This is a genomic window from Rhodococcus sp. DMU2021, from assembly GCF_019641445.1.
GTDB lineage: Bacteria > Actinomycetota > Actinomycetes > Mycobacteriales > Mycobacteriaceae > Rhodococcus > Rhodococcus pyridinivorans.
Genome location: NZ_JAIFKB010000002.1, coordinates 459,363 through 515,546 on the forward strand (window position 1 = coordinate 459,363; position 56,184 = coordinate 515,546).

The window sequence follows — 56,184 nt, forward strand, 5'->3', positions numbered from 1 at the left end:
GACGTCCTTCACCCGGCCGCACACCACGACGAGACCTTCCTCGGTGAAGTAACCCACGTCGCCGGTGTCGAGCCAGCCGTCGGCGTCCTGCGCGGGTACGGGTCCGTCCACGGTGAGATAGCCGTGCGTGACGGCCTCGCCGCGCAACTGGATGATGCCCACGCCGCGGGGTGGCAGCACCTGTCCGTCACGGCCGACGACCCGGCCCTCGAGACCGGCCACGAGACGGCCGAGGGTGGGCATGCGGCGCGTGTGGGTGCGGTTGGTCGGCACGGCCATCCCGCCGGCCTCGAGCAGGTCGGGGTCCACCAAGTCGAGCACCATCCCGCGTCCCGGATCGGGGACCGACACCGCGAGCGTGGTCTCGGCCATCCCGTAGGAGGGCGCGAGGGCGGACGGGTCGAGACCGAAGCGCTCCCCGGCCTCCGCGAGGGCCTCCATCGTGTCGGGATCGACCGGCTCGGCGCCGTTCCACATCCAGCGCATCGACGACAGGTCGAGCGCGCCGTCCGGCGCCTGCGACAACTTCCGGGCCAGCAACGAGTACGCGAAATTCGGTGCTGCGGTGAGCGTTCCGTGATACTTGCTGATCAGCTCCGCCCACAGGATCGGAGAGCGCAGGAAGTCCAGCGGCGTGACCGAGACGACCTCGGCGCCCACCTGCATGGGGACGCTGAGGAAGGCCACCATGCCCATGTCGTGGAACAGCGGCAGCCAGCTGATCATGACGTCGTCGTCGAGCGAGAACTTGACGCGGTCCATCATCGCCGTCGCGTTGGCGTAGAAGTTGCCGTGCGTGATCCGCACCGCCTTCGGCGAGCCGGTGGACCCGGACGTCAGCTGCTGGAGCACGATGTCGGACTCCGCCGTGTCGACGGGATCGACGGGCCTCCCCTCCCGCATCCGCTCCACGGTGACGACGGAGATGCCCCGCTCGCGAAGCAGCGGCTCCGCGATCTCGAAGGGTGCGCCGAGCACGACGGCGCGGGCGTCGATCATCCGCAGGACCACCTCGGTGTCGCGCGACCACATCTGCAGGTCGGTGCGCGGCGTGGGCTGGTGCAGCATCGTCACGCTTCCGCCGCGCATCCACACGGCCTGGCAGACCGGTGCGATGTCCACCGGTTGTCCTGCGAGGACACCCACCGCGTCGCCGGGTCCGATACCCGCCGCGGCCAGTGCGCCGGCCATGCGGCGGGCCTGCCGGTGGATCTCTCCCCAGTTCTGCCGCAACGGCGTATCCGGTTCGCCGGTGACCAGAGCCCCGGTGTCCGACTCCGCCGTCGCGTACATCTCCTCGGTGAACCTGCTCACGACCCGCTCCTCGTCCGGTGGTGCACGACCTCGATCAAGATCCGGTAGTTGCACATCAGCGTGCGCCGTCGAGTGGTCGGTATGGGGCGGCCTCGGGGAAACGTGATCGAATCTGGCGGAAATCGACACCGAATCGCCGAGTAACATGGACGAGTTGGCGGCGATAGCGCCCCTACTCCCTGCCCCCTTCGAGAGGTTTTTCCCGTTGAGCACCCCGCACGCTTCGGCCGACAGTCAATCCACCGGCACGACGGAGCCTGCGCAGTCCTCCGGCACAGCGAAGCCCGGGGCCGCGAAGGAGGTCAGAGCCGAAGCCGAGCGCAGACGCACCTTCGCCGTCATCTCCCACCCCGACGCCGGTAAGTCGACGCTCACCGAGGCGCTCGCCCTGCACGCGAAGGTCATCTCCGAGGCCGGCGCGGTCCACGGCAAGGCCGGCCGCAAGTCGACGGTCTCCGACTGGATGGAGATGGAGAAGGCCCGCGGCATCTCCGTCAGCTCCACGGCCCTGCAGTTCAACTACACCCGCTCGGACGTCGCGGGCACCGACGACGAGGTCGTCAACGTCGTCAATCTCGTCGACACCCCCGGTCACTCCGACTTCTCGGAGGACACCTACCGCGTCCTCACCGCCGTCGACGCCGCCGTCATGCTCATCGACGCGGCGAAGGGTCTCGAGCCGCAGACCCTGAAGCTGTTCCAGGTGTGCCGCCACCGAGGCATCCCCGTGGTCACCGTCATCAACAAGTGGGACCGACCGGGCCGGACGCCGCTGGAACTGCTCGACGAGATCGACGAGCGCATCGGCCTGATGCCGACTCCCCTGTTCTGGCCCGTGGGCATCGCCGGCGACTTCCGCGGTCTGCTGCGTCGCGGCGAGGACGGAGACGCGGCCGAGTACATCAAGTTCACCCGCACGGCCGGTGGCGCCAAGATCGCGCCCGAGGAGCATCTGTCCCCCGCCGAGGCGCTCGCCCTCGAGGGCGACACCTGGGTCGAGGCCGCCGAGGAGTCCGAACTGCTGTCGTCCAACGGCCAGGATCACGATCAGGAATTGTTCCTCGCCGGGCAGACCTCGCCGGTGATCTTCGCGTCGGCGATGCTCAACTTCGGTGTGCGGCAGATCCTCGACACCTTGGTCACGCTCGCACCGCCACCGCGTGCCCGTCTCGCCATCGACGAGACCGCTCGCGAGGTCGACGATCCGTTCAGCGCCGTCGTGTTCAAGGTGCAGGCCGGCATGGACACCGCCCACCGCGACCGGCTCGCGTTCATGCGTGTCGTCTCGGGTGTGTTCGAGCGCGGCATGGTCGTCACGCACGCGCAGACCGGTAAGCCCTTCGCCACCAAGTACGCGCTGACGGTCTTCGGCCGCGAACGTTCCACGGTGGAGAACGCCTATCCCGGCGACGTCGTCGGCCTGGTCAACGCCACCGCGCTGGCGCCGGGCCATACCCTCTACGTCGACAAGAAGGTGGAGTTCCCGCCCATTCCGTCGTTCGCGCCCGAGCACTTCGCGATCCTGCGGGCCGAGAGCGCCTCGAAGTACAAGCAGTTCCGCAAGGCCGTGGACCAGCTCGATTCCGAGGGCGTCGTGCAGATCCTCCGCAACGACGTCCGCGGCGACGCGTCGCCGGTGATGGCGGCCGTGGGTCCGATGCAGTTCGAGGTGGTCGCGGCGCGGATGAAGGCCGAGTACAACGTCGACCCGAAGATCGAGCATCTCGGCTACTCGCTCGCGCGTCGCACCGATGCGGCTTCGGCCGACGAACTGAACCGCCAGCGCGGCGTGGAGGTGTTCACCCGGTCGGACGGCGTGCTCCTCGCTCTCGTCAGCGACAAGTGGCGGCTGCAGTACATCCTCAAGGAGTTGCCGGAGCTGACTCTCGAACCGTTGGTCGCGGCGACCGACTGAGCGTCCCGGCGACGCCGGACGGGTAGTGCGTCCAGCGGATTTTACTGATACTTTCCCTTTCGTCGATCCGACGTATTCGGGTGGAATCAGGAGTTGTGTCGATGAACGACGACGTACCGGCCGCAGCCGGTGAGGACCTGTCGTCCGGTGGGACGGCGGATACGAGCAGGCGATCCGGACGCGCGAAGCGCTCGGGCACCTTCGTCTACCCGCTGCCGAGCACTCCTCTTCCGAGCAGTACCCCGCTGACGAGCACGCCGGATCCCGGAACACACCGCATGAGCGTGGGGGATGCATCGTCGCTCGAAGGTGACCCGGCCGGCGGGGTGGGCGCCGGCAATTCCGAGGAAGGAACGACCCTGGTGAGCAGCACCGGCACGAACGGCTCCGCGAGTGGGCCCGCCACCACCACGACGACCCCGACGGCCACCGAGAGCCTGGGCACGATCACCGCACCGGGCCCGGTCCCGTCACGACGCAATTCGATGGGCGTGGCGTCGGTGCGTATCGCCGCGCGACTCGCACAGAACGAACTGACCTCCCGCGACTCCCGCAGCACCGGAGCGCACGGCGACCCGCGTAGCACCGGAGCGCACGGCGACCCGCGTAGCACCGGATCGCACGGCGACCCGATAGCGGACAACGATGAACTGCTCACGCTGCTCGGCGAGTACCTGCTGGCCGGTGGACTCGAGAAGCCCGAGATCCACGCGACCCTCGGTGGGCAGCCGATCGTCGTCGACCTGCAGGTACCGCAGCGTCACGCCCGGTAGAGGTCACGCCCGGTAGAGACGGGCAGGTCGCGGGTTATCCGTCGCCGAACAGTGCGGCGATCGCCGCCGGATCGACGTCCTCGAGCGTCGCGGGCGACCACTGCGGGTCGCGGGTCTTGTCGACGAGCACGGCGCGTACACCTTCGATGAAGTCCGGCGTCGCAGCGACGCGCACGGCGACGTCGAGTTCGCGGGCGAAGCATTCTTCGAGCGTGCTCTCGGCACCGCGTCGCATCAGTTCGGCCGTGGCCCACACGCTCGTCGGCGACAACGACCGCAGGGCCGTGCGAGTCTGCTCGGCCCACTCGGCGTCGATGTCGGCGAGGCTGTCGAGGCGGGTCACCATGTCGAGCACCGTACCGTCGCCGAACACCGTCTCGATGTCGGGGAAACGCTGCGCCAGGGAGGATTCGGGGGTCGGTTCGACGAACTCGTCGAGGGCGTCGCGCCACTGCCCGGCGCGGATGCGGTCGGCGAAGTCGTCGATGCGGGCACTGGGCACGTAATGCGTGGCCAGGCCGACGGCCAGCGCGTCGCCGGCATCGATGCGGGCGCCGGTGAGTCCGAGATACATCCCCACCGCATCGCACCGCGCGGTGGTGCCGCGCAGGCGCGGGAGGAAGTGGCTCGACCCGATGTCGGGAACGAACCCGATGGCCGTCTCGGGCATGGCCATCGTGGTCTTCTCGGTGGTGACGCGCACCGCGCCGTGCACCGAGATACCGAGCCCGCCGCCCATCGTGACGCCGTTGAGGACCGCGAGATACGGCTTCGGGTAGGTGGCGACCAGCTCGTCGAGGCGGTACTCGTCGGCGAAGTACTCGCGGACGGTGTCGAAGCACCCCTCGAGGGCCAGCTCGCGCACCGGCTTGACGTCGCCACCGGCGCAGAACGCGCGGTCGGACGTGCTGGTGACGAGCACGGCCGTGACGGCCGGGTCGTCGCGCCAGGCGAGAAGCGACGAGCGGATGTCGCGGATCATCGACCGGTCGAGCGCGTTGAGCGCACCGGGACGGTCGAGTTGCACTTCGCCGACTCCGTTGGCGACGCGTGTGCGGATGAAGGACTCGTTCACGGGCGGGAGCCTACCGGTCGCGGGCGACTCGTCCCGGCCACGCGACACGTCACGGATGAAGTTCCTCGGTGACCCACCGGTCCCCCGCACGCCGGTAGCGATACCGCAGGTGCCGCCGGCCGGGATCCGCCTGCCAGAACTCCACGGCCTCAGCGGCGACGCACCACGCCGTCCAGTGCGGCGAGACGAGGTCCGGATCGTGTTCGAGCGCGGTCAGGCGTTCCCGTACGAGGTCGTCGTACTCGGCGGAATCGGTGAGGACCTCGCTCTGGTGTCCCGTGGATGCGACGGCACGGGCGAAGACCGACCGTTCCCGGAAGTCGCGGGCACACACCTCGGGTGGGCCGGCCAGGACGGGTCCGCGCACGCGTACCTGCCGGCCGAGTTCGCGCCAGTACACGGTGAGCGCGGCGGCCGGTGTCGCGTCGAGCTGGCGGCCCTTCGGGGAACGGTCGTCGCCGGAGAACCACCAGCCGTCGTCGGTGACGTCCTTGATCAGCAGCATGCGCGCGTCGGGCGTCCCGGACGGGTCGACGGTCGACAGGGTCGCTGCGTGCGGCTCGGCGACGCCGGCCTCGGCCGCCTCGGTGAGCCAGCGGAGGAAGGTCTCCTGCGGCGTCGCGGCCGGTGCGAACGGCGGCGCGGACGCCGTGAGGGTGGGCAGGGCCCGGATCCAGCCGCGGGTATCGGGAAACTCACTGCGACGCGCGATCTCACTCATCGCCGCATGGTACCGATTCGGGAGCTCACTCCCGAGGTGGCGGCAGCTTGCCGGTCAGCGGGCCGACGAGCATCCAGCGATGCCCGAAGGGGTCGAGCAGGGTGGCGTTGCGATGACCGTGGGCCTCGTTGATCCACCTCTCGACCGAACCGCCGGCCAGACGGGCGCGGGTGAGCACGGTGTCGGTGTCGGCCACCTCGAGCATCAGGCTCACCGAGACCGCCCCTTCCTGCGGCGCCGTGAGTCCGAGTTCGGGGAATTCGTCTGCGAGATAGATCATTCCGCTGGGGAACCGCAGTTCGGCGTGCCCGACGCGACCGTCGTCCATGACGACCGGTTCGGCGGTCAGCGAGGCTCCGAAGACCCGGGTGTACCACTCGATCGCCTCGTGGGCCCGCGGCACCGTCAGATAGGGCAGCGCCCCCGGACGGGGAAAATCGCCGGAACCCTCCGAGACCATCTCGTCGTTCCCGCTCAGGACGCTTTCGGTTGCTGCAGCAGCGCCCATCGATTGGTCGTCAACCGGACCGAAGGCGAGTCGCCCATGCATGTGACCGTCTCCCAGTTGCGTTGATATCCGGTGCGGCTGATCCGCCAGCATCCGTCGTCGCCGAGGCTGTACCGATCGTGATAGTAGGCCGAGCCGCGCAACATCATCCCGTCCTCCGGGATGATCACGGTGTCGGACAGCAACCACACCCCGGTGGCGCTGCGGCCGTCGTCGGCGATGTCGATCTCGGGATGGGAACAGGTGTGCTCCGTGATCAAGCGCGTTCCCAGCGTGTTCTCGAGGAAACCTATGAAGGCGTCGCGTGAGTCGAAAACGAGATGCTCCCCGTAGACGGCGTGTGCGTCGGGGGTGAGGGTGTTCGCCAGCTCGTCCCAGTCCTTCGTATCGAGCGCTCGCGCATAACGGTATTTGAGCCGCGTGATCTCCGCTACCGCCTGCACATCCATCGTCGGCCTCCCATTGGCGCCCCCCTGCGAGTATTCGCATTCCAGGCTAGCCCGGACGACCGGCGCAGACGGCCGGAATCACACTGTTACCAGGCAGCATTCGATCGCGATTCGGTCACGGGAGGGCGTGCCGGTCACGACTCGGGACGACGCAGCGCGCGGATGGTCGCGTCGACGACGAGTTCGGCGTAGTCGTCGTCTACGTTCTGGTCCGGGGTGGCCAACGCGAAGAGGGCATGACTGAGCACGGTGCCGGTGACCATTTCGAGCAGCAGCGTCGCCGAGGTGTCGGCGGGGAGTTCGCCGCGCTCGACGGCGCGGTGCACGATCGTGCGCGCCGCGAGCACGCGGCTGCGGTTGAGGGTGTGGATCAGCCGGGCGAGCAGTTCGGGGTTGGCACGGGCGTCGAGCGCGACGCGCAGGCTCACCAGGCCGGGGGTGGTCCGGTAACCGCGCAACAGCTGCCGGGCGAGTTCGACGAGATCGGATCGGAGCGCGCCGGTGTCGATGGGCACGGGCAGCGGGCTGCGCGCTTCGAGGGCCTGGACCAGCAGGTCGTCCTTGCTCGACCACCGGCGGTAGAGGGCGGCGCGCCCCACCCGCGCGCGTCGTCCGACCGCGTCGAGCGTGAAACCACGCCAGCTCGTCTCGGAGTACACCTCGAGCACGGCGTCGAACACGCGGTCCTCCAGGTCGGCGTCGCGGGGGCGTCCGCGGCGGCGCGGTGCGGGTGCTTCGGTCACGTCGGGAAAGTGTGCCAGACCACTCCTCGATTTACAGACTGAAATCGTCCGCATTAAGCTGGCGGCGTCCTCCTCCCCCAAGAGCAGACCGAAGGAACGCCATGACCGACCCCACTCGGGTTCCCGTCGTGATCGGCGTCGGCGACCTGCGCTCCGGCCGTGCCGGTGCGCCCGCCGACCCGCGTGAACCGCTCGACCTCATCCACGAGGCCACCCTCGCCGCGATCGCCGACTCCGGCGCCGATCTCGCCACGCGGATCGACACCATCCACGCGATCAAGACCGCGAGCTGGAACTACGACGACCTGCCGGGCCTGCTCGCAGAACGTCTCGGCGCGACGCCCGAGCACACGTCGACCACGCCGATCGGCGGCCACTGGCCGGCGGCCCTGCTCGATCGCATCGGCCACGACATCGCCGCGGGCACCAGCACCGTCGCGCTGCTCGTCGGCGGCGAGGCGCAGGCCTCGGCGACCAACTCGTACAAGGCCGGAACGGATCCGGTCACGCTGGGATGGACCACCGCCCCGGGCGGCCCCGCGCCTATCAGCAACAAGGACCTCGGCAGCCCCGCGATGCAGCACGCCGGGATGATCGTCCCCACGCGGGTCTACCCGCTGTTCGAGAACCGGCTCAGCCACGATCTCGGGCACTCGCGCGAGAAGTCGCTCGACTGGTCGGCGACGCTGTACGCCGCCTTCTCCGAGTTCGCCGCCGAGAACCCGGCGTCCTGGAACCCCGAGCGCCGCACCGCCGACGACATCCGCACCATCGCCGGCAAGAACCGCCTCGTCACCGACCCGTACCCGCTGATGGTCAACGCGATGCCGTTCGTCGACCAGGCCGCTGCCGTGGTCGTCACCTCGCTCGCCGTGGCCCGCGAATTCGGTGTCCCCGACGACCACCTGCTCTACGTGTGGGGCGGCGCCGGCGCGACCGAGCCCTCGGACGTGCTCGCCCGCGGCGACTTCGGACGCTCCGCCGCACTCGACGATGCGCTGCGGCGCACGCTGTCGGCGAGCGACCTGCGTCCCGGCGACTTCGACATCATCGACGCCTACAGCTGCTTCCCCGTGGTACCGAAGCTGCTCATCGAGCAGCTCGGCCTCCCCCGCGACACCGTCCCGTCGGTGACCGGCGGCCACTCCTTCTTCGGCGGCCCGCTCAACAGCTACACGCTGCACTCGGTGGTGTCGGTGGCCAAGCGGCTGCGCCAGGACGGCGAGCTCGCCCTCGTGCACGGCAACGGTGGCTACCTGACCTACCAGCACGTCGTGGTCCTCGGCTGCGCGCCGCACACCGACGGTTACGTCGGCGACCCCGAGCACGTGCTGCTCGAGCCGTCCGCGCCGGAGACAGCCACCGATTACAGCGGCGAGGTCCAGATTGTCACCGCCACGGCCGAATTCGGTCGCGACGGCAACCCGTCGATCGGTTTCCTCGTCGGCCTCACCCCCGACGGCCGGCGTGTCTCCGGCCAGACCGACGCCACCGGCGCCGCAGTCCTCGCCGCCGGAGCCGACATCGTCGGCGAGACCGTCCACGTCACCGACGACGGCGGCATTCTCACCGTCACCCGCATCGAACACCTGTGCCCCGAGGAGTACCGGTCGTGAGCGAACCCGTCGTTCACGTCGAGAAGCGCGAGCACGTCCTGCTCGTCACCATCAACCGCCCCAAGGCGGCCAACAGCATCAACGCCGACGTGCACCAGGCACTCGGTGAGGCCTGGGACCGCGCCGAAGAGGACCGCGACGTGCGCGTCGTGGTGCTCACCGGCGCAGGCGGCGCCGTCTTCTGCGGCGGCGCCGACCTCGAGGCCCTCGGCACCAAAGGACCGGACGGCGTCACCCCGCCCGAAACCGCCCACTGGGGCTTCGCCGGTGTCGTCAAGCACCACATCTCCAAGCCCGTCATCGCCGCGGTCAACGGCGCCGCGCTCGGTGGTGGCACCGAACTCGCCCTCGCGAGCGATCTCGTCGTCGCATCCGAAACCGCCGAATTCGGTCTGCCCGAGGTGCACCGCGGCCTGATCGCCGGTGCCGGCGGCGTGTTCCGCATCGGCCAGGCCATCCCCCGCGCCGTCGCGATGGAACTCGTCCTGACGGGCAAGCCGATGTCGTCCGCCGACGCGCTGCGCTGGGGCCTCGTCAACCGGGTCGTCCCACAGGACGAGCTCCTCGACACCGCTCTCGCTCTCGCCGCCGACATCGCGAAGGGCGCCCCGCTCGCCGTGCAGGCCAGCAAGACCGTCGCCCGCGGCATCATCGACGGCAACGTCCCCGCCGAGGACCTGCCCTGGGAACTCACCGACAAAGCCCTCGCACGTCTCACCACCAGCGCCGACACCCTCGAAGGCGTCATGGCCTTCATACAGAAGCGCGAACCCGTCTGGAAGGGCGAATAGGCATGACCACCACCGAAGTGATCCGCTGGGACACCGACGAGCAGAAGGCACTTCGTCAACTCGCTGCCGACTTCACCCGCAAGGAGATCGTCCCCCACCTCGACGAATGGGAGCGCGCCGGCGAGATCCCGCGCGAACTGCATCGCAAGACCGCCGACGCGGGCCTGATCGGCGCCTCCGTCGCAGAGGAGCACGGCGGGTCGGGCGGCACCGCCCTCGACATGCTCGCGATCCTCGAAGAGATCATCCTCGCCGGTGGTTCGTCGGGCCTGATCTCGGCGCTGTTCAGCCACGGCATCGCCACCCCGCACATCGTCTCGTCGGGCAACACGACCTGATCGAGCGGTTCGCGCGTCCCGCGCTCAGCGCTGCTTCGACCTGACCGTAGGCCTCTGCCCGAATCAGGGGGAGGAAATGTGCGACTTTCCTTGCGGAAGCGCATATTTCCTCCCCCTACTCGTGTCAGTCACGCGCACGGAGCATCTCCAGGGCGACGACGACCACCACGGCGGAACGCGCGAGCCGGGACTGCGGGAGATGCGTAGAGGTACCGGATGTTTCGGTGACGGACATGGATCCTCCTGATGGGCGTTCCTTCTGACGACGCCCATCCTGCGACCTCGAGCCGACTCGAGATCAAGAGGATTCAGTCGAGATCTTCGGCGAGCTCCATCCATTGCTCCTCGGCCGCTTCCTTCTCCGCGACCACCTCACGCAACTGCGCGTCGAGTTTCTGCAGCCGGTCAGGATCGGTCGCCGCCTCCGCGAGGTCGTGGTGCAGCTTCTCCTCCTTCTCGGTCAGCTTCGCGACGAGACGCTCCAGGCGCGACAGTTCCTTGCGCGCGGTGCGTTCGGCGGCACCGTCGCGCTTCTTCGGCTGCTCGGCGGCGTCACCGGTCTTCGAGACGGTCGACGCCACCGACGGCACGTCGCCGTCGCCCATGGCCGCGCGCCGGCGCAGGTACTCCTCGATGCCACCGGGAAGGTTCGTCAGGCGGCCGTCGCCGAACAGGGCCCACGTCGAATCACAGATGCGTTCGACGAGATACCGGTCGTGGCTGATGACCACGAGGGTTCCGGCCCAGCCGTCGAGCAGGTCCTCGAGCTGCTGGAGGGTGTCGATGTCGAGGTCGTTGGTGGGCTCGTCGAGGAGCAGCACGTTCGGTTCGGCCATGAGCACGCGCGTGAGCTGCAACCGGCGACGCTCACCACCGGACAGGTCGCCGACGGGGGTGCGCTGCCGCGCCGGTGTGAAGCCCAGACGTTCGGCGAGCTGACCGGCGGAAATCTCCTTGTCGCCCAGTGTGATCCGCTCGGCGACGTCCTTGACGGCGTCGAGCACCCGCATGTCGGTGGGCAGGTCGTCGAGTTCCTGCCGCAGCCAGCCGATCTCGACGGTCTGCCCCTGGACGCGACGTCCCTGCGCCGGTTCGAGTTCGCCCGCGAGCGTGCGCAGCAGGGTCGTCTTGCCCGAACCGTTGACGCCGACGAGACCGATCCGCTCGCCCGGACCGAGACGCCAGGTGAGGTCGCGGACCAGTTCGCGCCCGTCCGGGGTGGTGAGGGTGGCGTCCTCGAGTTCGATGACGACGCGGCCCAGGCGGCGCTTCGCGAACGATGCCAGCGCCACCGAGTCGCGCGGCGGCGGCACGTTCGCGATCAGCGCTTCGGCGGCCTCGATGCGGTACTTCGGCTTGGACGTGCGGGCCGGAGCTCCGCGACGCAGCCACGCGAGTTCCTTGCGCGCAAGATTGCGGCGGCGTTCTTCCATCGCGTCGGCCTGGCGGGCACGCTCGGCGCGCGCGAAGATCCAGTCGTTGTAGCCGCCCTCGTAGCTCTCGACCCGGCCGTTCACGACCTCCCAGGTGCGCGTCGCGACGGTATCGAGGAACCAGCGGTCGTGGGTGACGACGACGAGCGCGCTGCGCCGCGACAGCAGGTGCTCGGCGAGCCACTGCACGCCTTCGACGTCGAGATGGTTCGTGGGCTCGTCGAGGACGAGCAGGTCGAGATCCTGCACGAGGGCTGCGGCGAGGGCGACCCGGCGACGCTCACCACCGGACAGACCGTCGACGACCGCGTCGAGACCGAGATTGTCGATGCCGATACCGGTGAGCACCGAGCGGATGCGCGCATCACCGGCCCACTCGTGCTCGGCCACATCGAGCGGCCCGAGGACCACCTCGCCGACGGTCGAGCCCTCCGGCAGACCGCCGCGCTGCGTCACGACGGCCATGCGCAGACCGTTCACGCGGCTCACCCGGCCCGAATCGGGCTCCTCGATGCCGGCGAGCACCTCGAGCATCGTCGTCTTGCCGCCGCCGTTGAGGCCGACGACACCGATCCGCTCCCCCTCGTTCACGCCGAGGGACACCGAGTCGAGTAACGGCTTGATGCCGAACGACTTCGAGACCTGTTCGAGGTTGATCAGATTCGCCACGTGGAGGAACGCCTTCCGAGAATTGCGGGGATGTACTACAGGATCAGGAGTGTGCGGGATCGGCGTCGCCGACGACACGGGCTCCGGGCACCGGACCGGAGGCGACCCGCACCGTACGGCACACACCGGCACCGGCGAGTTCGGCACTCACGGTGACGGCGGCGTGCTGGTCCTCGACGAGGAACGCGCAGGTGGGGCCGGAACCGGAGACGATGCCCGCCAGGGCCCCGGCCTCGACACCCGCCCGGAGCGTGCGTCGCAGCATCGGGTCGAGGGACAGGGCCGCGGCCTGCAGGTCGTTGCCGAGCAGCGGCGCGAGCTGGTGGGCGTCGCCGGAGCCGAGCGCGGAGAGCACGGCATCCGCGCTGCCGATGCGCTGAGGTTCTCCCTCGGCACGCAGCCGGTCGAGTTCACGGAAGACGACCGGTGTGGACAGGCCCCCCTTCGCGAGGGCCAGTACCCAGTGGAAGGTGCCGCGGGTGAGGACGGGGACGAGGCGCTCGCCCCGCCCTGTTCCGATCGCCGTTCCGCCGTGGAGGCAGAACGGCACGTCGCTGCCGAGGCGGACGGCGAGATCCGCGAGGTCCTCCCGGGGCGCCCCGATGCCCCACAGTGTGTCGAGCGCGACCAGCGTCGCGGCAGCGTCGGCGCTGCCACCGGCCATTCCGCCGGCCACGGGGATGCCCTTGTCGATCGTGATCGCCACGTCGGGTGTACGTGCGGCCCGTTCCGCCATCATCTCGGCGGCGCGCCACGCCAGGTTCGTCGAATCGGTAGGTACCGACTCGGCGCCCGCGCCGCGCACCGTCACGCTCAGGGTGTCGGCCGGGACCACCGACACCTCGTCGTACAGGGACAGAGCCTGGAAGACGGTGTGCAGGTCGTGGTAGCCGTCAGGACGGAGGTCACCCACCGCGAGATGCAGGTTGACCTTGGACGGGACCCTCACTGTCACGGGGGTCGGCACGACGGAAAGCACGAGTACAGAGCTTACTCGGGATACGGATGCTTCCCGACCGCCGCGGCCACGCTCTACGATCGATCGACTCTGAACACTCTGGAGGAAATGTGACTCGTTCCGTACGTAATGCGGTCGCCGTCTGCGCCGTCGCCGTGGCGGCCACCATGGGAACCGCCGGCGTCGCCTCGGCCGAACCGGCTCCGCCGCGCGTCTGCTCGCTCGGCGACCTGGTCCTGCGCTCGCTGAATCTCGTGGACTGCGTGACCCCTCCCACGGGCTCCGCCGGAATGGCGACCGGCTCCGCCGACTCGGCGGGCTCGTCGACCGGTTCGTCGAACTTGGGCATCACCGGTTACGGGGCAATGATCGGCTGACCGGACGAACGAATCCGGGCCGGCACCCTGAGGTGCCGGCCCGGATTCGGAGAGTTATCGGTATCAGCCGATGACGTTCACGCCGGTGGCCTGCGGGCCCTTCTGGCCCTGGCCGATCTCGAAGCTCACGCGCTGGTTCTCCTCGAGGGTGCGGAAGCCGCGGCCCTGGATCTCGGAGAAGTGCACGAAGACGTCAGCGGAGCCGTCCGAGGGAGCGATGAAGCCGAAGCCCTTTTCGCCGTTGAACCACTTCACAGTACCTTCAGCCATGTTGCTGTCCTTCACTTGCAGGCAGAACGGATGTAGACGTTCTGTCTCGTCGGGAGTCGGTTTCGGCCCCCGGGTCTGTCACTACACGGCTGAAACGATTCCATCGTGGCTATCGCATCCGCTCGCAACCAGAAATGTGCGAGGGGTAAACCACGAACACACTACCTAACGACCGAGGACAACTTAACCACACATCGCATCCGACCGCCAGGAAGAGTGACCGGGATCACTCCACCCCTGCGAGCCGCACGAAGGCTGCGGCGTCGAGCTTCTCCCCGCGGGTCGACGGCTCGATACCGGCCGCCAGCAGGCGCCTCTCGGCCTCCGCGGGCGAACCTGCCCATCCACTCAACGCTGCGCGCAACGTCTTTCGCCGTTGAGCGAAGGCCGCGTCGACGACGGCGAAGACCCGGGCACGTGTCCGGGCGTCGGTGGGCCACGGTGGCTCCGCATAGCGGTCGACACGCACGAGGCCCGATTCCACCTGGGGAACGGGCCAGAAGACCGCACGCCCGACGGCGCCGGCCCTGCGGACGTCGCCGAAGAACCGCGCCTTCACGCTGGGTACGCCGTAGATCTTACCGCCCGGTTCTGCTGCGAGCCGATCGGCGACCTCGGCCTGCACCATCACGAGAGCGGTTCGCAGAGTAGGGAATTCAGAGAAAAGGTGCAGCAGCACCGGCACCGCGACGTTGTAGGGCAGGTTCGCGACCAGCGCGGTGGGCGTGACGGGAAGATCCTTCGGCAGCACCTTCATCGCGTCCATGTGCACGACGTCGAAGCGGTCGGCGAGCTGCGGGGCCCGCTCCCGCACGGTAACGGGAATACGCTGCGCGAGAACGGGATCGAGCTCGACAGCGACCACACGGTCGACGACGTCGAGCAGGGCGAGGGTGAGCGAACCCAGGCCCGGCCCGACCTCGAGCACGACATCCTCAGGGCCGACCCCGGCGACGTTGACGATGCGGCGCACCGTGTTCGCGTCGTGCACGAAGTTCTGGCCGAGCTGCTTCGTCGGGCGCACCCCGAACTCCTCCGCGAGTGCGCGGACCTCGGCGGGCCCGAGCAGCGCGGCGAGGCCGCGCGGAGAAGCCGGAGTGGCCCTCGGAGTGGTTTCGGGATCGTCTGCTGACACGTGGTGAACCTAGCGCACTCGGGAGCAGGTCACACCGCGCACACCCGCGCCGGTCAGCGCAGACCGAGCTTGCTGGTGCAGGATGGCCAGGCGCCCCAGCCCTGGGCCGCCTGGACCTTCTCCGCGACGGCGATCTGCTGCTCGCGCGTCGCGAGATCGGCACGCGGCGCGTACTGGGTGCCGCCGAAGCCGGCCCACGTCTGCTGCGTGAACTGCAGGCCACCGTAGAAACCGTTGCCGGTGTTGATCGCCCAGTTGCCGGTCGCTTCGCACTGCGCGAGAGCGTCCCAGGTGGAGCCGCGACCGGAGGCCGGCACGGCGGGCTTCGGCTTGGTGCCGACGCGGACCACGACGGGCCGCGGCTCGACGAGGACCTTCGAAGCGGTCTCGGCGCGTCCGACCTCGACACCGTTGACGGTGTGAACGTCGAAGGTCACCGACCGCTCGCCCGGAGCACCCGGGTCGCTCACGGCGGCCTCACCCTCGAGCATGTTCGGATCGTCCACGCGGTTCTCCGGCGGGGCGATCGGCAGGTTCTCGGTCCGCGACTCGGTCCGGTCGCGGGTGACCACGACCTCCATGCCCTCCGCGAGTTCCGCGTCGAGGGCAGGGGTGACGCTGTCGGCCTGCTCGAGCTTCGCGCCCTGGGCCTCGAGGAACTCGGCGACCGTCGGCGCTGCGACGCGCACCTCGGCGGCGGGCGCGCCGTTGTCGGCGAAGCGCACCGTCTTGGGGTTGACGACCTCGAGATCGGCACCGTCGAGCGGGAGGCGGTGCGAACGGGAGGCGGAGACGTAGGCGTCGTCGGAGAGGCGGAACTGGTCGAGCGCCTCGTCGACGGTCAGCGCGGTGGTCCACACCGAGCGCTCCTCACCGTCGACGGTGAGGCGCAGCTCGCGAGCCTGTCGCAGGACGATGGTGTCGCCGTCGGAGACGGACGAGTCCACGGCCGGGGCCACGACGTCGTTCTCGTCGACGGTGTAGCCGGCTGCGGCCAGGATGTCGCCGACGTTGGAGTTCATCGTGCCGAAGGCACGCTGCTCACCGTCGACGTCGAGGACGACGTCCTTGTGCTGAACCACAGCAGTGGCGCCACCGGCACCGAGGGTGACGAAGACGGCGGCGACCACCGAGTAGAACACCGGCGACTTGAGGCGATTGATCTTGGTGAAAGGTGACACGATTATTTCCAGACGGACGACAACTGTGATCACAGCACGGTAACGAGACGGCATTGTTATCGCAACTTCATCGCCTTTACCTGCACAGATCATGATTTCTGTCAGATCACGGCGCACGTCACAGATATCGGATCGATATTAGCTCGATCATTTTCCAGTGTCCGAAATCGCCATTTTCGATCGACACTCGGAAGAAGAACTTCCTCGCGATTCGGGCGGCAAGGACATGGACTCCGTGAGGTAGCCGAGGATCGCGCGCAGCTGTGCCCTGCCCCATGCGGGGGCGTTCGAGGTGCCGATGCCCACAGGCTCGGACGGAGCGGCCGGCTTCGCGGGCGCAGCGGTTTCCGGGACCGCCTACCGATGGTCGCGGTTGCCGGTGATCGGCTTCGTCAGCGTCCGGCCGACCCGCTGGGAATCGGGAGATCGGCGGATCCGCTCGGTACGGGGAACTGCGGAATCGTCACAGCCGGGGTGGTGCCCGTGCGGGCCATCACGTCCATCAGGACGGCGTGCATGGTCGCGACCTGCACCGGGTCGAAGTTCGCGAGATCGAGCGGGTTCGCGCGGTTGCGCGTCTCGAGCGGATCGTCGTGCAGGTCGTAGAGCTCGAACTGCGGCAGCGCGCGTCCCGACGGATCGAAGTACATCGCGTACTTCCACCTGTCCTGCCGGACAGCACGAATGTGGTTGGGCTGCTTCACCGTCGTCTGCCCGTTGGCCGCGGCGGCATTCTCGTCGTCGAAGGTGAACAGGACGGTGTCCTGCACCTGTGGCGGCGTGCCACCGGACGACGCGCCCTCGATGACGGGCGTGAGGTCGACGCCCTTGAACGTCCACGCCGAACGGTCGGGCACGGCGGCCATCGTCGCGAGGGTGGGCATGACGTCGATCAGCGACGCGAGCGCGTCGGTGGAGACCGGCCTCGGGAACATCACCGGATTGCTCACCACGAGAGGGACATTGAGCGTCTCCTCGTAGGCGTTGAAGGCCTTCTGGCGGAGTCCGCCGTGGGAGAGCCCCATCTCACCGTGGTCGGCCACCCGGAAGACGACGGTGCGTTCGCGCATGCCCGAAACCGATTCCAGCGCATTGAGAACCGTCCCGATGTGCTGGTCGACGACCTTGTGCATGTAGGCGTACAGGTTGACGTACTGCCGTGCCGCTTCGGGACCGACGAGCGGACCGAGCGCACCTGCGAGCAGCAGGAGCAGTTCGGCCTGGGCGGTGGGCTTGAAGTTGCGGAGCAGGTCCTCGTCGATGGTGGGCGGCAGGTCGATTCCCTGCTCGAAGGCTTCGGGTGCGAAGGCCCCGTAGTTGTTGCAGTCACCGTCGACCTGATCCCAAGTCTTCGGGTACGAGAGGATGTCGTGAGGATTGGCGAACGACACGATGAGCGCGAACGGCCTGTCGTCGGAGGCGCTGCGCGACCGCAGGAATTCGGCGGCGTCGGAGGCGATCTTGCCGTCGCGGTCGGCGCAGCCACCCCCGAAGTTCTCGGGTGCTGTGTCCTGCCCCGCCTCCGGGGGCTCCCACCCCGCGAAGCCGTACCGCGCGATGTCGTCGGGCGACGGGTCGCCGCCGTCGGCGCCCTTGCTCATGTGCCATTTGCCGCGGTAGTGGACGTCGTATCCGGCGGAGAGCAGCATCTTCGCCATGTTCTGGCCGTCCACCGGCAGCACGGGTTCGGTGGGCGAGAGCGTGCCACCCTCGGTGAGGGTGCTCACCACCCCGTGCTGGGCGGGATAGAGGCCGGTGAAGAACGTGCTGCGACTGGGCGAGCACATCGCGGCGTTGCAGAACGACCGCGTGAAGGTCAGCCCGGTGTCGGCCAGACGCTGCCGGTTGGGCAGGTTGTTGCGCGCCCAGTCGGCCGGCCAGTGCATCGGCTGGCGCTCCTGGTCGGTCATGATGATGAGGATGTTGGGACGCTGCGGTGTCCGAGGCTGTGCCGCAGATGATCCGGCGCCCACGAGGCCGGCAGCGAGGAGCGCACCCGCGCCCACGAGGAAGGTCCGTCGATTGACATTCCACGTGGTGTCGCGACGCGGAACAGCCTGCTGCACGGTCATATCGGTCCTGTCGGAGAGATCCGTGAACGCGTATGTCGTGCAGGAGAATAACAAGACATATGCGTTAAGCGCGCGTCATCGGACGGAAGAGGCGCTGAGGACGATCGGGGGAAATCGTCCACAGCGCCGCGGAACCGCAGGTCAGGCCGTGCGCAGGAGCGGAACCTTCCGCGCGAGGAATCGGTCGACGCTGAACGCTCCCGCACCGACCGCGGCGAGTAGGAGGGCCCCTGCGCCGAGCGCGGCCACGAGTTCGAAACCACCGTCGCCGACGTAGATTCCGTTCTCCACGTGCACGATGAAGAACGCGCCGAGCATGAGCAGGAACAGCAGGACGCCGAAGACGGGGACGAGCACACCGAGGATGAGCGCGAGACCGCCGAGGATCTCGATCCAGGTGGCGACGAACGCCGAGACGGCCGGGGCGGGCACGCCCATTCCTTCGAAGCCGGCCTTGGTGCCTTCGTATCCCCACGAATTGAACTTCTGCAGTCCGTGCGCGAGGAAGATGACGCCGAGTACGAGTCGGGCCACGAGGATGCCGAGGTCGCGGACGAGAGGGGTCTTCATGTCGAGCCTTTCGGGTAGGAGGCCGGAGAGCCCCACTTAGTTGAAGCGACAACTAAAGTAGCAGCCCTTGGTTGTAGCTTCAACCAGACTTCTGCGCCGGTTCCGGACGGGTACCGGCGAACGCCTCCCCCAGCAACCGTCGCACGCCCACCTCCGTGACCTCCCGGGGATTCGGATACGGCTTCGCCGTCGCCAGTCGTGCCGCCTCGTCCAGATCGGACTCCCGGAACCCCAGTTCCTCGAGACTCGTCGGCCCACCGGCCGCCGTCACGAGATCGTAGACGCCCGCGGACGCCGAATCCGTGCCGAGCGCCTGCGCGACCCGCACCATGACGTGCGGTACCGACGGTTCGTTGTAGGCGAGCGCGTGGGGCAGCACGACGGTATGCGTGGCGGCATGCGGCAGGTCGAACGAGCCGCCCAGCACGTGACAGAGCTTGTGGTGCAGCCCCATTCCCGCCGAGGCGAGACAGGTTCCGGAGAGCCACGCCGCGAGCAGCAGATCCGAACGCCCCTCGGGATCGGCCGAATCCGCACCGAGCGCCGGGATACCCCGGGCGATCGCGGCCACGGCCTCGAGCGCGAGGGCGTCGACGATCGGATTGGCCTGTTCGGAGTAGAGGGCCTCGACCGCGTGGGCCATCGCGTTGATCGCGCTGGTCACCGCCAACGGAATGGGCATCGAGGTGGTGAACTCGACGTCGTAGATCACGGTCTCGGGAAGGATGTCGGGCGACGAACGCGTGGTTTTCACCCCGTCGGCGGTCTCACCGAGAACGGGCGTCACCTCCGACCCGGCGTAGGTCGTCGGCAGGATCACCTGATCGATCCCCGTGCGGAGTGCCAGTGCCTTGGCCAGTCCTGTGGTCGAGCCGCCACCCACCGCGACGACCGCATCGACGTCGTGCTCGGTGACCCGGCCGAGGACCCGTTCGGTCACCTCGACCGGCGTGTGCATCACCGCGCCGTCGAAACGCGCGACCTGCAGATCGCCGAGATACTTCTCGACCAGTTCCGCCTGGTGCCGCACGTGCTCGCCGGCGAGCAGCAAAACGCGGGAACGATCGAGTCGACGTACTTCGTCCGCGACCCGCGAGGCGGTACCGGGGCCGAAGATCACACGTACCGGATGAGAGTTGTAGACGAAGGAGCGCATGCCCGTATTCTCACGACGGGAGTGGGGACGCGCGTGCCCTTTACGAAAGTCCGTACACCCGCTCGGCGTTCGCGGTGGTGGCCGCCGCCAGTTCCTCGGCGTCCTCGCCCCGCACCTCGGCGAGCGCGCGCACGGTGTACGGCAGGCAGTACGACTCGTTCGGCGCGCCCCGGAAGGGATGCGGGGTCAGGAACGGCGCGTCGGTCTCCACCAGCACCAGCTCGCGGGGCACGAGCGGCGCCGCTTCACGCAGGGCCTTCGCGTTCTTGAAACTCACGGTGCCCGAGAAGCTCAGCAGGTATCCGGCGTCGACGCAGCGGCGGGCCATGTCGGCATCCGACGAGAAGCAGTGGAAGATCACCTTCTCGGGTGCGCCCTCGTCGTGCAGGACACGCAGCAGGTCGGCGTCGGCCTCGCGGTTGTGGATCATCAGCGGCTTGCCGAGTCGCTTCGCGAGGTCGATGTGCCAGCGGAAGCCCTCCTCCTGCTCGGCCGGTTCGGCGCACCCGTCGAGCTTGCCGGGCCAGTAGAGGTCGAGGCCGGTCTCCCCCACCGCGACGCAGCGCGGGTCGGCGGCGAGTTTCTCGATCTCGGCGCGGGTAGCGTCGTCGAGACTGTTCGCGCGGGTGGGATGGATGGCGACGGCCGCGTGGACGCGGTCGTCCCAGTGCGCAGCCCGCACGGCGAAACGCGCCGCCTCGAGATCGTCGGCGACGGTGACGATGCGTCCGACCCCCACCGCGGCGGCACGATCGACGATCGCGGAGGTCGTCGCGGCGTCCTCGGCACCGCACGCGTCGAGGTGCGTGTGGGCGTCGACGAGGGGACTCAACGGCTGCGGGGCTTCGGGGGCGGGACGGGCTGCGCTCACGCCCTATAAACTACTGGCCACCATGACTGCGCCTGATTCCTCCCGCCCGGCTGCCGGCGATCCCACCCGCCCGCCGTTCTACGTCACGACCGCGATCGCGTACCCGAACGGCGCCCCGCACATCGGGCACGCCTACGAGTACATCTCGACCGACGCGATCGCGCGGTTCAAGCGTCTCGACGGCTTCGACGTGCGCTTCCTGACCGGCACCGACGAGCACGGCCTGAAGATGCAGCAGACCGCCGCGAAGGAAGGCATCCCGGTCACCGAACTCGCGTCCCGCAACTCGGACGTGTTCGAGGCCATGGACAAGCGGCTGAACATCTCGTACGACCGGTTCATCCGCACCACGGACGCCGATCACCTCGAGGCGAGCAAGGCGATCTGGCAGCGCATGGTCGACTCGGGCGACATCTACCTCGACACCTACGCGGGGTGGTACTCGGTCCGCGACGAGGCGTTCTACACCGACGGCGAGACCACCCTGCTCGAAGACGGCTCGCGGATCTCCACCGACACCGGCACCCCCGTGGAGTGGACCGAGGAGTCCACCTACTTCTTCCGGCTGTCGGCTTATCAGGACAAGCTGCTCGAGCTCTACGAGAAGCAGCCCGACTTCATCGCCCCGGCCACCCGCCGCAACGAGATCGTCAGCTTCGTCTCCGGCGGCCTGAAGGACCTGTCGATCTCCCGCACCACCTTCGACTGGGGTGTGCCGGTCCCCGATCACCCCGATCACGTCATGTACGTGTGGGTCGACGCGCTGACCAACTACCTCACCGGCGCCGGCTTCCCCGACACCGAATCGGAGTCCTACCGCCGCTACTGGCCCGCCGACCTGCACATCATCGGCAAGGACATCACGCGGTTCCACACCGTCTACTGGCCGGCCTTCCTCATGTCGGCGGGGCTCGAACTGCCGAAGCGGGTCTTCGTCCACGGCTTCCTGTTCAACAAGGGCGAGAAGATGTCGAAGTCGGTCGGCAACGTCGTCGACCCGCTCGAGATGGTCGACCGGTACGGCCTCGACCAGCTGCGCTTCTTCCTGCTCCGCGAGATCTCCTACGGCCAGGACGGCAGCTACAGCCACGAGGCGATCGTCACCCGCATCAACGCCGATCTCGCCAACGACCTCGGCAACCTCGCGCAGCGCTCCCTGACGATGGTCGCGAAGAATCTCGAGGGCACCGTGCCCACGCCGGGCGAGTTCACCGCCGACGACGAGGCGATGCTCGCCCAGGCCGACGCGCTGCTCGCGAAGGTGCGCGCCGAGTTCGACGCGCAGGCCCTGCACCTCGGTCTCGAAGCGATCTGGCACGTCCTCGGCGAGACCAACCGTTACTTCTCGGCGCAGCAGCCGTGGGTGCTGCGCAAGACCGATCCCGAGCGGATGGCGACGGTCCTGTACGTCACGCTCGAGGTCGTTCGGATCGTGGGTCTGCTCGTCCAGCCGGTGATGCCCGATGCCGCCGCGAACATCCTCGATCTCCTCGGTCAGACACCCGAGGCACGGCAGTTCGACGCCGTCGCGACCCGCCTGGCTCCGGGCACGACCCTGCCCGCCCCGGCACCGGTGTTCCCGCGCTACGTCGACGAGGACTGAGCGTCCGATCCGGCGACGGAGAGCTTCACCTGCGTGTTCTCCGTCGCCGCGCAAACCTGTCGGTGCCGTGCGCAACACTGCGGCGCATGCGCAGCGATAGAACACATGTTCGATCCGATGGCCTGAACGAGCACTCCCTGCTCGCCGAGCTGGGCGGTGCCTACGAGCGGGGATGGCAGCCCGCCGACGTGCTCCACGTGACGGCCCGCTCGGGTGGTCCCTCCGATGTCGCACTGACGGCGGCCACGATGCTGTTCGACGCGCAGATCCGGCGCGCGGCCGAACGCGCCCCCGTCGAGTGGGTACGGCAGCTCGACGAGATCACCCGCCGGCACCCGCGTCCGGCCCACGCCGCCGGAGCCCCGACCCTGGCCGACGGTCTGTTCCGCGCGTTCCCCGACGTCACCCGCTTCGAGATCGAAGGGCTCGCCTTCACCTGGAAGTACCTGCCGTCCTTCGCGATCCTCACACCCCCGCCGTCGCGATGGCCGTCCGTCCGGTCCGGCGACCCGTCTGCGCCCGCCCCGCCCGACACCCGGATCCTCGAACGCATCCGGGCACTGCTGTCGAAGGCCGAGTCCACCGACTTCCCCGACGAGGCCGAAGCGCTCACCGCGAAGGCGCAGGAACTCGTCTCGCGTCACGCCGTGGGTGCGGCGCTGCTGGCCGGACCCGACTCCGGCACAGACCCGGTCGTCGGCCGGCGCATCCACCTCGACAGCCCGTACATCCGCGAGAAGGTCCTGCTCCTCACCGCCATCGGCGACGCGAACCGCGTGCGCACGGTGTGGTTCACCCGGGTGCAGATCGCGACGATCGTCGGTACCGCCACCGACCTGCAGCAGGCCGAGATGCTGTACACCTCGCTGCTCGTGCAGGCCGGACGGGCCGTGCAGGCGGCCGGAACGGCGGGGCGGCGCGGATCGTCCGCGACCTCCTTCCGCCGCGCCTTCCTCACCGGCTACGCGCACCGGATCGGCGAACGTCTCCGCGAGGCGGACGTCCGGGCCACCGCCCACGCCGCCGCCGACGCGCAGATGCCCATCACGAAACTCGCACCCATCCTCGCCAGACGCTCCGACGCCGTCGACACCGAGTTCCGGCGGTTGTTCCCCGTCACCCGCGACTCGCGTAGCCGCGGGGTCGACGCCGACGGCTTCCACGCCGGTCGGGATGCGGCCGAGACCGCCTCGCTGACAACGGAATTCCGCACGGTCGGTCGCTGACCGGATCGATCACCGACGAGGTCGACAGCAGGAGACGGGCGTCACAGGAATTGGCGGTGGCGCCGTGTCACATCCCTGCCACGAGCGGTGTCCTATCGGTGACACCACTTCCGACAAGCGAAGGGAACAGAGCGATGACGACGCAATTCCATGTGGTGGTCGTAGGGGCGGGCTACGCCGGAGTGATGGCTGCGAACCGCTTGCTCGCCGAACACCCCGAGGTGGCGGTCACCGTCGTGAACCCGCGACCGGTCTTCGTCGAACGCGTCCGGCTCCACCAGGTGGCGGCCGGATCCGGAACCGCCACACACGAACTGTCCGATCTCCTGCACCCGCGGGTGACGCTGCACGTCGGCACGGCCGTACGGATCGAGCCCTACGCGGTGTCCCTCGCCGACGGCACGGTCCTGCCATGCGACGCGGTGGTCTACGCCGTCGGCAGCACCACGGGCTCCGGCGCGATCCCCGGTGCGGAGAAGGCGTTCTCCGTCGCCGACCTCGACTCCGCCACTGCCCTGCGCGACGCGCTCCTCGAGGCGGACGATCACGCCTCCGTCGTCGTGATCGGTGGCGGGCTCACCGGTCTCGAGACCGTCACCGAACTCGCACAGTCGCATCCGCGGCACACCCTCGTCCTCGTCGGCGATCCGGGAGCGGCCCTTCCTGTGAACACGCAGCGTTACATCCGCCACCGGCTCGACGAACTGGGCGTTCAGGTCCGGTCGGGAACGCGGGTCGCCCACATCGACGACGGCTCGGTCGTCCTCGACGACGGCTCCGAAATCCCCGCGACCCTCGTGGTCCGCACGGCCGGTTTCTCCGTGCCCGACCTGGCCCGTCGCAGCGGCCTGCCGGTCGACGACGACGGTCGTCTCCGGGTGCGCGACACCCTGCAGGCGGTCGACGGCTCGCCGATCGTCGGCGTGGGCGACGCAGTGGTGGTGGACGGCAATGACCACCTGCGCATGAGCTGCCAGGCGGCGATGCCGCTCGGCATCCACGGCGCCGACACGGTGTGGCAGTTGTTGCAGGGACGCGAGCCGGCACCGCTCTCGCTCGGTTTCGTCACGACCTGCATCTCTCTCGGCCGCGATCGCGGCGTCGTGCAGTTGTCGGCACGCGACGACACCCCGTCGAGGTGGGCCCTGCGCGGTCGGCTCGCAGCACCGGTGAAGGAAGCCGTCGTTCGTGGGACCATCCACACCATGCAACTCCAGGCGCGCGGACGTGCCCTGCCGTCCCGACGCGGACCGGACACCGCCGCACGCGAGAAGGCTCACGTATGACCGGCGACGACGTCTTCACCGAGCATCGGGGACTGCTGTTCTCGATCGCCTACGAGATCACCGGCAGTGTCGCCGACAGCGAGGACGTCCTGCAGGAGAGTTACATCCGCTGGGCCCGCACCGACACCGGCAGCGTCGACAATCCGCGGGCCTACGCGGCGCAGATCGTGACGCGTCAGGCGCTGAACTCGCTGCGCTCGGCGCAACGCCGCCGGGAGGACTACGTCGGGCCGTGGTTGCCCGAGCCGATGCTCACCGCCCCCGACGCAGCCGCCGAGGTCGAACTCGCCGAGTCGGTGTCGACCGCGATGCTGTTGGTGCTCGAGACATTGACGCCCGTCGAACGCGCGGTTTTCGTGATGCGCGAGGTGTTCGGTTTCGAGTACGGGCGCATCGCCGAGACGGTCGACCGTACCGAGAGTGCCGTCCGGCAGATCGCGCACCGCGCCCGCGAGCACGTCCATGCCCGGCAGCGACGCTTCACTCCCGCGGGCGACGAGACCGACCGGGTGGTCGCGGCGTTCCTCACCGCGGCCACCACCGGCGACCTCGACGGACTGCTGTCGCTGCTGGCTCCCGACGTGCGGTACCTCGCCGACGGTGGCGGCAAGGTCACTGCGGCCCGAGTTCCGGTCTTCGGCTCCGCGAAGGTCGCCGGCCTGTTCCTCGGACTGGTCCGGCATCCGCTGCCCGACATGACCATCGAGCCGGCCGTGGTGAACTCGATGCCCGGTTTCCTCGTCTACTCGGCAGGTGTCCTCGACATGGTGCTGCACCTCGAGATCGACGACCACCTGATCACCGGCGTCTACGTGGTCCGCAATCCCGACAAGCTCACGCATCTCCGGGCTCGTCCCGATGCTTCCGACCAGACATGACAAGCTGACGCCATGCGGATGGAACGACTCGGCCGCGGCGGCACCGTCGATCGCGTGCTCGGTGCACTCGCAGAACGCGCCAGGATCCTCGCGATCCCCGCCCCGGCGGCACTGTCGGGTGAATGGTTCGGGGCGGCGGCCGTGCTCGTCCCGTCCGTGTCCGTCGAATCCGTCCCACCGGCAGAGGTCTTCTCCCTCCCCGCGGACGCTCCCGGGCCCGGCGGTGCCGATCGGCGCTTCCAGCGGAGTGACGACCGGCCGCTCATCGGAGGCGGGCGCATCGGTTATCTCGCCTACCCGGATCGCATCCCGGACCGACCCGCGCTGCCCCTCGCCGCGAGCGGGTGGACCGACACTGTCCTGCGTCTCGACGCCGACGGGTGCTGGTGGTACGAGACCCTCGGTACCGCACCCTGCCCCGACGATCTCGCCGCGGCAGTCCTCGATTCACCGTCGACCGCCGCCCCGCCGACGAACGCCACAGAGTCGACGAACGCCACGGACTGGCACATCGACTGGACACCACCGCCTCGCGACGAGCACCGCCGCGGCGTCGAACACTGTCTCGACGCGATCCGCGCCGGCGAGGTGTACCAGGCGTGCGTGTGCACGCGGTTCACGGGCAGATGGGACGGCGATCCGCTGGCGTTCTTCGCCGACGGGATCTCCCGGACTGACCCTCCGCGCGCCGCCTACCTGCAGGGATCGTGGGGTGCGGTCGCGTCGCTCTCGCCCGAACTGTTCGTCTCCCTCCACGGCGACACGCTGCGGTCGAGTCCGATCAAGGGCACCCTCCCCCTCTCCGCCGACCCCGCCGGGCTACGGGCATCGGTCAAGGACGTCGCCGAGAACGTGATGATCGTCGATCTCGTCCGCAACGATCTCGGCCGCGTCGCCGAGACCGGTTCGGTGCGGGTCGAGGATCTTCTGACGGTGCGTCCCGCACCCGGCGTGTGGCATCTGGTGTCCACCGTCGCGGCGGAGCGGCGACCGGGTGTGACGGTCGCCGATGTGCTCGACGCGGCGTTCCCGCCCGCATCGGTGACGGGCTGCCCGAAACTCCGCGCCCGGACGCTGCTCACCAGGTGGGAGGGTTCCGCGCGAGGTGTCTACTGCGGCACCGTCGGCATGTCGAGTCCGATCGCCGGCACCGAACTGAACGTCGCGATCCGCACCGTCGAGTTCGGGCACGACGACAGCGGCAACGGCGTGTGCGCGCTCGGTGTGGGAGGCGGCATCACCATCGACTCCGATCCCGACGCGGAATGGCAGGAATGCCTCGACAAGGCCGCCAGCATCCTCGCGCTCGGCGACGCGCGGGCAGCCGTTCAGCACACCTCGTCGGGAGGCGACGGCAACTCGTAACGGTCGAGGACCTCCTCGAGTCGCACCGAGGTGGAACGGCAGATGCGGGCTACGACGGCATCGGCGTCGAGCCCCCATGTGCGGAGCAGACCGTCGCCACCGGCGGCGACGATGGTGCTGTCGGGCGCGAAGGTCACCTGCCATCGTCCCGTTCCCATGTCGGTGACCGGGCCACCGATCTCGTGCATGCCGCCCGGGTCGGCGACGTCCCACAGACGGACAGTGCCGTCGTCGCTGCCGCTGACCGCGCGGGTGCCGTCGAGGGTGATGGAGACGGAGTAGACCGTGCCGGTGTGGCCGCTCAACCGGGTCTCGCGGGCGACGAAGTCACCGGACTCGGTGCGGTCCCAGACCACCACGTCGTGGTCGTCCCCGCCGGTCACCAGCACGTCGCTCGACCCGTCGAAGGCCACGGTGTTCACGCCGGTTGCGTGCCCGTCCGAGACGTTCACCCGTGTCGGGGAGCGCGGATCGGTCACGTTCCAGGCGTAGATCTCGCTGTCGGCGCTCGTGACCACGAGACTTCGGCCGTCGGGGCTGATGGCAGCACTGCGCACGAGATTCTTCGGTCCCGTCAGCGGCTGGCCCCACGGCACCGGTTCGGCGGGATCCGCGATGTCCCACAACTGCACCGTGGAGTCGTCGGCGCCGGTCACGAGGGTCGTGCCGTCGGGTCCGAACGCCAGGGCGGAGGTGAACCTCGTGTCGAGCGGCACCGGATCGCCGAACGGCTTCGGTGTTGCCGGATCGCGCACGTCCCACAATTGCACGCTGCCGCCGGAGGTCGGTGCCGTGGCCAGGATCGTGCCCGAGGGCGAGAGCGCGCACACGTACGCACCGCCGAGCGGGCGCGGCAACGCGATCCCACCGGCGCGGTTCCAGTCGCCGCCCTGACCGACCCGCCAGAGCGTGACATCCGGTCCGTAGCTGCCGGTCGCGACGAGGGCTCCGGCACGATCGATCGCCGGCCTGGTCAGCGCTCCGTCGGCGACCGCCATCCGGGTCTGCGGCATCGTCCACACCCGGACGTTGGAATCCTGTCCGCCGGTGACGACGGTGGTCCCGGTCGGGCTCACCGCGAGCGTCGGGACACCGCCTCCGTGCCCGGTCAGCGGCGGGCCGATCTCGTCGAGGGTTCGTGTCGACGGGTCGACGTCCCACAGTTTCGCGGTGCCGTCCCAGGACGCGCTCGCCAGTGTGCGTCCGTCGGGGAGGAACGCGATGTTCCAGACACCGCCGGTGTGGGCGTTCGTCGGCACCCCCAGCGGGCGGGCCGCGCGCGGATCGGTGGTGTCGAACAGGTGCAGCACACCGTCGTCGCTGCTCGCCGCGAGGATCGTGCCGTCGCCGTTGAAGCTCACCGAATGGGCCACGTCGCCGAAACCGGTGAGCGGCTCACCGAGCGGCACCGGCCGCGAGGGCGTGCTCACGTCCCATAGCCGGACGGTGCGGTCGTCGCTCGACGTGGCGAGGACCTGCCCACCGGGACGGAAGGCCACCGTCCGCACACCACCGTCGTGCTCGTCGACCAAGGTGACGGGGAACCGGCCCGATCCGGGATCCGAGGTGTCGACGAGTGCGACGTGCCCGTCGTCGTAGGGCACGGCGAGCACCCGCCCGTTGGGTGAGTACCGCACGTTGTGCACGGCGCCGTCGGCGTAGACCTGCCGGTCGAGCACCACGTGCGGCGCGGCACGATCGGACGCGTCGTAGATCCACACACCACCGTCACCTGCCCCGATCGCGAGGAAACGGCCGTCGGGGCTGAACGAGACGGACGCCATGTACTTCGACGACAACCGCAACGGCTCGCCCACGGCGGACGGTTCGTCGCCGTCGAGTGCCCACAGGCGGACGGTGCCGTCATCGCTCGCCGACGCGAGGGTGGCCCCGTCGGGGGAGACGACGACGCCGTAGACCGGCCCGGTGTGTCCGCTCAGTGTGTAGGCGAGGGGCACGGCCTGGCTGGCGATGAGCCTCGAGTACGCGACCGGGCTGTCGGGCTGGAGTTCGGCCGCGACGAGCGCCAGGTTCGCCGAGATCGTGGAGTCCTTGTCCCGCAGGGAGTCGGACAGCGCGACGATCTGCTGGAACTGCGCGGTGCTCCGTGCCGTCTCGGCCCGGCTCTTCGCGTCCCAGGCCAGTCCGGTCATGACGAACGCGATGATCGTGGACAGCGCCATCGCGGTGATGCCGACCCGCCGGGTCCGGGTCTCGCGGGCGATCTGCCGGCGGGAGGCGTCGAGGAAGGCCACCGCGGTGGGGCTGAGCGCGACCGGCCCGCGCCGGCCCTCGGGAGTGCCCGCCATGGCGAGGTGCGGATTCTGCTCGGACACGACGTCCATGCGTCCGCGCTGGTAGAGCAGCTCGCGGTTGCGTCCGGAGCCGAGCCAGGTCGACGCGTCGGCCTCGATCTGCTGTCGCAGGGCGGCACCGGCGCGGTCCTGCTGGATCCAGGACTTGAGTCGGGGCCACGCGTCGATCACCGCATCGTGGATGAGTTCGACATAGTCGGCGTCGACGACGAGCACACGTGCCGACACGAAATGGTCGAGGACGCGCTTCGACGCGTCGCGATCCTCCCCGCCGACCGCGAGCAGTTCGTTCAGCGACCGCGCGATCTTGACGTCCGTGCCGGTCGTGGTGACGTACACCAGGTGGACGAGCATCGAGCGGGCACGGGCACGGTCGGAATCGTCGGCGAGACTCTCCCACGCTCGTTCGGCGCCGGCGGCGACGGATCCGCGGACCCCGCCGGTCGCGCGGTAGGCGGCGACGGTGAGCGTGCCCCCGCTGCGCTTGTCCCACAGGGAGTCGAGCAGGTGGGACAGCAGGGGAAGCTCGGTGCCGCTGATCTCACCGTCGGCCAGTCCGGTGAGGTCGTGGAGGATGAGGTCGACGAGACCTGGTTCGAGGCGGACACCCACGAGTTTGGCGGGCGCGGTGATGACCTCGACGAGATCGTCGCGGTCGAGGGGCTGGACGGTCTTGGTCCGCCGTTCGAGGGCCCGGGCGAGCACGGGAGTGCCCACTGCCTGGTCGTAGAAGTCCGACCTCATCGTCGCGACGACGAGTGCGGGCGCGTCGCCGTCCGAACCGGTCGACGCCGTCTCGATCAGGGTGAGGAACTCGGTGCGCAGAGCGACGTCGCTGCACTGGGTGAACAGTTCCTCGATCTGGTCGACCACGATCAGCAGCAAGGACGACGACGTACGGGAGGTCGCGGCACGCAGGGCCGCGTGGACGGCGGTGTGGTCGGCGGGGTCGCCGACGTCGGTCAGTTCGGGGAGCGCGTCGACGAGTCGTGCCACCGGGTCGGTGCCGGGGGTGAGGACCACCGGGTGGCAGTCCGGCGCGGAACACAGCTGGGGAATGAGACCGGCCTGTACGAGCGAGGACTTGCCGACGCCGGAGGCACCGGTCACCACGACCGGGCCCTGCCCGTGGGAGGCCGTCACCACGTCGGCGAGGGTCCGCACACTCTGGGCGCGCCCGAAGAACAACCGGGCGTCGTTCTGACGGTAGGAGGCGAGTCCCTTGTAAGGGCGGATCCCGGGCGGCACCGATACCGATGCCGATTCCTTGGTGCGCGGAGCGTTCGCCTGGCCGCGCGCGGCCTTCCACCAGTTCTCCCACTGCTTCAGGGAGTACAGACCGGGGGCCGGCGGTTCGGCGTTGAGCTCCCGCGCCGCGCGGATGAGGACCACGAGCACCGGATGCACCGACTCGAAGTTGGCCGGCATCCGGTTGCCGCTGCGCCAGTCGCTGACCCGCTGTACGGAGACGGTCCGGTCGCTGCCCACCGCCCGGGCGACGGTCGCGGCATCCGAGACGACCTTCTTGAGGGCGGGACGACCGGCTGCGGCGAACAGCATGCGCAACTGGTCGGCGAAGAACTGACGCTGCGCCGAACCAGGCTTTCCGCCGGTCTCTGACATCCGTTCCGCGCCCTTCGTGCTCCCGTTCCCCGCCTGCAAACATCCGCTGCGGAAAAATTCCTCACCACGTCTGAGCAGGGATGATACCGGTTCCGCGCCGGTCGGTATTCTTCGTCCCCATCAAACACGGGGAAGAGTGGTGACCACGCAAGGTTCGGCCTTGCAGTGTGGGGCGGGGGCCTCCACGCCGATAGGGACTGACGAGGGGTAGTTCCGGGTCGGCGTGGAGGCATGCTCCACATACGTTCGGCCCCGCATCACGCGGGGCCCTTCGCGTATCCCCGGCCTACTTCACGACGTCGGGATCGTCCGTCGCGACGGGGCCGTTCAACAGATACGGATCGCGATCCAGGTAGGCCTTCGTCTCCCGCGCGATCAGACCCGACAGCACCAGCAGGCCGATCAGGTTCGGCAGGGCCATGAGGCCGTTCATCACGTCCGAGAAGTTCCAGACCACCTCGAGCTGGGTGGTGGCACCGATGAACACCACGATCACGAAGATCGCGCGGTAGGGCACCACGCCGCGGCGACCGACGAGACGCTCGACGCACCGCTCGCCGTAGTACGACCAGCCGAGGATCGTCGAGAAGGCGAAGAAGACGACCGAGATGGCAACGATCCAGTGACCCCAGTCCCCACCGAGGCCGTCGGCGAAGCCGGCCGATGTCATCGCGGCGCCCTGCTCGCCGGACTCCCAGGCTCCGGTCGTGACGATGACCAGACCGGTGAAGGTGACGACGATGATCGTGTCGATGAACGTCTGGGTCATCGACACCAGGCCCTGACGCACCGGGTGGGTGGTCTGGGCGGCCGCGGCGGCGATCGCCGCGCTGCCCATGCCCGACTCGTTCGAGAAGATGCCGCGCGCCACGCCGTAACGCAGAGCGATCATGAAGACCGATCCGATGAAGCCACCGGTGGCCGCCGTGCCGGTGAAGGCATCGGTGAAGATGAGCGCGAAGGCATCGGGGATCTGCGTGAAGTTGACCGCGAGGACGATGATGCCGGCGCCGACGTAGAGGAGGATCATCGCGGGCACGAAGCCGGCGGTGACCCTGCCGATGGACTTGATGCCGCCGAGCAGGACTGCCGCGGCGAGCACGGTCATCACGATGCCACTGAGCCAGGTCGGCACACCGAAGGTGCCGTCGAGCTGGGTAGCGACGGTGTTGGCCTGGGTCATGTTGCCGATGCCGAAGCTGGCGAGCACGGCGAACACCGCGAACAGCAGACTCAGGACGAGACCGGCCTTGTTGGGGATGGCGCGGGCGAGGTAGTACTGCGGACCACCGCTCTGCTCACCCTTGGCGTCGGTCGTGCGGTACTTCACGCCGAGGAACGCCTCGGAGTACTTGCTGGCCATGCCGACCAGGCCGGTGACCCACATCCAGAACAGCGCGCCGGGCCCGCCGAAGTAGATCGCGGTGCCGACACCGGCGATGTTGCCCACGCCCACCGTCGCGGCGAGCGCGGTGGTCAGTGCCTGGTACTGGGAGATGTCGCCTTCGGTGGCGCCTTCGTCGTGGCGGGTGATCAGACCCAGCCGCAGTGCGGGCCACAGCTTGCGGAACTGGATGCCCTTCAGCCGAATCGTGAGCACGAGGCCCGTGCCCAACAGCAGCGGGATGAGCAGGTACGGCCCCCACACCACCCCGCCCACCTCGACGAGGAAATCGTTCACCGAATCCATCCGCGTCCTCCTGATCGTCCGAAGCCCCCGACAGCGTCCGACCGGCCGGTGCCGGTGACGTCTGCGCTCGGGACCCGGCAGAGTCTAAGCTTCCGTGGCACGCAGTGTCCCCGGACCCCGCGGCGCGTCCGATATGCGTTCTTCTCGATCGGTGGGCGGCAGGCCGCGTCAGTCGCGACGCGATTCCAGCACCGCGTCAGTCGCGACGCGATTCCAGCACCGCGTCACTCGCGACGCGATTCCAGCACCGCGTCAGTCGCGACGCGCTTCCAGCACCGCGTCGTACAGTTCGCGCTTCGAGACCGTCGCACCGGACGAGGTCGACGCCGCTTCGGCGACGACGGCGCAGGCGTCCTTCAGCCGCATCCCGTCCTCGACCTTCCGTTCCACCTCGTCGACGAGGTCGACGGGGTCGGTGGCCACGGCAACCGCCCCTTCGAGCACCACGGTGATCTCACCGCGCGCGCCCTCGACGGCCCACTCGGCGAGTTCGGCGAGCGTGCCGCGGCGCACTTCCTCGTAGGTCTTGGTGAGTTCGCGGCAGACGGCGGCGCGACGGTCACCGCCGAGCACGTCGACGGCGTCGGCCAGACAGGCCGCGAGCCGGTGCGGTGCCTCGAAGAACACCACGGCGCGAGGCTCCTGGACGAGCGTGCCGAAATACGCGCGTCGCTGGCCCGGCTTGCGGGGTGGGAACCCGTCGAAGCAGAACCGCTCGACCGGCAGGCCCGACAGGGCGAGGGCGGTGGTCACGGCGGACGGACCGGGCAGGCAGGTCACCGGCAGACCGGCCTCGACGCACGCCGCGACGAGCCGATAGCCGGGATCGCTCACCGACGGCATGCCCGCGTCGGTGACGAGCAGGACGGTGCGGCCCTCCTCGATGTCGGTGACCAGGCCCGGCAGTCGCGACACCTCGACCTGATCGTAGAAGCTCACGACCCGCCCGGTGATGGTGACGCCGAGCGCCGCGGCGAGTGCCTTGGTGCGCCGGGTGTCCTCGGCGGCGATGACGTCGGCGGTGCCGAGAGCGTCGCGGAGACGCGCCGAGGCGTCACCGATATCTCCCATCGGAGTGGCGGCCAGCACGAGCCGGCCCTCTCCCGGATTCGCGCCGTGGACCGGTTTGGCTGCCTGCATACGGCTCAGCCTACGATCGGAACGTGACCGTGACGGACCGCAGCCCTTCACAGGCCCCCGGCCGTGGTCCGTCGGCAGCGCAGGATCGTCGCCTCATCGGTCCCGGCCCGTTGGTGCCCGGACCCGAGCCCCTTCCGGGAGATCGGGCGCGCGGCTGGATCGTCACCGCCTTCGTCACGGCGCTCGCCGCGATCACGCGGTTCACGATGCTCAACTACCCCACCGATGCGAAGACGCCGGTGTTCGACGAGAAGCACTACGCCCCGCAGGGCTGGCAGGTGCTCACCGGCGGCTGGATCGAGGACAATCCCGGCTACGGGCTCGTCGTGCATCCGCCCGTCGGCAAACAGATGATCGCGCTCGGCGAGGCACTGTTCGGATACACCGCGTGGGGTTGGCGTTTCTCGGCCGCTGCGGCCGGCGTCGTGCTCGTCCTGCTGGTCGTGCGGATCGTGCGGCGGCTGACCCGCTCGACGATGCTCGGCGCGATCGCCGGTCTGCTGCTCGTCGTCGACGGGGTGACCTTCGTGTCGTCCCGCCTCGGCATGCTCGACATCTTCCAGGCGGTCTTCGTCGTCGGCGCCTTCGGTTGCCTGATCGTCGACCGCGACGACGTGCGTGCCCGGATGGCCCGGGTCCATGCCGAGGGCCGTGTTCTCGACAGTGTGTGGGGTCCGCGCTTCGGTGTGCGCTGGTGGCGCTTCGGTGCGGGCATCCTGCTGGGTCTCGCGGTGGGCACCAAGTGGTCGGGCCTGTACTTCATCGCGTTCTTCGGGCTGATGTCCGTGGCCTTCGACCTCGCGACGCGTCGCGCGTACCGGGTGCAGCGCCCCTGGGTGGGGACGGCGCTGCGCGACATCGGTCCGGCGCTGTATGCCCTCGTGCTCGTCCCGCTCGGGGTGTACCTGTCGACCTACTGGGCGTGGTTCGCGAGCGAGACCGGCGTCTACCGTCACGCGGTCGGCTCGCGGATCGGCCACGACGGGATGTTCTCGTTCGTGCCCGACGCGCTGCGGTCACTCTGGTACTACAGCGCGAGCGTCCTGGAGTTCCACTCCGGCCTGACGAACTCGGCCGGCAACCAGCATCCCTGGGAGTCGAAGCCGTGGACGTGGCCGATGGGCCTGCGTCCGATGCTGTACTACTTCGCCGACGGCGAGCGGATCAGCGGATGCGACGCCGAGCAGTGCGTCAAGGCCGTGATGCTGATCGGAACGCCGGCGCTGTGGTGGGTGTCGGTGCCGGTGCTCGGATGGGGACTGTGGCAGCTGCTCGTCCGCCGCGACTGGCGGTGGGCCGCGGTGCTCACCGGATACGGCGCGGGGATCCTCCCGTGGTTCGCGAGCCTCGACCGGCAGATGTACTACTTCTACGCGGTGCCGATGGCGCCGTTCCTGGTGATGGGTGTCGCGCTGGTGCTCGGCGACATCCTCGGGTCGCCGCACGCCTCGACGGAACGACGGACGACCGGGCTGCTCGTGGTGTGCCTGTATGTCGGGCTCGTCATCGCGAACTTCGTGTGGTTGTGGCCGATTCTCACGGCGCTGCCGATCACCCCGGAGCACTGGAACGACCAGCTGTGGCTCCCCAGCTGGCGCTGAGCGGAGCGCAGTCGCTCGTCCCGAGGAGAGCTCAGTTGGGTTCGTCGAGCACGCTGCCCTCGGCCAGCTCGACGTCGCGGTCCCTGTCGGAGCCGTAGCGGATGCCGTCGAAGCGGCGCGCGAATCGCTCGTCGACGACCGTGAGGAAGCCCTTGAGTCGTTGGAGCAGCTCGGACAGGTGGCGGGGCACGAACGGATCGCCGAGCAGGTCGACGGTGGCGACAAGCCGGTCCTCGACGAGCACCACCTTGATGTGCGGCCACGTCCGGTTCAGTTCGGTGAGCTCGGCGAGCGCGTGGGTGCGACCGCCGGTGGGCGTGGCTCCCGGGGTGTCGTCCTCGGGGATCGCGTGCAGCAGCGGTGCCCACAGCCGGATGCTGCCGTCGTCGTCGATCACGACGAAGACCACATGGGAGTCGAGGACGACGACGAAGTCGCCGTCGGCGTCGACCGGCACAGGGCGGCCGAGGGCGTGCGCGAGCGCATCGCTCACGCGTTCGCGGAGGTCGCCGAGGGCTGAGGGCGGGTGTGCCTGCAAGAAGGCCGGATGCGGCACCTTCCCGCGACCGCGCAGCACCGACACGATGTGCCGGGCGAGCGTGTCGGCCTCGGACACGGGCCTGGTGACCGGCTCGGATCCGGTGACCTCGATCGTGGCGTATCCCCCGGCGCTCGCGAGCACCCGCACGCAGGCCGCGGGCCCCGAGGCGGTCTCGGCGTGCAGTTCGAAGGCGTCGGGTCCGGCGAGTTCGGAGATGCGCCGGGCCAGTTGCGAGGCGTAACGGGACCAATCGCGGTCGAGGGCCTCGTCGAATCGGTCGGTGTCGGTCACGCGCACTCCTCTCGAAGAGCAACTGCCGGGCAGGCGACACCGTACTCGGGGTGGGCGACAACTCACCGCAGGCACGCGGCGTCGTGTGTCACCCGTGATGCCGTCGTCCGGCCGCCGCCCACACCGCGACTCGCGATCCGCGTTCGAGGATGTCGACGATCGCGAATCCTACCCGTGCGAGAACGGTGCTCACGGTCATCGAGACGGTTCCGGTGTCCTCCCCCGGTCCTGCCCCGTCGATCACCCACAGTTGTCCGTCGTCGGTCAGCAGCGGCGCGAGGGCGGCCGCGGCGGCGGTGTCCTCGCGGAGGTCGGGGATGTCGAGTGCGTAGATGCGGTCGAACTTCTCCCGCTGCGCGAACTCGTGGGCGCGGGTCACCGAGGGTGCCACGCGCACGCGGCCGTGGGGACCGACGTTCTCGGCGACCACGGCGGAGGCGGGCCCGGCGTCGATCGCGAGGACGGACGTGCCCGGACGCGCATCGAGGACGTCGAGCAGGAACTCGACGTCCTCGATGTGGGACCGCTCGGTCATTCGACCTTGCGCAGTGTCCGTTTCCTGCGCCCGCCCGTGATCAGGGGGTCGCGCTGCAGATCCCGGTACAGCGACACGCACAGACCGATCATCACGAGGAGGAAGGGAGCTGCCGCGATGATCGTCATCGTCTGCAGGGCGTTGAGGGCTTCCTCGCCGCCGCTCCACAGCAGCAGGGCCGCGACACCGCCGGTGAGTCCGCCCCAGAAGACCACGACGCCGCGATTCGGCGCGAGGGTGCCGCGTTGACTGAGGCTGCCCATCACCATCGACGCGGAGTCCGCTCCGGAGATGAAGAAGATGGCGATGAGGAGCATCGCGACGACCGTGGCGATGCCGGTGAGCGGGAGGTTGCCGAGCACCCCGAACAGCTGTCCTTCGACGCTGTCGGCACCCGCGATGTCCAGGCCGTCCAGCTGCTGTCCGATACCGGCGCCGCCGAACACCGAGAACCAGATGAGGCTGACGAGGCTCGGGACGAGGATGACACCGACGATGAACTCGCGGATGGTGCGGCCGCGGCTGATGCGGGCGAGGAACATGCCGACGAAGGGCGCCCACGAGACCCACCACGCCCAGTAGAAGATCGTCCAGCTCGACAGCCACTCACCTGCGGCCTCGTTGGAGGCGGCCGTGCGCGCCGACATGCGGGCGAACTCCGCGGCGTAGGCACCGAGGGTGGTGGGCACGAGGTTGAGGATGAAGACGGTGGGTCCGAGCACGAACACGAAGATCGCCAGGATCGCGGCGAGCACCATGTTGATGTTCGACAGATATTGGATGCCCTTGGCGACACCCGTGACCGCGGAGGCGATGAACGCGAGCGTGAGCAGTGCGACGATCGCGACGAGCAGCATCACCCCGGCCGTCTCGAGCCAGCCGGTGACCTCGAAGCCCGAGCCGATCTGCAGCGCGCCCAGGCCGAGCGACGCCGCGGTGCCGAACAGGGTCGCGAACAGGGCGAGGATGTCGATGACCTTGCCGAGCGGACCTTCGGCCCGGCGTCCCAGCAGCGGGATGAACGCCGAGCTGATGAGCTGCTTGCGACCCCTGCGGAAGGTGCCGTAGGCGATGGCCAGACCCACCACGGCGTAGATCGCCCAGGGATGCAGGCTCCAGTGGAACATCGAGGTCGCCATCGCGACGCCGGTGCCGCCGGTGCTGCCCGGTGGCGGCTCGACGAAGTGCGAGAGCGGTTCGGCGACACCGAAGAACATCAAGCCGATGCCCATGCCGGCGGCGAACATCATCGAGATCCAGCTGACTGTGCGGAACTCCGGCTTCTCGTCGTCCTTGCCGAGCGGAATGCGGCCGTATCGGCTCACCGCCAGCCAGAGCGCGAAGAACACGAATCCGCTCGCCGTGAGCACGAACAACCAACCGAACTCGACGACGATCCAGTCGAGGATGTTCCCGGTAACGGTCCCGAAATTGTCGGTGGCGGCCAGGCCCCACACCACGATCGCCGCGACCAGCGCGGCAGCGACTCCGAAGACCACTTTGTCGGTCTGCGGCGGATGCGCCGCGGACGCGGCTACTTCAGAAGCACGGGCGCCCGAGACCTCGTCGATCTCCTCGCACCCGGGCCGATCACCAGGGACATTCATGCGAACAAACCTTGCAAGTTTCGGGCGCCTGCGGAGCGGAATCGTCGAACCCGAGAAAATCATCACATTCCGGACGCGCCGTGCATTCTCTGCACGAACCGGAAGATCGGCAGGTCAACCCGCGCGCAGGGCGGCCGAGACGAACTCGAGGATCTCCTCGTCGGACATCCCGAGTGCTCTCACCTCGGTTACGTACTCGTTGGTGGATCGCTGGGCCCGCGTGCGGGTGGGATCGCCCGTGTCGGCGACGAACGTCCCCGCCCGCCCCCGGGCCTCGAGCACACCCACCTTCTCGAGTTCCCGGTAGGTCTTGGCGACCGTGTTCGGAGCGATGCCGAGGGTGTCGGCGAGGCCCCGGACGGTGGGCAGCTTGGTACCAGCGATCAGCTCACCATCGTGGACCAGGTCGACGATGCGTCGCCGCAGTTGCTCGAACGGCGGGACAGGCGAGTCTGGATCGATGGCGAGGTCGAACATTCTCGCAGGTTATCAGCGCTCGGTGACCTTGACGGGCGCTTCGGCCGAGGGCACCTCGGCAGGGGCGTGGTTGTAACTCCCGGTCTCGAGCAGGTCGCGGATCTGGATGAGCAGATCGGTCTCGCTCAGCGGCTCGTCCTCGGGCTCCTTCTCCGGCGCGAAGCGGGCCTTGGCCGCGTTGACCGGCACGATGAGCACGAAGTAGACGACGGCCGCGATGATCAAGAAGTTGATCGCCGCGGAGATGACGGCGCCCAGGTTGACAAAGGTCGCGTCGTTCGACGAGAGCAGGCGGAAGCCGAAGCCCATCTCATTGTCGCCACCCACAGCAGCGACCAGCGGGTTCACGATGTGATCGGTGAACGCCGTGACGATGGACGTGAACGCCGCGCCGACGACCACTGCGACGGCGAGTTCGACGACATTTCCGCGCAGCAGGAAATCCTTGAAACCTTTGAGCATCGTGCTCCGTACCTTTTCTGGTGAGAATTCGAAAAACTTCAGTGCGCGGAGATCGTAGTAACGCTGCCCACCGGCTTCAACAGGGACGAATCGGGCAACACGGCGGCGGGTGGCAGCGGGTTACGGATTGCGCCGGGGCAGAATCGGGCCATGGCAACCACGGCGACGATCTATCACAACCCGCGCTGCAGCACGTCACGCAACACTCTGGCGTTGCTGAAGGAGAACGGACTCGAACCCACGGTCATCAAATATCTCGAGACTCCGCCCTCCCGAGACGAACTGCAGGCGCTGCTCGATGCGGCAGGTCTCACACCGAGTCGAGCGATCCGGAAGAAGGAATCGCTCTACAAGGAGCTGAACCTGGCCGAGGCGTCCGAGGACGAACTGCTCGATGCGATGGTCGCGAATCCGATCCTCATCGAGCGTCCGCTGGTCGTCACCGACAAGGGCACCGTGCTCGCGCGTCCGGTCGACAAGGTGCGCGAGATCCTCTGACGAGGAGTTACAGGACCGCCCGCGAGAGCGGGCACGACATGCATCGTGGACCGCCGCGGCCGGAACCGAGTTCCGACCCGGCGATCCGCAGTACCTCGATCCCCGAATCCTCGAGGCGGGTGTTCGTCTCGACATTGCGTTCGTAGGCGACGACGACGCCGGGCGCCACGGCCAGCGTGTTGTTCCCGTCGTCCCACTGCTCACGCTCGGCGACAACGGAATCCAGACCGGTGTCGATGACACGCAGTTTCTCGATCCCCATCGCGTCGGCGGCGGCCTCGAGGAAGGGGCGCGGCCCCGAGATCTGCACCGCGCCGTTCTCGCGGTGGATGGCGAACGCCTGGAGGCTGTCCCGGATCGCCGGGTACATCACCACCGCGTCGACGTCGACCATCGTGCACACGGTGTCGAGGTGCATCGACGCCCGGCGCTGCTCGATCGGGACCGCCAACACGGTGTGCGCGAGCTCGTCGTCGAAGACACTGCGCGCCAACGCTTCCGCACCGGCGGGACTCGTCCTCTCCCCCACCCCCACGGCGACGACGCCGGGCGCGAGGAGCAACACGTCGCCACCCTCGACGGGCGCGGTGTGCGATTCGTACGCGCGTCGCACGTGGAGGAATTGCGGGTGAAAGGCGTAGATGAGGTCGGTGAGGCTGGTCTCGCGCCGGCGCGCGGGCAGCGCAAGATTGGGGATCGCCACGCGCGAGCCGATCCAGAAGGACGAATCGCGCGTGAAGAGCAGGTTCGGCAGCGGTGCGATCGCGAAATCGGAACCGTGGTGCATCAGCCGCACGAGGGACGGGGCAGCGCCGTTGCCCACCGCGGGCAGTTCGTCGAAGGTCATGCCCGCGATGAGGATCCGGGCGAGCTCGGCAGCGGGCAGGGCACGCAGATGGCCCGTCAACTCCTCCGCGAGGGCATAACCGAGACGCTGTGCGTCGACGGCCGACGACACGCTTTGCACCCGCGCGGCGCCACTGGCCTCGAGTGTCTCGGTGAGCAGGTCGGCCAGCAGGAACACCTCCACCCCGCGGCTGCGCAGCAGCTCGACGAAGGCGTCGTGTTCCTCCTGGGCGCGCGCCACCCACGGCAGGGCGTCGAAGAGCAGCTGGTCGTTGTTGCGGGGCGTGAGGCGTTCGAGTTCGGCACCGGGCCGGTGCAGCATCACGGCGCGGAGTTCACCGACTTCGGACTCGACACCCCAGCGATGACTCATATGCTCACGGTATCGCGCAGGACGGCGGCATCCGGGTCAGGCGCGTCGAGTACGGCGGCAACGATTGCGAAGAACACACCGAGAACACGAGGGAGATTTCATGGCCGACGACCCGCTCGGGTGCCTGGCACCGTTCGCCGGGCGCTGGACCGGAGGTGGCGACGGCCACTACCGCACGATCGACGACTTCGCGTACGACGAGACGATCGAGTTCGCCACCATTCCCGGAAAGCCCTTCCTGATGTACGTCAGCCGTACGCGGCACCGCACGGAGGGACGCCCGTTGCACACCGAGAACGGCTACCTGCGCCGCAGCGGCGACGACGTCGAACTGCTCGTCTCGCAGCCCACCGGGTTCGTCGAGATCCAGCGGGCCCGGCCGGAGGGCGGCGTGCTGGACTTCACCACCCTCACCCTGGAGCGCTCACCCGACGCCAAGCCCGTGCACGAGGTCCGGCGGCGTTTCGAGGTCGACGGCGACCTGCTGGTCTACGACTTCTGGATGGCCCACGCCGACACCCCTCTGACGCATCATCTGCACGCCGAGCTGCACCGCGCGCCGGAATGATTCAGGTGGTTCCGGCCCCGCCGAGCGGTGTCGGATCCACTGAATCATGTCGCGCCGAATTTCATTTGGTGCCGACGACGCGACGGAAGTAGTCGTTGGCGGCCTGCATGACGAGGTTGTAGGGCGGCGCGAACTTACGCGCCCACCAGTAACCGAACCGGGTGTCGAAGGACGTGTAGACCATGAAGCGGTTCTTCAGGATGCCGGTGACGATGCGCTCGGCCACCTTCTCGGGAGTCGCGGCGTGGCGGACGAACCGTTGGGTGAGTTTGCGGACCTCGGGACGATCACGGTCGACGCCGACGATCTGCACGGTGTCGACGAGCGGTGTACGCACGGCCCCCGGGACGACCAGCGAGACACCGATGCCGTCGCGCTTGAGGTCGAACCGCAGCACCTCCGACACTCCCCGCAGACCGAACTTGCTTGCGCTGTAGGCGGCGTGCCACGGCAGGGCGAGCAGCCCGGCGGCCGAGGAGACGTTGACGATGTGCCCGCCGCGACCGGCCTCGATCATGGCCGGCACGAAGTTCTCGATGACGTGGATGGGCCCCATGAGGTTGACGTCCACCATGAGCTTCCAGTGCTCGTGCTGCAGCCGGTCGACGGTGCCCCACACCGACACTCCGGCGACGTTGGCGACGATGTCGAGCGACCCGCACGCCTCGTGCACGTCGCGGGCGAAGGCGGTGACGGCCTCGTAGTCGGAGATGTCGAGGGCGGCCGAGTGCAGCACGGTGCCGCCGCGTTCACGAACGCTGCGGACGACCTCGTCGAGGGCCTCCTCCTGCAGGTCGGTGAGCACCAGCCGGGCCCCGCGATCGGAGGCCGCATGGGCCAGGGCGCGGCCGATTCCGCTGGCCGCGCCGGTCACAAGGAATTTGGTTCCGCGCAGGTCGGTGATCGCCATGGCGACACCCTAGCCTCGCCGTGACGACTCGACGCTCCGGCGCGCCACGGACGAACCGGATGCGCCGGAGCGAAGCGACTTGTGTGTCCGAGCGAAGCGACCTGTGAGCCGGAGTGTTGGGCTCCGGCGGATGGAAACTCAGAGCCGCTGGGCCATCTCCTCCTGGTATTGCCGAATCGTGCGCTCGATCATCTCGACATCGTCGTGGCGATTCTCGCTGCGCGCGAGGTCGGCGCGCTCGCGCAGTACCCGGATCGCCCGACGCAACTCGTCGTCACTCATCCTGTGGTCCATGCCACACAGTCTGCCGGGTTCGGCGTGGACCCGCCAGCGAATGGCCCTGCATACGACGAAAGCCCCGCCGAGGGCGGGGCTTTCAGGGGTGGAGCTGAGGGGAATCGAACCCCTGACCTCTTCGATGCGAACGAAGCGCGCTACCAACTGCGCCACAGCCCCGTAGGTTCCGAGGGAACCGACTCGCAAACTCTAGCAAACCACCCCGTCCATCACGAAATCGGAGTGTCGGCGCAGGTGACGGGCGATTTCACGGCCTGCTCCGAAGACGGGTCGGGGCCCGCACAGATTCGGTGCGGGCCCCGCCGTAAGCGTCGCAGGACGATCATTCCCCCACTGCGCGGGGAACGACGTAGTCGCCGGACTCGTCGTCGCCGTCGCTCGCTCGGACGTCGTAGCCGTGGTCGATGCCGTAGTCGTCCTCGTAGCGATCGAGGTGCTCGAACTCCGGATCCTCGTCGTCGACCTCGAGGACCACGGCCCCCGGGCGACGCAGGCTCTGCGGAACGTCGTCGTGGCCGCCGCGGGCCCCCGCGCGGGACCGTTGCAGTCGCGCGAGGCGACGCCGCCGGATCTCCTGCTCGAGATGCACCTGGCGCCGCAGGTAGAACAGATAGGCGACGAGGGCCACGGCCGCGAGACCGGCGAGCCACCACATGACCGACGAGACGATCAGGGCGAGCGCCGAGGTCATGATCGCGGCGATCAGCAGGCCGAGGACGGCCCGCTGCCGGAATTCGTATCGTGCGGCGCTGGCGACCGCATCGGCGTGCGGGTCGAATCCGCCGCGGCCCCGGCGTTGCGGTGCGTGTGTGCGCACGGGCTCACGATCGGGTGCTGCTTCGTGGTGGACGTCGGCCTCGTCGGAATCGATCTCCGGCCTGTCGTCGAGTTCAGTGTTCATGCGGTCCTCCGCGGGGGTGCGGTGCGTGCGGTCACGACTCGGACGCCAATGAGGATCGCTGCGGTGCCCGGCGGCCGGCCCTCGAGGGGTGATCGGCTCGTCGTCTCCGCGGTGCAGAACTCGAGTTGCGAGCGCGGCGTCGGTCGTCTGCCGGATTCGAGGACGCTTCGTGACCAGCATGGGAACCAGAACGAACAACCACACGGCAACGAGCCCGATCCACAGAAGCGAGTTCGGCATCCGGTGGTCCTCCCTCCAGTCGTCGCCCTACCAGCCCGTCGACGCCACCGACCTACATGAGGCTAACGGCATCACCGCGTTTACCTGTACAGAAACGCCGACTCGATCGACAACAGACGTCACTCGAGTCACGCGAAACCAATTGACACTTTCTTCACTCTAATCACAGAGATCCCACACGCGCTGGGGATTGTTACTTGAGTTGCGAGTAACCTGCGTTACATAGCGGACGAACCCGACTCGAGACGGAAAGCGATCAGGACCAGGTCGCGCGACCGGCACGGACGAGGCGATCCGAGACCGAGCCCGGCACCTCCTCGACCGTCATCGCGACCAGCAGATGGTCGCGGAACCGGCCCTGGACGTCGAGGTAGCGCTTCAGCAGACCTTCCTCGCGGAAGCCGACCTTGCGCAGCACCGCGCGACTGGCCTCGTTCTCCGGGCGCACGGTGGCCTCGACGCGGTGCAGCCCGACCGGGCCGAAGCAGTGGTCGAGGCCCAGGGCGACGGCGGCGGTCGCGACACCGAGGCCGTTGACCTCCTTCTCCACCCAATAGCCGATCCAGGCCGAGCGCAACGCTCCGCGCACGATGTTGCCCACCGTCAGCTGCCCGCAGAATCTGCCGTCCAGCTCGATGGCCATCGGCAGCATCAGGCCCTTGTGGGCCTCCGAGCGCAGACTCCGGTAGAGCCCGGGCCACACCGAGATGTGGTGCCGCATGTCCCACGGCGCCTCACCGGTCGGCTCCCACGGCTCGAGATGCGCGCGATCTCGCAGACGCAGACGGCTCCACGCCGCGGCGTCGCGCAGTCGGATCGATCGAACGGTCACCACGCCCCCTGCCACCCGCAGCGGCCCGAGCTCCGCCGGCCAGCCGGGATGACGGGACATCAACCACGCTGCCCGAGGAACGCCACGTCCACCGGGTCTCCCGTGCGGATTTCGGAGACCTCGGGATCGACGATGACGAGACAGTTCGCCTCGGCGAGGGTGGCGAGCAGATGCGACGACGAACCCGCGGCGCCGCCGAGCGCCTGCACGAGATAGTCGCCCGTCGTTTCGTCGCGCATGAGCCGGCCGCGCAGGAAACCCTTGCGATCGGGGATCGAGGTGATGGGGGCGACCGTGCGTGCCGAGACCACGCGGCGCATCGGCTGGCGACGGCCGAGCGCGATGCGGATCAGCGGCCGGACCATCACCTCGAAGACGACGAGCGCGCTCACCGGATTGGCGGGCAGCAGGAAGGTCGGCACCTCGTCGCGGCCGAGACGTCCGAAGCCCTGGACCGAGCCCGGATGCATCGCGATCCGCTCGACGCCCATCTCGCCGAGATCGGACAGCGCCTCGCGGACCTCCTCGAGCGCGCCGCCGCCCACGGCCCCGGCGATCACGACGATCTCGGCGCGGATCAGCTGACCCTCGACGACCTCGCGCAGCCGCTTCGGGTCGGTACTGGCGATCCCGACCCGGTTGACGTCGGCTCCGGCGTCACGCGCGGCCGCGGCCAGCGCGTAGGAGTTGACGTCGTAGACCTGTCCCGGCCCCGGGGTGCGGTCGACGTCGACGAGTTCGCCGCCGACGGAGATGACCGACAGTCGCGGGCGCGGATGGACGAGCACCTTGTCGCGGCCGACCGCGGCGAGCAGACCTACCTGGGCGGCCCCGATGATCGTCCCGGCCCGCACTGCGATGTCGCCGGGCTGGACGTCGTCGCCGGTGCGGCGCACGTAGTCGCCGGACCGCACCGGTTCGAGCACCTTGATGCGCGCGGCACCGCCGTCGGTGTTGTCGAGCGGCAGCACCGCGTCGGCGAGCGTCGGCAGCGGCGCACCGGTGTCGACGCGCACCGCCTGACGGGGCTGGAGACGGATCGGCTGACGCGAACCGGCACGCACCTCGCCCACGACCGGCAGCGTCACCTCGGCGGGCGCGGACCCGCCGTCGGTCTCGGCCGGGGCTTGGAGGTCGACGCTGCGCACGGCGTAGCCATCGATCGCCGCCTGGTCGAATCCGGGTAGGGGTCGCTCGGTGACCACTTCCTCCGCGCACAGCAGACCCTGCGCCTCGGAAATGGCCACCCGGACCGGCCGGGGTGCGACTGCCGCCGCCGTGACCCTGGCCTGCTGATCCTCAACCGACCGCATACCGCTTCTCGTCCTCCAGCCCGTCCTGCAGTCAGCGCTTCAAGCGCTCGATGAGCCACTCGCGCAGCGAGGGCCCGTACTCTTCCGTGTTCAACGCCGAGTCAACCGCAGCGCGCAGATAGCCCCCGGGATTTCCGAGGTCGTGTCGGGTGCCGCGGTGCACCACCACGTGAACGGGGTGGCCCTCGGAGATGAGCAGGGCGATTGCGTCGGTGAGCTGCAGTTCTCCCCCGGCTCCGGGCTCGATGCGACGCAGTGCGTCGAAGATCGCCCGGTCGAGCAGGTATCGGCCGGCGGCGGCGAAGGTCGACGGTGCGTCCTCTACGGCCGGCTTCTCGACCATGCCGAGTACCTTGAGCACGTCGGGGTTGGCGGCGTCCGGCACGACCTCGACGTCGAAGACGCCGTACGCGCTGACCTGTTCCTTGGGCACGTCGATCGCGCACAGCACAGAACCGCCACGCTTGGCGCGGACGCGCTGCATCGTCTCGAGCACGCCGACCGGCAGCACGAGGTCGTCGGGCAGCAGCACGGCGATCGCGTCCTCGTCGGGATCGAGCGCCTCTTCGGCACACGCCACGGCGTGACCGAGGCCGAGCGGCTTCTCCTGGACCACGGACTCGACCTCGAGCAGCCCCTGGGCCTTGCGGACCTTGGCGAGGAGCTCGTACTTGCCCTTCTCCTCGAGCTTGGACTCGAGGACGAGATCCTCGACGAAGTGCGCGACCACGCCGTCCTTGCCCGGCGCCGTCACGATGAGAAGGCGTTCGGCGCCCGACTCCGCGGCTTCACCCGCCACGAGCTCGATGCCGGGCGTGTCGACCACCGGCAGGAGTTCCTTCGGAACCGTCTTGGTCGCGGGAAGGAACCGCGTCCCCATACCTGCTGCGGGGACAACCGCGGTCTTGAAATGCCGCGTGCCTCCGGTCGTACTGTTCGTCATAGACTCCCACCCTAAACTTCGGCCACCGAGGACGGTGGTTCGGCGATCGTAAGGCGCAGACATGCCCCCACCCCCGAAAGCGGTCTGGCGTGACCGCATTCTTACAGCTCGGCGCGAGCTGAGTGCTGCGAGGCGCAGAATCGAGGACACCGCGCTCGCCACGGTGGCCTCGACGCTGGCCCCGGCGGGGTCGATGGTGTGCGCATATGTGCCCGTGGGTTCGGAGCCCGGATCGATCGCGCTCCTCGACGCTCTGACCGAGGCCGGAACGACGGTGCTCGTCCCGGTGACCCGCACCGGCGAACCGTTGTCGTGGGCCCGCTACATGGGCGAGAAGACGCTGATGGCGGCCGATTTCGGGCTGCGCGAGCCGGGTGGTGAGATCTTCCCGCCCGAGGCGGTGGCGAAGGCTCACACGGTGCTCGTCCCGGCCCTGGCGGTGGACGCGCGGGGCGTGCGGCTCGGCCGCGGCGCCGGCTTCTACGACCGCACCTTGCACCTCGCCTCACCCGAGGCCGTGATCATCGCGGTGGTCCGCGATGAAGAGCTCGTCGACGAACTCCCCGAGGACCCCCACGACATCCGTATGGGATGGGCGCTGACACCCGGGAAAGGGCTGGTCCGGCTCGGTAGCGGCGACCGTGCGGAACAACACACTCCCTAGCGCTGTTGGCACTGTCGGCGGTAGAGTGCCAAAACTGCAGTACGACGAATACTGCGGTTCGACGAACTGGCGGAGGATCAACCGGTGCCCACCTACTCATATGCCTGCACGGCCTGCGACAACAAGTTCGACATCGTGCAGTCCTTCAGTGACGACTCCCTGACCGAATGCCCGCAGTGCGAGGGCAAGCTGCGCAAGCTCTTCAACTCGGTCGGCATCGTGTTCAAGGGCAGCGGCTTCTACCGCACCGACTCCCGCAGCGGCAGCACCGCGAGCGAATCCGCGTCGACGAGCTCGACCAGCTCCTCGTCGAGCGACAGCAGCTCGTCGTCGAGCAGCACGTCCTCGGCTCCGGCGGCCGCCGCGAGCTGACCTCCGGACTCCTTTGTCCACAGGCGGTCGAGTCATCCACAGACCGCCGTCTCCGAGGGTTCATCGGGGCCGACAGAGCATCCCCACCTTCTAGGTTCGGGGCATGCCCGTCGGCCCTTTCTCGTTCCTCCAGCGTGAGCGCGCGCATCCGCACCACTCGCGCTCCTCTGCGGGTGCCTCGCTGCAGCCCACCTTCCCCGACCGGTTCGTCGAACTCCTCCGCCCCGGCTGGTTGCGCATCGTCCGGGCCCGCCGGATCGCGGCCGGACTCCTCGCCGTCCTCGCGGTGATCCTCGCGCTGCGCGGCGACCCCGACACCGATCGTGTGGGTGTCGTCGTCGCGGCTCACGATCTCGCGCCCGGGCACACCCTCACGGCCGACGATGTCGCGCACGTGGAGCGCGATCGGTCCACTGTGGTCGCCGGGACCCTGCACGACGTCGACGACGCCGTGGGCCACACTCTCGCCGGCCCTGTGCCGGCCGGTGAACCCCTCGTGGACACCCGCCTTCTCGGTCCTCGTCTCGCCGCAGTCGCCACCGGCTCCACCGAGGCCCGCGTAGTGCCCATCCGCCTCGCCGATGCCGGGGTGAGCGAACTGCTCCGTGAGGGCGACCGCGTCGATGTCCTGACGGTGACGGAGACCGAAGAGGGACCCCTGCCCGGCGCCCACGTCCTCGCCCGGGGTGCGGTGGTGGTGCTGGCCGAATCCGACAGGCCGGCGCGGGATCGGAACGAGCGGGTCGTGCTGGTCGCGCTGGAGCCCGAACCTGCCACGGCGGTCGCAGCGGCGTCACTCGTCAGCGCTCTGACCGTCACACTGCACTGAGCATCCGCTCGTTTCCCCAGCGCAATCGCCACCCGTAACCGACCTCGCGGTTTATCGTGTGAACGTCCGTGTGACCTACCTCATGTGAGCGGCTCCGGCGGACAGGCCGCGAGAAGGAGCACACCATGCTGAAGGGCTTCAAGGACTTCATACTCAGGGGCAACGTCCTCGATCTCGCCGTCGCGGTCGTGGTCGGTGCGGCATTCACCGCTATCGTCACAGCGTTCACCGCGAACATCATCGAGCCGCTCATCAGCGCGGTGGGCGGCGACAACGAGATGGGCTGGGGCTTCGAGATCGTGAGCGGCAACCCGGAGACCTTCGTGAACATCGGCGCGGTGATCTCCGCGATCATCAACTTCATCATCATCGCCGCGGTCGTGTATTTCGTGCTCATCGTCCCCGCCAACGCGGCGAAGAAGAAGTTCGTCACCGAACCGGAGGACAAGCAGGCCAGCGCCGAGGACCTGCTCATCCAGATCCGCGACATCCTCGAGGCACAGGCCGGCCAGGCTACTCAGGGCGCTCACGCCAAACCCAACCCGGGCATCGAGTAGGTGGTCGACGACGAAAAAGACCGGGCCCGCTCGAGATTCGAGCGAGCCCGGTCTTGTCGTGCTGTGTTCGGCCTGAGCCGGACGTCTACTTAGACGGTCCAGGGAGCGCCGTAGGTGGTGACGTTGTCGCCGTTGGCCGTGATGGCGCGGACGAACGGACGGACCTGGACGGCGCCGAGGACGCCGGAGGCCGTGCCGTGGACGTTGGAGAACTGAACGGTCTTGAAATCACCGTCGAACTCGCCCTCGGCGACGACGAGCTCCTCGATGCCCGGAGCCGGGGTCAGCTCGAGCTCGGCGTAGGCCTGCGGGAGGATGTCGGTAACGGTTGCGCCGACAGAGTCGCTGATGTCGAGCTCCAGCTGCGGGGTGGAGTAGGTGACGCCGATGGCACCGTCGATGCTGCCTGCCCAGGCGAACTGGTAACCGAACTGGAAGGTGGTGCCCTCGGCGTCGGCTGCGCCCTCACCGAGGAGGTTGGCGGTGCCGCGGCCGTTGTGGAAGAACTCGCGGTTGAACGGGCTGCCACCGAGGGCCGGAACACCCTGGATGAAGGTGTCTTCCTGGGTCACGACGACCTCGAGGCCGTCGGAGACGATGCGGTTCTGGTCGTTGACCTCGGCCGAAGCGGCGCCCGAGGCACCGAGCACCAGACCGAGGACGGCGGCACCGGCGACGGTGGCGTTACGAGCGGCCTTGAAGCCACGCGACTTGATTCCCATGATTACTCCGTTTGTGGTGGTGGGGATTTCTTGCGGGATGGCGCGGAGCAGGACTAGAGGGTCCAGACCTGGCCGTAGGTGGTGACGTTGTCGCCGTTCTCGGTGATCACACGGACGAACGGACGGAGGGAGACCGGGCCGATGACGCCTGTAGCGGCACCGTGGACGTTGGCGATCTGAACTTCCTTGAAGTCACCGTCGAACTCACCTTCAGCGACTACAACCTCTTCGATACCAGGAGCCGGGGTCAGCTCGATCGCGACCGTAGCCTGCGGCAGCAGCCCGGACGTTTCGAGGGCGTCCTCGGCGTACGGCTCAGGGCTGGTCTTCCCATTCGGGATGAACAGCGGGTCACCCTCTTCGGTGCCGTCCGTCGTCGCGGGGACGCGGTCCTCTTCTTCGACAACGTTGCCGTCGTAGTCGATGTAGTCACCGTCGTCGTTGGTATTCCACACCTGGTCGTAGAGAGGCACGTTCTTGACACCTCGCACTGCACCCAGCTCAATCTGCGGACTGGTCCAGTTGAAGCCGAGCGCGCCGTCCACCGAAGCGGTCCACGCGACCTGGTAGCCGAACTGGAAGGTCGAGTCTTCGAAGTCTGCGGCCTCGGGGCCGACGATGTTGGCGATGCCGCGGCCGTTGTGGAACCACTCACGGCTCAGCGGGCTGCCGCCGATCGGGGGCACACCGTTGATGAAGGTGTCCTCCTGCGTGACGATGACCTCGTGGCCGTTGGAGACGATCCGGTTCTGGTCGTTGACCTCGGCACCTGCGGCGCCGGCCGATCCGAGAACCAGACCGGCCACAGCAGCTGCTGCCACCGTGGCGTTGCGGGTGGCCCGGAAGCCACGTCGCGTCTGAATCTTCATGAATGCCTCATCCGTTCTCTGCGTGCCGGGTTGCGCACCGCGTCCGACAACAAGTGGTCGCCCTGTCGCCCGCGGGCCGCTGTCCACAGCGAACACACCGGCGGATCACCCGTCGGTGTGTCGGTACGTCCATCGTCCGCACGGTTTTGCTTTACCGATTCGTGACCGAGCCCAGGCCGTGAAGCCTGGGCTCGACCGGTTTGAACCTGAGAGGGAGATTAGACCGTGACCATTCCTGGAGCAACGCCTAGCTTTCGTAACGCTCCGGTATAGGCGCGGTGCAGGCCACACGCCCAGCGATTCACCGAAGCGGGCAAATCGGACACTTTTCGGGGTGGAATATGTAACCCGGGATTACACGTACATGACCCGCCCACCGCCACATCGGCGCAGGTAGAAGCCACATATTTAGTGCACCCGGAGTGCAGGACGAAATGCCTTCTGTGACTGGAAACACAGATCCAAAAGATCGCGCGGACCAGATGGAGATGAACGGACCGTTGCGGCGACGTTTCGTTGCGGTCGACAACGGGTTGGAATCCGGTTGAGCGCAACTCGACATCAGTGATACAGATCACCCACCGGAATGATGCGGAGGCACCTGCCTGCGCAGCCATTCATCCGAGTCGCCACCGCCGGAGTCGTTCTCGCCGCGTTCGTCGCGTGTCGTCTCGGGAAGTACATCCCCGAAGATGCGCGCCAGCCGTGCCCGGTCGATCCGGGCACGGCTCTGCTGCTGCTCGCCGGTCACCTCGTCGTGCGAGGGATCACGGTCGTCGGACACGGCGTCGTCACTCCTCCATCCAGGACAACTCTTCGATGACGTGTGCGGCGAGAGGCAACAACGTCGCCATCCCGTCGCGGATGGCGGGACGCGACGACGCGAGGTTCACCACGAGCGTCGATCCGGAGACTCCCACGAGACCGCGGGAGAGGCCGGCGTCGACGGCGCCCGACGCCAGGCCCGACGAACGCAGCGCCTCGGCGATGCCGCGGATCTCATGATCGAGTACGTCCTCGGTCGCGTCGGGAGTCACATCGCGCGGGGTGACACCGGTGCCACCGACGGAGATCACCAGGTCGACGCCGCCGATCACTGCGGTATTGAGTGCATTTCGGATCTCGACCTCGTCGGCAGCGACCGTGACGACACCGTCGACGGCGAAGCCACCTTCGACGAGAAGCTCCGTGACGAGCGGACCCGCGGAGTCCGGACTGTCGCCGTGGGAGACGCGATCGTCGACGACGACGACGAGTGCGCGGCCTTTTCTGGGAGCTTCGAGTTCCATGAGGTCCACGGTAGTTTGCGGCTCGAAAGCATGCGGCTCTTGTACCGGAATGTGAGCTATGTCCATGTCGTTCCTCATCGTCCGGCCGAATCCGACGCAGTCACCACGTCGACTGTGGTCTCGTTGCCGTCGGGCGTCTTGTAGGTGATCTTCACGGTGTCCCCCGGCGCGCGGGAGCGGATCGCGGCGATGAGCGAGTCGCCGTCGGTCACGACCCGATCGTCGATCCGGACGATGATCGCGTTGTCGGGGATTCCGGCTCGGTCGGCCGGCCCGTCGGGCACGACCTCCACGACGCGCGCACCGTAGGCGTCGTCCCGGGACGGAACCTGGACACCGATGATCGCGTGCGTCGCCTTACCCGTGTCGACGAGTTCCTGCGCGACACGCCGGGCCTGTTCGACGGGGATCGCGAAACCGAGGCCGATCGAACCCGACTGTCCGCCGGCCGTTGCGATCGCGGTGTTGATGCCGACGAGGCGGCCTTCCATGTCGACCAGCGCACCGCCGGAGTTGCCGGGGTTGATCGCCGCGTCGGTCTGGATCGCGTCGATGACCGACGCCTGATTGGCGTTGTCCCCGCTCGTGGACACGGGCCGGTTGAGTGCGGACACGATGCCCGCCGTCACGGTGCTCTGCAGTCCGAGCGGTGATCCGACGGCCACGACCTCCTGGCCTACCGCGAGATTCTCCGAACTACCGAGTTCGATGGGAGTGAGATCGGTGCGCCCTTCGGTCCGGATGACAGCGATGTCCGACACCGCATCCGCACCGACGACCGTCGCCGGCGCGGTGGACCCGTCCGAGAAGAAGACCGTCAGTTGCGCCCCCTGACCTCCACCCGCCACGACGTGGTTGTTGGTGAGGATCAATCCGTCCGACGACAGGACCACGCCCGACCCTTCACCCGCGCCGGTGCGTCCTGCGACCTCGATCCGCACGACGCTCGGCACGACCTTGTCGGCGACGGCCTGCACGCTGCCCTCGGGGGCAGCGGCGACCGACTGGGTATCGGGCTTCGGAGCGTCGAGGGAGTTGACGACCGGTCCGGACGAATCGCGCACCGACCACGCGCCGACCGCGCCACCGATGCCGCCGCTCACCAGCGCGAGCGCGATGGCCCCCACGGCGAGGGCGGAGCGACCCGGCATCCGGCCGGATCCTGCGGTCGGTGGCGGAGGTGCCGACTGCTGGGGTGTCTGCGGGTAGGGGCCGGTGTATCCGCCGGGGCCGTACGGATGGGGTTGCGGTTGCGGTGCTCCCGCGCCGCGGGTGGGGTCCTCACTCATTCGTCACTTCACCTTCGTCCGCCGGGGCCACCGGACGCATACGGGTCGACGTCGGCGTGCGGTGGCCGATGATGCGGGGTGCGTCGAGCACCTCCGCGCTTCTTCGTCCAGCATGGACCGGGCAGCTGAGAGTCGCATCAGAAGTACCCGCGATTCTGCTGTCGAATTCATTCGATCTCGGTGGGGTGTGTCTCTCCGTCGAGGGCCGGTGTGCCGGGCAGCACGATGCGGATCAGCGCGCCGCCCCGATTCGACCGTTCGACGGCGATCGTCCCGCCGTGCTTCGTGACCATCTGTCGCACGATGGCCAGTCCCAGACCGGATCCCGGCATCGACCGCGCGGTCGTCGCCCGGTAGAACCGTTCGAACACCAGTTCGCGTTCCTCCTCCGGGATCCCCGGGCCGGCGTCGTCGACGGTCAGCTCCATCAGACCGCTGGCGATCTGCCGCATGTTCACGACGACGTCTTCCCCCGCCGGGCTCCACTTGGCCGCGTTGTCGAGGACGTTGACCACGGCGCGGGTGAGTCCGGCCTGGTCGCCGAAGACGAACCACTGCTCGGTGGTGGCCCGGAACTCGATGTCGGTACGCCGTCGACGCGCACGTTCGAGGCTGCGGTCCACCACCTCGGCGACGTCGACGACCTCGAAGACCGTCTCCGGCGCATCCTCACGAGCGAGGTCGACGAGATCGCCGACGAGCGTCGACAACTCCTCGATCTGGCCGATGACGTCGGCCCGCAGCTCGGCCATGTCCTCGTCGGGCAGGCTCGGTGCACCGGGACGGCTCGCGGCGATGAGCAGTTCCATGTTGGTGCGCAGCGAGGTCAGGGGTGTCTTCAGTTCGTGGCCGGCGTCGGCGACCAGCCGGCTCTGTCGTTCTCGCGACTCGGCGAGCGCACGCAGCATCATGTTGAAGCTCTCGGTGAGGCGGGCGAGCTCGTCGTGGCCGGTCACCCGGATGGGCCGCAGGTCGTCGGTGCGCGCGACCCGCTCGGCGGCGGCGGTGAGCCGGGCGACGGGACGCAGACCGGTGCGGCCGACGGTCGCGCCGACGGCGGCGGCGAGCACCACCCCGCACCCGCCGACGATGAACAGCACACTCGCCAGGCGGTTGAGGATCTCGACGGTGGGACGCAGTCGCTGCGCGATCACGACCGTGCTGCCGTCGGGCATGCGCTGGGCCAGTACGCGCTGCTGGGCGACGGTGCGCAGCGACGACTCCCGGTCGCCCTCGGCCACCGCCAGTTCGGGTTCGCCGATGGGCACCGACGAGCCCGGCGGCACGTACCTGCCGAGATCCGGGTAGATCAGGGCAACGCTGATGTCGGAGCTGTAGAGCTGGGCCCCACCGATGTAGCGCGGGTCGTAGGTGATGAGGGTGCTCGACTCGACGAGCGCGGCGGCCCGCGCCCGCAACTGGGTGTCGACCTCCGAGTACAACGCCCGCGAGACCACGGCGTAGGCCGCGATGGAGGTGACGGCGACGGCGAGCGCCACTGCGCCGGCCGCGAGAAGCGTGACGCGGATGCGCAGCGGCACCGAGCGGGTCAGGAGAAGAGGTGGTCGCATCAGGTCGCTCACGGCGGGGTCTCGCGCAGCACGTACCCGACGCCGCGCACCGTGTGGATCAGGCGCGGTTCCCCACCGGCCTCGGTCTTGCGTCGCAGATACCCCACGTAGACCTCGAGGGCGTTGCCGGAGGTCGGGAAGTCGTAACCCCACACCTCCTCGAGGATGCGGCTGCGCGTGAGGACCCTCCTCGGGTTTGCCATGAGCATCTCCATCAGGGAGAACTCGGTGCGGGTGAGGCTGATCGGCCGGTCGCCGCGAGTGACCTCGCGGGTCGCAGGGTCGAGGCTGAGGTCGGCGAACCGCAGCACCTCGTCGGCGGACGAGTCCGGGTCGGGCGCGGCACGACGCAGCAGCGCCCGCAGTCGCGCGAGCAGTTCCTCGAGCGCGAACGGTTTCGGCAGGTAGTCGTCGGCCCCCGCGTCGAGACCCGCGACCCGCTCCGAGACGGAGTCGCGCGCCGTGAGGACGAGGATCGGCAGGTCGTCGCCGGTGCTGCGGAGCCGGCGGCACACTTCGAGGCCGTCGACGCGCGGCATCATGACGTCGAGCACCATCGCATCCGGACGCGACGTCGCGACCTGTTCGAGGGCGTCCTGCCCGTCCGTCGCGAGGTCGACCGTGTATCCGTTGAAGCTCAGTGACCGGCGCAGCGACTCCCGCACTGCACGGTCGTCGTCGACCACCAGAATGCGCATGATCACCATTGTGGCCTGCGCCTACTGA

The 56,184-nt window shown here is 68.6% G+C and carries 55 protein-coding genes and 1 tRNA gene (1 of these 56 cut by a window edge); 18 read left to right on the forward strand and 38 right to left on the reverse strand.

What is annotated here, in order from left to right:
- Positions 1-1,314: the 5' portion of a fatty acyl-AMP ligase gene (locus tag K3M35_RS05565; RefSeq protein WP_217580070.1), read on the reverse strand. It extends 324 nt beyond the left edge of the window; the window shows 1,314 of its 1,638 coding nt (coding positions 1-1,314); its start codon is at positions 1,312-1,314; the stop codon falls past the left edge of the window.
- Between the two features lie 205 nt (positions 1,315-1,519).
- On the opposite strand from K3M35_RS05565, the gene K3M35_RS05570 reads away from it, so the two are divergent.
- Both K3M35_RS05570 and K3M35_RS05575 read left to right on the forward strand, forming a co-directional pair.
- The gene (locus tag K3M35_RS05570; protein ID WP_064060585.1) at positions 1,520-3,229 is read left to right on the forward strand and encodes a peptide chain release factor 3; all 1,710 of its coding nucleotides are present in this window, start codon (positions 1,520-1,522) and stop codon (positions 3,227-3,229) included.
- A 95-nt stretch (positions 3,230-3,324) separates the two neighbouring features.
- A complete protein-coding gene (locus K3M35_RS05575) occupies positions 3,325-4,002 on the forward strand; it encodes a hypothetical protein (RefSeq protein WP_217580071.1) in 678 nt (225 codons plus the stop codon).
- A 34-nt stretch (positions 4,003-4,036) separates the two neighbouring features.
- Here the strand turns inward: K3M35_RS05575 and K3M35_RS05580 are convergent, their stop codons facing one another.
- The 5 genes from K3M35_RS05580 to K3M35_RS05600 form a co-directional block, all read right to left on the reverse strand.
- Entirely contained in the window at positions 4,037-5,077 is a 1,041-nt protein-coding gene (locus K3M35_RS05580) for an enoyl-CoA hydratase/isomerase family protein (protein ID WP_217580072.1), read from the reverse strand.
- 49 nt (positions 5,078-5,126) lie between these two features.
- On the reverse strand, positions 5,127-5,798 hold the full coding sequence (locus tag K3M35_RS05585) for a pyridoxal 5'-phosphate synthase (protein WP_006553831.1): 672 nt from the start codon (positions 5,796-5,798) through the stop codon (positions 5,127-5,129).
- 25 nt (positions 5,799-5,823) lie between these two features.
- Positions 5,824-6,258: a glyoxalase/bleomycin resistance/extradiol dioxygenase family protein gene (locus tag K3M35_RS05590; protein WP_024103221.1), complete on the reverse strand. Its 435-nt coding sequence runs from the start codon at positions 6,256-6,258 to the stop codon at positions 5,824-5,826.
- A gap of 14 nt (positions 6,259-6,272) precedes the next feature.
- On the reverse strand, positions 6,273-6,755 hold the full coding sequence (locus K3M35_RS05595; protein ID WP_024103220.1) for a nuclear transport factor 2 family protein: 483 nt from the start codon (positions 6,753-6,755) through the stop codon (positions 6,273-6,275).
- Positions 6,756-6,889: 134 nt separating this feature from the next.
- On the reverse strand, positions 6,890-7,498 hold the full coding sequence (locus K3M35_RS05600) for a TetR/AcrR family transcriptional regulator (protein WP_024103219.1): 609 nt from the start codon (positions 7,496-7,498) through the stop codon (positions 6,890-6,892).
- Positions 7,499-7,599: 101 nt separating this feature from the next.
- Here K3M35_RS05600 and K3M35_RS05605 point away from each other — a divergent pair, with 101 nt between their 5' ends.
- The 3 genes from K3M35_RS05605 to K3M35_RS05615 are packed head-to-tail and all read left to right on the forward strand — an operon-like array spanning position 7,600 to position 10,243.
- The gene (locus tag K3M35_RS05605; protein WP_220666128.1) at positions 7,600-9,114 is read left to right on the forward strand and encodes an acetyl-CoA acetyltransferase; all 1,515 of its coding nucleotides are present in this window, start codon (positions 7,600-7,602) and stop codon (positions 9,112-9,114) included.
- Positions 9,111-9,905, forward strand: a complete 795-nt coding sequence (locus tag K3M35_RS05610; protein ID WP_220666129.1) for an enoyl-CoA hydratase/isomerase family protein — start codon at positions 9,111-9,113, stop codon at positions 9,903-9,905. The genes K3M35_RS05605 and K3M35_RS05610 overlap by 4 nt, the downstream gene beginning before the upstream one ends.
- 2 nt (positions 9,906-9,907) lie before the next feature.
- The gene (locus K3M35_RS05615; protein ID WP_064060580.1) at positions 9,908-10,243 is read left to right on the forward strand and encodes an acyl-CoA dehydrogenase family protein; all 336 of its coding nucleotides are present in this window, start codon (positions 9,908-9,910) and stop codon (positions 10,241-10,243) included.
- Positions 10,244-10,551: 308 nt separating this feature from the next.
- Here the strand turns inward: K3M35_RS05615 and K3M35_RS05620 are convergent, their stop codons facing one another.
- Together K3M35_RS05620 and K3M35_RS05625 are read right to left on the reverse strand one after the other, a co-directional pair.
- On the reverse strand, positions 10,552-12,345 hold the full coding sequence (locus K3M35_RS05620) for an ABC-F family ATP-binding cassette domain-containing protein (protein ID WP_019288771.1): 1,794 nt from the start codon (positions 12,343-12,345) through the stop codon (positions 10,552-10,554).
- Between the two features lie 43 nt (positions 12,346-12,388).
- Complete coding sequence (locus tag K3M35_RS05625; RefSeq protein ID WP_037216304.1) at positions 12,389-13,324, reverse strand: 4-(cytidine 5'-diphospho)-2-C-methyl-D-erythritol kinase; 936 nt, start codon at positions 13,322-13,324, stop codon at positions 12,389-12,391.
- Positions 13,325-13,413: 89 nt separating this feature from the next.
- Between K3M35_RS05625 and K3M35_RS05630 the strand changes: the two genes are divergently transcribed.
- Positions 13,414-13,680: a hypothetical protein gene (locus K3M35_RS05630; RefSeq protein ID WP_006553821.1), complete on the forward strand. Its 267-nt coding sequence runs from the start codon at positions 13,414-13,416 to the stop codon at positions 13,678-13,680.
- A gap of 63 nt (positions 13,681-13,743) precedes the next feature.
- Here the strand turns inward: K3M35_RS05630 and K3M35_RS05635 are convergent, their stop codons facing one another.
- The 7 genes from K3M35_RS05635 to K3M35_RS05665 all read right to left on the reverse strand — a co-directional run bounded on the left by K3M35_RS05635 (position 13,744) and on the right by K3M35_RS05665 (position 20,935).
- On the reverse strand, positions 13,744-13,950 hold the full coding sequence (locus tag K3M35_RS05635) for a cold-shock protein (RefSeq protein ID WP_006553820.1): 207 nt from the start codon (positions 13,948-13,950) through the stop codon (positions 13,744-13,746).
- A 226-nt stretch (positions 13,951-14,176) separates the two neighbouring features.
- Positions 14,177-15,085: a 16S rRNA (adenine(1518)-N(6)/adenine(1519)-N(6))-dimethyltransferase RsmA gene (rsmA, locus tag K3M35_RS05640; RefSeq protein ID WP_006553819.1), complete on the reverse strand. Its 909-nt coding sequence runs from the start codon at positions 15,083-15,085 to the stop codon at positions 14,177-14,179.
- A 53-nt stretch (positions 15,086-15,138) separates the two neighbouring features.
- The gene (locus tag K3M35_RS05645) at positions 15,139-16,266 is read right to left on the reverse strand and encodes a resuscitation-promoting factor (protein WP_006553818.1); all 1,128 of its coding nucleotides are present in this window, start codon (positions 16,264-16,266) and stop codon (positions 15,139-15,141) included.
- Positions 16,267-16,658: 392 nt separating this feature from the next.
- Positions 16,659-18,338, reverse strand: coding sequence for a sulfatase-like hydrolase/transferase (locus K3M35_RS05650; RefSeq protein WP_220666130.1), 1,680 nt, complete (start codon positions 18,336-18,338; stop codon positions 16,659-16,661).
- A 141-nt stretch (positions 18,339-18,479) separates the two neighbouring features.
- Positions 18,480-18,908 carry a DoxX family protein gene (locus K3M35_RS05655; RefSeq protein ID WP_019288774.1) on the reverse strand — a complete coding sequence of 143 codons (429 nt, stop codon included), beginning with the start codon at positions 18,906-18,908 and terminating at the stop codon, positions 18,480-18,482.
- A 79-nt stretch (positions 18,909-18,987) separates the two neighbouring features.
- Positions 18,988-20,064, reverse strand: coding sequence for a maleylacetate reductase (locus K3M35_RS05660; protein WP_220666131.1), 1,077 nt, complete (start codon positions 20,062-20,064; stop codon positions 18,988-18,990).
- Positions 20,065-20,104: 40 nt separating this feature from the next.
- A complete protein-coding gene (locus tag K3M35_RS05665; RefSeq protein WP_060652139.1) occupies positions 20,105-20,935 on the reverse strand; it encodes a TatD family hydrolase in 831 nt (276 codons plus the stop codon).
- A gap of 22 nt (positions 20,936-20,957) precedes the next feature.
- Between K3M35_RS05665 and metG the strand changes: the two genes are divergently transcribed.
- The 5 genes from metG (at position 20,958) to K3M35_RS05690 (ending at position 27,293) form a co-directional block, all read left to right on the forward strand.
- Entirely contained in the window at positions 20,958-22,538 is a 1,581-nt protein-coding gene (gene metG, locus K3M35_RS05670; protein ID WP_006553813.1) for a methionine--tRNA ligase, read from the forward strand.
- Between the two features lie 86 nt (positions 22,539-22,624).
- Positions 22,625-23,764 carry a DUF2786 domain-containing protein gene (locus K3M35_RS05675; RefSeq protein WP_051121661.1) on the forward strand — a complete coding sequence of 380 codons (1,140 nt, stop codon included), beginning with the start codon at positions 22,625-22,627 and terminating at the stop codon, positions 23,762-23,764.
- Between the two features lie 134 nt (positions 23,765-23,898).
- Complete coding sequence (locus tag K3M35_RS05680) at positions 23,899-25,050, forward strand: NAD(P)/FAD-dependent oxidoreductase (RefSeq protein ID WP_081263403.1); 1,152 nt, start codon at positions 23,899-23,901, stop codon at positions 25,048-25,050.
- Positions 25,047-25,928 (forward strand): RNA polymerase sigma-70 factor, encoded by an 882-nt coding sequence (locus tag K3M35_RS05685; protein WP_024103206.1) that lies wholly within the window; start codon positions 25,047-25,049, stop codon positions 25,926-25,928. Before K3M35_RS05680 ends, K3M35_RS05685 begins: the two co-directional genes overlap by 4 nt.
- 12 nt (positions 25,929-25,940) lie before the next feature.
- Positions 25,941-27,293, forward strand: a complete 1,353-nt coding sequence (locus K3M35_RS05690; RefSeq protein WP_071934493.1) for an aminodeoxychorismate synthase component I — start codon at positions 25,941-25,943, stop codon at positions 27,291-27,293.
- On the opposite strand, the gene K3M35_RS05695 is transcribed toward K3M35_RS05690, so the two are convergent.
- The 3 genes from K3M35_RS05695 to rsmI form a co-directional block, all read right to left on the reverse strand.
- Positions 27,257-31,231, reverse strand: coding sequence for a hypothetical protein (locus tag K3M35_RS05695; RefSeq protein ID WP_064061784.1), 3,975 nt, complete (start codon positions 31,229-31,231; stop codon positions 27,257-27,259). The two genes, K3M35_RS05690 and K3M35_RS05695, sit on opposite strands and share 37 nt — an antisense overlap.
- A 286-nt stretch (positions 31,232-31,517) precedes the next feature.
- Complete coding sequence (locus K3M35_RS05700; protein ID WP_041803560.1) at positions 31,518-32,921, reverse strand: sodium:alanine symporter family protein; 1,404 nt, start codon at positions 32,919-32,921, stop codon at positions 31,518-31,520.
- Positions 32,922-33,173: 252 nt separating this feature from the next.
- The gene (gene rsmI, locus K3M35_RS05705) at positions 33,174-34,061 is read right to left on the reverse strand and encodes a 16S rRNA (cytidine(1402)-2'-O)-methyltransferase (protein ID WP_051424886.1); all 888 of its coding nucleotides are present in this window, start codon (positions 34,059-34,061) and stop codon (positions 33,174-33,176) included.
- Positions 34,062-34,084: 23 nt separating this feature from the next.
- Between rsmI and K3M35_RS05710 the strand changes: the two genes are divergently transcribed.
- The gene (locus tag K3M35_RS05710; protein ID WP_064061783.1) at positions 34,085-35,662 is read left to right on the forward strand and encodes a phospholipid carrier-dependent glycosyltransferase; all 1,578 of its coding nucleotides are present in this window, start codon (positions 34,085-34,087) and stop codon (positions 35,660-35,662) included.
- 31 nt (positions 35,663-35,693) lie between these two features.
- On the opposite strand, the gene K3M35_RS05715 is transcribed toward K3M35_RS05710, so the two are convergent.
- The 5 genes from K3M35_RS05715 to mscL (K3M35_RS05735) form a co-directional block, all read right to left on the reverse strand.
- Complete coding sequence (locus K3M35_RS05715) at positions 35,694-36,494, reverse strand: hypothetical protein (protein ID WP_064061785.1); 801 nt, start codon at positions 36,492-36,494, stop codon at positions 35,694-35,696.
- An 88-nt stretch (positions 36,495-36,582) separates the two neighbouring features.
- Complete coding sequence (locus tag K3M35_RS05720; protein WP_220666132.1) at positions 36,583-37,029, reverse strand: hypothetical protein; 447 nt, start codon at positions 37,027-37,029, stop codon at positions 36,583-36,585.
- On the reverse strand, positions 37,026-38,636 hold the full coding sequence (locus K3M35_RS05725) for a BCCT family transporter (RefSeq protein ID WP_220666133.1): 1,611 nt from the start codon (positions 38,634-38,636) through the stop codon (positions 37,026-37,028). The genes K3M35_RS05720 and K3M35_RS05725 overlap by 4 nt, the downstream gene beginning before the upstream one ends.
- Before the next feature lie 114 nt (positions 38,637-38,750).
- Positions 38,751-39,113 (reverse strand): GntR family transcriptional regulator, encoded by a 363-nt coding sequence (locus tag K3M35_RS05730; RefSeq protein WP_006553802.1) that lies wholly within the window; start codon positions 39,111-39,113, stop codon positions 38,751-38,753.
- Positions 39,114-39,125: 12 nt separating this feature from the next.
- Positions 39,126-39,575: a large conductance mechanosensitive channel protein MscL gene (gene mscL, locus K3M35_RS05735; RefSeq protein ID WP_006553801.1), complete on the reverse strand. Its 450-nt coding sequence runs from the start codon at positions 39,573-39,575 to the stop codon at positions 39,126-39,128.
- 150 nt (positions 39,576-39,725) lie between these two features.
- Here mscL (K3M35_RS05735) and arsC point away from each other — a divergent pair, with 150 nt between their 5' ends.
- On the forward strand, positions 39,726-40,073 hold the full coding sequence (gene arsC, locus K3M35_RS05740; RefSeq protein WP_006553800.1) for an arsenate reductase (glutaredoxin): 348 nt from the start codon (positions 39,726-39,728) through the stop codon (positions 40,071-40,073).
- A gap of 7 nt (positions 40,074-40,080) precedes the next feature.
- Here arsC and arcA read toward each other — a convergent pair whose 3' ends face one another.
- Positions 40,081-41,292, reverse strand: coding sequence for an arginine deiminase (arcA, locus tag K3M35_RS05745; protein WP_006553799.1), 1,212 nt, complete (start codon positions 41,290-41,292; stop codon positions 40,081-40,083).
- 100 nt (positions 41,293-41,392) lie between these two features.
- On the opposite strand from arcA, the gene K3M35_RS05750 reads away from it, so the two are divergent.
- The gene (locus K3M35_RS05750; RefSeq protein ID WP_217580082.1) at positions 41,393-41,860 is read left to right on the forward strand and encodes an FABP family protein; all 468 of its coding nucleotides are present in this window, start codon (positions 41,393-41,395) and stop codon (positions 41,858-41,860) included.
- 61 nt (positions 41,861-41,921) lie between these two features.
- On the opposite strand, the gene K3M35_RS05755 is transcribed toward K3M35_RS05750, so the two are convergent.
- The 7 genes from K3M35_RS05755 to K3M35_RS05785 form a co-directional block, all read right to left on the reverse strand.
- Complete coding sequence (locus K3M35_RS05755) at positions 41,922-42,770, reverse strand: SDR family oxidoreductase (RefSeq protein ID WP_024103196.1); 849 nt, start codon at positions 42,768-42,770, stop codon at positions 41,922-41,924.
- 138 nt (positions 42,771-42,908) lie between these two features.
- A complete protein-coding gene (locus K3M35_RS05760) occupies positions 42,909-43,052 on the reverse strand; it encodes a hypothetical protein (protein ID WP_153811617.1) in 144 nt (47 codons plus the stop codon).
- 101 nt (positions 43,053-43,153) lie between these two features.
- A tRNA-Ala gene (locus K3M35_RS05765) sits at positions 43,154-43,226 on the reverse strand.
- 163 nt (positions 43,227-43,389) lie between these two features.
- Positions 43,390-44,208 (reverse strand): gephyrin-like molybdotransferase receptor GlpR, encoded by an 819-nt coding sequence (glpR, locus tag K3M35_RS05770; protein ID WP_064061781.1) that lies wholly within the window; start codon positions 44,206-44,208, stop codon positions 43,390-43,392.
- 256 nt (positions 44,209-44,464) lie between these two features.
- Positions 44,465-45,100 carry a GNAT family N-acetyltransferase gene (locus K3M35_RS05775; RefSeq protein ID WP_019288787.1) on the reverse strand — a complete coding sequence of 212 codons (636 nt, stop codon included), beginning with the start codon at positions 45,098-45,100 and terminating at the stop codon, positions 44,465-44,467.
- On the reverse strand, positions 45,100-46,353 hold the full coding sequence (gene glp, locus K3M35_RS05780; RefSeq protein ID WP_019288788.1) for a gephyrin-like molybdotransferase Glp: 1,254 nt from the start codon (positions 46,351-46,353) through the stop codon (positions 45,100-45,102). Before glp ends, K3M35_RS05775 begins: the two co-directional genes overlap by 1 nt.
- Before the next feature lie 31 nt (positions 46,354-46,384).
- On the reverse strand, positions 46,385-47,296 hold the full coding sequence (locus K3M35_RS05785; RefSeq protein WP_006553794.1) for a UTP--glucose-1-phosphate uridylyltransferase: 912 nt from the start codon (positions 47,294-47,296) through the stop codon (positions 46,385-46,387).
- Positions 47,297-47,357: 61 nt separating this feature from the next.
- On the opposite strand from K3M35_RS05785, the gene K3M35_RS05790 reads away from it, so the two are divergent.
- From K3M35_RS05790 to mscL (K3M35_RS05805), 4 genes are all read left to right on the forward strand, one after another.
- The gene (locus K3M35_RS05790) at positions 47,358-47,960 is read left to right on the forward strand and encodes a 5-formyltetrahydrofolate cyclo-ligase (protein WP_024103191.1); all 603 of its coding nucleotides are present in this window, start codon (positions 47,358-47,360) and stop codon (positions 47,958-47,960) included.
- 84 nt (positions 47,961-48,044) lie between these two features.
- On the forward strand, positions 48,045-48,332 hold the full coding sequence (locus K3M35_RS05795; protein ID WP_006553792.1) for an FmdB family zinc ribbon protein: 288 nt from the start codon (positions 48,045-48,047) through the stop codon (positions 48,330-48,332).
- 103 nt (positions 48,333-48,435) lie between these two features.
- A complete protein-coding gene (locus tag K3M35_RS05800; RefSeq protein ID WP_220666134.1) occupies positions 48,436-49,161 on the forward strand; it encodes an SAF domain-containing protein in 726 nt (241 codons plus the stop codon).
- Between the two features lie 125 nt (positions 49,162-49,286).
- Entirely contained in the window at positions 49,287-49,718 is a 432-nt protein-coding gene (mscL, locus tag K3M35_RS05805) for a large-conductance mechanosensitive channel protein MscL (RefSeq protein ID WP_006553790.1), read from the forward strand.
- Positions 49,719-49,807: 89 nt separating this feature from the next.
- Here mscL (K3M35_RS05805) and K3M35_RS05810 read toward each other — a convergent pair whose 3' ends face one another.
- From K3M35_RS05810 to K3M35_RS05840, 7 genes are all read right to left on the reverse strand, one after another.
- Positions 49,808-50,440 carry an MspA family porin gene (locus K3M35_RS05810; RefSeq protein WP_024103188.1) on the reverse strand — a complete coding sequence of 211 codons (633 nt, stop codon included), beginning with the start codon at positions 50,438-50,440 and terminating at the stop codon, positions 49,808-49,810.
- A gap of 53 nt (positions 50,441-50,493) precedes the next feature.
- Positions 50,494-51,309, reverse strand: a complete 816-nt coding sequence (locus tag K3M35_RS05815; RefSeq protein WP_175427912.1) for an MspA family porin — start codon at positions 51,307-51,309, stop codon at positions 50,494-50,496.
- 574 nt (positions 51,310-51,883) lie between these two features.
- Positions 51,884-52,093, reverse strand: a complete 210-nt coding sequence (locus tag K3M35_RS05820; RefSeq protein WP_006553787.1) for a hypothetical protein — start codon at positions 52,091-52,093, stop codon at positions 51,884-51,886.
- 7 nt (positions 52,094-52,100) lie between these two features.
- Positions 52,101-52,598, reverse strand: a complete 498-nt coding sequence (locus K3M35_RS05825) for a molybdenum cofactor biosynthesis protein B (RefSeq protein WP_006553786.1) — start codon at positions 52,596-52,598, stop codon at positions 52,101-52,103.
- 74 nt (positions 52,599-52,672) lie between these two features.
- A complete protein-coding gene (locus K3M35_RS05830) occupies positions 52,673-53,887 on the reverse strand; it encodes a S1C family serine protease (RefSeq protein ID WP_174556320.1) in 1,215 nt (404 codons plus the stop codon).
- A 167-nt stretch (positions 53,888-54,054) separates the two neighbouring features.
- Positions 54,055-55,458, reverse strand: a complete 1,404-nt coding sequence (locus tag K3M35_RS05835; RefSeq protein ID WP_050993447.1) for a HAMP domain-containing sensor histidine kinase — start codon at positions 55,456-55,458, stop codon at positions 54,055-54,057.
- Positions 55,459-55,466: 8 nt separating this feature from the next.
- Positions 55,467-56,162: a response regulator transcription factor gene (locus K3M35_RS05840; RefSeq protein WP_170318560.1), complete on the reverse strand. Its 696-nt coding sequence runs from the start codon at positions 56,160-56,162 to the stop codon at positions 55,467-55,469.
- Positions 56,163-56,184 lie beyond the last annotated feature (22 nt).

Excerpts from the sequence above, each read along its gene's own strand:
- metG (WP_006553813.1), top strand. The coding sequence starts at position 20,958 with ATGACTGCGCCTGATTCCTCCCGCCCGGCTGCCGGCGATCCCACCCGC.
- K3M35_RS05825 (WP_006553786.1), bottom strand. The coding sequence starts at position 52,598 with ATGGAACTCGAAGCTCCCAGAAAAGGCCGCGCACTCGTCGTCGTCGTC.
- K3M35_RS05680 (WP_081263403.1), top strand. The coding sequence starts at position 23,899 with ATGACGACGCAATTCCATGTGGTGGTCGTAGGGGCGGGCTACGCCGGA.
- K3M35_RS05635 (WP_006553820.1), bottom strand. The coding sequence starts at position 13,950 with ATGGCTGAAGGTACTGTGAAGTGGTTCAACGGCGAAAAGGGCTTCGGC.
- K3M35_RS05810 (WP_024103188.1), bottom strand. The coding sequence starts at position 50,440 with ATGGGAATCAAGTCGCGTGGCTTCAAGGCCGCTCGTAACGCCACCGTC.
- K3M35_RS05660 (WP_220666131.1), bottom strand. The coding sequence starts at position 20,064 with ATGCGCTCCTTCGTCTACAACTCTCATCCGGTACGTGTGATCTTCGGC.
- K3M35_RS05725 (WP_220666133.1), bottom strand. The coding sequence starts at position 38,636 with ATGAATGTCCCTGGTGATCGGCCCGGGTGCGAGGAGATCGACGAGGTC.
- rsmI (WP_051424886.1), bottom strand. The coding sequence starts at position 34,061 with ATGCAGGCAGCCAAACCGGTCCACGGCGCGAATCCGGGAGAGGGCCGG.
- K3M35_RS05595 (WP_024103220.1), bottom strand. The coding sequence starts at position 6,755 with ATGGATGTGCAGGCGGTAGCGGAGATCACGCGGCTCAAATACCGTTAT.
- K3M35_RS05755 (WP_024103196.1), bottom strand. The coding sequence starts at position 42,770 with ATGGCGATCACCGACCTGCGCGGAACCAAATTCCTTGTGACCGGCGCG.
- K3M35_RS05750 (WP_217580082.1), top strand. The coding sequence starts at position 41,393 with ATGGCCGACGACCCGCTCGGGTGCCTGGCACCGTTCGCCGGGCGCTGG.
- K3M35_RS05685 (WP_024103206.1), top strand. The coding sequence starts at position 25,047 with ATGACCGGCGACGACGTCTTCACCGAGCATCGGGGACTGCTGTTCTCG.
- K3M35_RS05590 (WP_024103221.1), bottom strand. The coding sequence starts at position 6,258 with ATGGTCTCGGAGGGTTCCGGCGATTTTCCCCGTCCGGGGGCGCTGCCC.
- mscL (WP_006553801.1), bottom strand. The coding sequence starts at position 39,575 with ATGCTCAAAGGTTTCAAGGATTTCCTGCTGCGCGGAAATGTCGTCGAA.
- K3M35_RS05605 (WP_220666128.1), top strand. The coding sequence starts at position 7,600 with ATGACCGACCCCACTCGGGTTCCCGTCGTGATCGGCGTCGGCGACCTG.
- arsC (WP_006553800.1), top strand. The coding sequence starts at position 39,726 with ATGGCAACCACGGCGACGATCTATCACAACCCGCGCTGCAGCACGTCA.
- K3M35_RS05655 (WP_019288774.1), bottom strand. The coding sequence starts at position 18,908 with ATGAAGACCCCTCTCGTCCGCGACCTCGGCATCCTCGTGGCCCGACTC.
- glp (WP_019288788.1), bottom strand. The coding sequence starts at position 46,353 with ATGCGGTCGGTTGAGGATCAGCAGGCCAGGGTCACGGCGGCGGCAGTC.
- K3M35_RS05585 (WP_006553831.1), bottom strand. The coding sequence starts at position 5,798 with ATGAGTGAGATCGCGCGTCGCAGTGAGTTTCCCGATACCCGCGGCTGG.
- K3M35_RS05650 (WP_220666130.1), bottom strand. The coding sequence starts at position 18,338 with ATGACCGTGCAGCAGGCTGTTCCGCGTCGCGACACCACGTGGAATGTC.
- K3M35_RS05790 (WP_024103191.1), top strand. The coding sequence starts at position 47,358 with ATGCCCCCACCCCCGAAAGCGGTCTGGCGTGACCGCATTCTTACAGCT.
- arcA (WP_006553799.1), bottom strand. The coding sequence starts at position 41,292 with ATGAGTCATCGCTGGGGTGTCGAGTCCGAAGTCGGTGAACTCCGCGCC.
- K3M35_RS05830 (WP_174556320.1), bottom strand. The coding sequence starts at position 53,887 with ATGAGTGAGGACCCCACCCGCGGCGCGGGAGCACCGCAACCGCAACCC.
- K3M35_RS05775 (WP_019288787.1), bottom strand. The coding sequence starts at position 45,100 with ATGTCCCGTCATCCCGGCTGGCCGGCGGAGCTCGGGCCGCTGCGGGTG.
- K3M35_RS05615 (WP_064060580.1), top strand. The coding sequence starts at position 9,908 with ATGACCACCACCGAAGTGATCCGCTGGGACACCGACGAGCAGAAGGCA.
- K3M35_RS05690 (WP_071934493.1), top strand. The coding sequence starts at position 25,941 with ATGCGGATGGAACGACTCGGCCGCGGCGGCACCGTCGATCGCGTGCTC.
- K3M35_RS05695 (WP_064061784.1), bottom strand. The coding sequence starts at position 31,231 with ATGTCAGAGACCGGCGGAAAGCCTGGTTCGGCGCAGCGTCAGTTCTTC.
- mscL (WP_006553790.1), top strand. The coding sequence starts at position 49,287 with ATGCTGAAGGGCTTCAAGGACTTCATACTCAGGGGCAACGTCCTCGAT.
- K3M35_RS05720 (WP_220666132.1), bottom strand. The coding sequence starts at position 37,029 with ATGACCGAGCGGTCCCACATCGAGGACGTCGAGTTCCTGCTCGACGTC.
- K3M35_RS05785 (WP_006553794.1), bottom strand. The coding sequence starts at position 47,296 with ATGACGAACAGTACGACCGGAGGCACGCGGCATTTCAAGACCGCGGTT.
- K3M35_RS05760 (WP_153811617.1), bottom strand. The coding sequence starts at position 43,052 with ATGAGTGACGACGAGTTGCGTCGGGCGATCCGGGTACTGCGCGAGCGC.
- K3M35_RS05815 (WP_175427912.1), bottom strand. The coding sequence starts at position 51,309 with ATGAAGATTCAGACGCGACGTGGCTTCCGGGCCACCCGCAACGCCACG.
- K3M35_RS05730 (WP_006553802.1), bottom strand. The coding sequence starts at position 39,113 with ATGTTCGACCTCGCCATCGATCCAGACTCGCCTGTCCCGCCGTTCGAG.
- K3M35_RS05700 (WP_041803560.1), bottom strand. The coding sequence starts at position 32,921 with ATGGATTCGGTGAACGATTTCCTCGTCGAGGTGGGCGGGGTGGTGTGG.
- K3M35_RS05835 (WP_050993447.1), bottom strand. The coding sequence starts at position 55,458 with ATGCGACCACCTCTTCTCCTGACCCGCTCGGTGCCGCTGCGCATCCGC.
- K3M35_RS05675 (WP_051121661.1), top strand. The coding sequence starts at position 22,625 with ATGCGCAGCGATAGAACACATGTTCGATCCGATGGCCTGAACGAGCAC.
- K3M35_RS05800 (WP_220666134.1), top strand. The coding sequence starts at position 48,436 with ATGCCCGTCGGCCCTTTCTCGTTCCTCCAGCGTGAGCGCGCGCATCCG.
- glpR (WP_064061781.1), bottom strand. The coding sequence starts at position 44,208 with ATGCCGAACTCGCTTCTGTGGATCGGGCTCGTTGCCGTGTGGTTGTTC.